At 38.3% G+C, this 57,671-nt stretch carries 47 protein-coding genes (1 of these 47 running past the window's edge); 13 read left to right on the forward strand and 34 right to left on the reverse strand.

All coding sequences use genetic code 11. The features are described from left to right. Positions 1-16 carry the 5' portion of a hypothetical protein gene (locus AC1MCB_RS14240; RefSeq protein WP_479965373.1) on the reverse strand. The gene continues 182 nt to the left of window position 1, outside the view, so the window shows 16 of its 198 coding nt (coding positions 1-16); its start codon is at positions 14-16; the stop codon falls past the left edge of the window. 658 nt (positions 17-674) lie between these two features. Beyond that, positions 675-2,501 carry an AsmA family protein gene (locus AC1MCB_RS14245; RefSeq protein ID WP_479965374.1) on the reverse strand — a complete coding sequence of 609 codons (1,827 nt, stop codon included), beginning with the start codon at positions 2,499-2,501 and terminating at the stop codon, positions 675-677. Between the two features lie 118 nt (positions 2,502-2,619). Between AC1MCB_RS14245 and AC1MCB_RS14250 the strand changes: the two genes are divergently transcribed. From AC1MCB_RS14250 to groL, 7 genes are all read left to right on the forward strand, one after another. After that, complete coding sequence (locus tag AC1MCB_RS14250; protein WP_479965375.1) at positions 2,620-4,191, forward strand: MiaB/RimO family radical SAM methylthiotransferase; 1,572 nt, start codon at positions 2,620-2,622, stop codon at positions 4,189-4,191. A gap of 50 nt (positions 4,192-4,241) precedes the next feature. Beyond that, on the forward strand, positions 4,242-5,483 hold the full coding sequence (locus AC1MCB_RS14255) for a sigma 54-interacting transcriptional regulator (protein WP_479965376.1): 1,242 nt from the start codon (positions 4,242-4,244) through the stop codon (positions 5,481-5,483). Between the two features lie 116 nt (positions 5,484-5,599). After that, positions 5,600-6,010 carry an LptE family protein gene (locus AC1MCB_RS14260; RefSeq protein ID WP_479965377.1) on the forward strand — a complete coding sequence of 137 codons (411 nt, stop codon included), beginning with the start codon at positions 5,600-5,602 and terminating at the stop codon, positions 6,008-6,010. A gap of 18 nt (positions 6,011-6,028) precedes the next feature. Beyond that, the gene (locus AC1MCB_RS14265; RefSeq protein ID WP_479965378.1) at positions 6,029-7,258 is read left to right on the forward strand and encodes a hypothetical protein; all 1,230 of its coding nucleotides are present in this window, start codon (positions 6,029-6,031) and stop codon (positions 7,256-7,258) included. Positions 7,259-7,264: 6 nt separating this feature from the next. Then, positions 7,265-7,603, forward strand: coding sequence for a preprotein translocase subunit SecG (gene secG, locus AC1MCB_RS14270; protein ID WP_479965379.1), 339 nt, complete (start codon positions 7,265-7,267; stop codon positions 7,601-7,603). 218 nt (positions 7,604-7,821) lie between these two features. Continuing rightward, positions 7,822-8,115 (forward strand): co-chaperone GroES, encoded by a 294-nt coding sequence (gene groES, locus AC1MCB_RS14275; RefSeq protein WP_479965380.1) that lies wholly within the window; start codon positions 7,822-7,824, stop codon positions 8,113-8,115. Between the two features lie 161 nt (positions 8,116-8,276). Continuing rightward, complete coding sequence (groL, locus tag AC1MCB_RS14280) at positions 8,277-9,920, forward strand: chaperonin GroEL (protein WP_479965381.1); 1,644 nt, start codon at positions 8,277-8,279, stop codon at positions 9,918-9,920. A 187-nt stretch (positions 9,921-10,107) separates the two neighbouring features. Here groL and AC1MCB_RS14285 read toward each other — a convergent pair whose 3' ends face one another. The 3 genes from AC1MCB_RS14285 to AC1MCB_RS14295 are packed head-to-tail and all read right to left on the reverse strand — an operon-like array spanning position 10,108 to position 12,089. Continuing rightward, complete coding sequence (locus tag AC1MCB_RS14285) at positions 10,108-10,716, reverse strand: SGNH/GDSL hydrolase family protein (RefSeq protein WP_479965382.1); 609 nt, start codon at positions 10,714-10,716, stop codon at positions 10,108-10,110. A 31-nt stretch (positions 10,717-10,747) separates the two neighbouring features. Then, entirely contained in the window at positions 10,748-11,446 is a 699-nt protein-coding gene (gene lipB, locus AC1MCB_RS14290; protein ID WP_479965383.1) for a lipoyl(octanoyl) transferase LipB, read from the reverse strand. Further along, positions 11,436-12,089 carry a 4'-phosphopantetheinyl transferase family protein gene (locus tag AC1MCB_RS14295; RefSeq protein WP_479965384.1) on the reverse strand — a complete coding sequence of 218 codons (654 nt, stop codon included), beginning with the start codon at positions 12,087-12,089 and terminating at the stop codon, positions 11,436-11,438. The genes lipB and AC1MCB_RS14295 overlap by 11 nt, the downstream gene beginning before the upstream one ends. A gap of 112 nt (positions 12,090-12,201) precedes the next feature. Here AC1MCB_RS14295 and dcd point away from each other — a divergent pair, with 112 nt between their 5' ends. The 4 genes from dcd to AC1MCB_RS14315 all read left to right on the forward strand — a co-directional run bounded on the left by dcd (position 12,202) and on the right by AC1MCB_RS14315 (position 17,304). Beyond that, positions 12,202-12,738 (forward strand): dCTP deaminase, encoded by a 537-nt coding sequence (dcd, locus tag AC1MCB_RS14300; protein WP_479965385.1) that lies wholly within the window; start codon positions 12,202-12,204, stop codon positions 12,736-12,738. Positions 12,739-12,806: 68 nt separating this feature from the next. Continuing rightward, the gene (locus AC1MCB_RS14305; protein WP_479965386.1) at positions 12,807-15,515 is read left to right on the forward strand and encodes a TonB-dependent receptor; all 2,709 of its coding nucleotides are present in this window, start codon (positions 12,807-12,809) and stop codon (positions 15,513-15,515) included. Between the two features lie 151 nt (positions 15,516-15,666). Continuing rightward, the gene (locus tag AC1MCB_RS14310; protein WP_479965387.1) at positions 15,667-16,428 is read left to right on the forward strand and encodes an enoyl-CoA hydratase/isomerase family protein; all 762 of its coding nucleotides are present in this window, start codon (positions 15,667-15,669) and stop codon (positions 16,426-16,428) included. Between the two features lie 3 nt (positions 16,429-16,431). Further along, complete coding sequence (locus AC1MCB_RS14315; RefSeq protein WP_479965388.1) at positions 16,432-17,304, forward strand: SDR family oxidoreductase; 873 nt, start codon at positions 16,432-16,434, stop codon at positions 17,302-17,304. A 71-nt stretch (positions 17,305-17,375) separates the two neighbouring features. Here AC1MCB_RS14315 and AC1MCB_RS14320 read toward each other — a convergent pair whose 3' ends face one another. Together AC1MCB_RS14320 and AC1MCB_RS14325 are read right to left on the reverse strand one after the other, a co-directional pair. Further along, positions 17,376-18,416 carry a glycosyltransferase family 4 protein gene (locus AC1MCB_RS14320; protein WP_479965389.1) on the reverse strand — a complete coding sequence of 347 codons (1,041 nt, stop codon included), beginning with the start codon at positions 18,414-18,416 and terminating at the stop codon, positions 17,376-17,378. Positions 18,417-18,489: 73 nt separating this feature from the next. Continuing rightward, entirely contained in the window at positions 18,490-19,545 is a 1,056-nt protein-coding gene (locus AC1MCB_RS14325; RefSeq protein WP_479965390.1) for a glycosyltransferase, read from the reverse strand. 230 nt (positions 19,546-19,775) lie between these two features. Between AC1MCB_RS14325 and AC1MCB_RS14330 the strand changes: the two genes are divergently transcribed. Beyond that, on the forward strand, positions 19,776-20,057 hold the full coding sequence (locus AC1MCB_RS14330; protein ID WP_479965391.1) for an ATP-dependent Clp protease adaptor ClpS: 282 nt from the start codon (positions 19,776-19,778) through the stop codon (positions 20,055-20,057). A 103-nt stretch (positions 20,058-20,160) separates the two neighbouring features. Then, on the forward strand, positions 20,161-22,653 hold the full coding sequence (locus AC1MCB_RS14335) for a TonB-dependent receptor (RefSeq protein WP_479965392.1): 2,493 nt from the start codon (positions 20,161-20,163) through the stop codon (positions 22,651-22,653). Positions 22,654-22,709: 56 nt separating this feature from the next. Here AC1MCB_RS14335 and AC1MCB_RS14340 read toward each other — a convergent pair whose 3' ends face one another. The 27 genes from AC1MCB_RS14340 to AC1MCB_RS14470 form a co-directional block, all read right to left on the reverse strand. Further along, entirely contained in the window at positions 22,710-23,147 is a 438-nt protein-coding gene (locus tag AC1MCB_RS14340) for a helix-turn-helix domain-containing protein (protein WP_479965393.1), read from the reverse strand. Positions 23,148-23,534: 387 nt separating this feature from the next. Further along, positions 23,535-24,683 carry an aminotransferase class I/II-fold pyridoxal phosphate-dependent enzyme gene (locus AC1MCB_RS14345; protein WP_479965394.1) on the reverse strand — a complete coding sequence of 383 codons (1,149 nt, stop codon included), beginning with the start codon at positions 24,681-24,683 and terminating at the stop codon, positions 23,535-23,537. 93 nt (positions 24,684-24,776) lie between these two features. Beyond that, positions 24,777-25,901 carry a GNAT family N-acetyltransferase gene (locus AC1MCB_RS14350; protein ID WP_479965395.1) on the reverse strand — a complete coding sequence of 375 codons (1,125 nt, stop codon included), beginning with the start codon at positions 25,899-25,901 and terminating at the stop codon, positions 24,777-24,779. A gap of 62 nt (positions 25,902-25,963) precedes the next feature. Then, positions 25,964-26,599 (reverse strand): acetyltransferase, encoded by a 636-nt coding sequence (locus AC1MCB_RS14355; RefSeq protein ID WP_479965396.1) that lies wholly within the window; start codon positions 26,597-26,599, stop codon positions 25,964-25,966. A gap of 80 nt (positions 26,600-26,679) precedes the next feature. Beyond that, the gene (locus AC1MCB_RS14360; RefSeq protein ID WP_479965397.1) at positions 26,680-27,285 is read right to left on the reverse strand and encodes a sugar transferase; all 606 of its coding nucleotides are present in this window, start codon (positions 27,283-27,285) and stop codon (positions 26,680-26,682) included. A gap of 167 nt (positions 27,286-27,452) precedes the next feature. After that, the gene (locus tag AC1MCB_RS14365; RefSeq protein ID WP_479965398.1) at positions 27,453-28,562 is read right to left on the reverse strand and encodes a glycosyltransferase; all 1,110 of its coding nucleotides are present in this window, start codon (positions 28,560-28,562) and stop codon (positions 27,453-27,455) included. Positions 28,563-28,573: 11 nt separating this feature from the next. Further along, positions 28,574-29,659: a glycosyltransferase family 1 protein gene (locus AC1MCB_RS14370; RefSeq protein WP_479965399.1), complete on the reverse strand. Its 1,086-nt coding sequence runs from the start codon at positions 29,657-29,659 to the stop codon at positions 28,574-28,576. 16 nt (positions 29,660-29,675) lie between these two features. Beyond that, positions 29,676-30,758 carry a glycosyltransferase family 1 protein gene (locus AC1MCB_RS14375; protein ID WP_479965400.1) on the reverse strand — a complete coding sequence of 361 codons (1,083 nt, stop codon included), beginning with the start codon at positions 30,756-30,758 and terminating at the stop codon, positions 29,676-29,678. A gap of 90 nt (positions 30,759-30,848) precedes the next feature. Continuing rightward, positions 30,849-32,006, reverse strand: coding sequence for a right-handed parallel beta-helix repeat-containing protein (locus AC1MCB_RS14380; protein ID WP_479965401.1), 1,158 nt, complete (start codon positions 32,004-32,006; stop codon positions 30,849-30,851). Between the two features lie 119 nt (positions 32,007-32,125). Then, positions 32,126-33,787, reverse strand: a complete 1,662-nt coding sequence (locus tag AC1MCB_RS14385) for a malectin (protein WP_479965402.1) — start codon at positions 33,785-33,787, stop codon at positions 32,126-32,128. Between the two features lie 1,244 nt (positions 33,788-35,031). Next, positions 35,032-36,723 (reverse strand): malectin, encoded by a 1,692-nt coding sequence (locus tag AC1MCB_RS14390; RefSeq protein ID WP_479965403.1) that lies wholly within the window; start codon positions 36,721-36,723, stop codon positions 35,032-35,034. 1,056 nt (positions 36,724-37,779) lie between these two features. Then, positions 37,780-39,606, reverse strand: coding sequence for an asparagine synthase (glutamine-hydrolyzing) (gene asnB / locus AC1MCB_RS14395; protein ID WP_479965404.1), 1,827 nt, complete (start codon positions 39,604-39,606; stop codon positions 37,780-37,782). A gap of 72 nt (positions 39,607-39,678) precedes the next feature. Next, a complete protein-coding gene (locus AC1MCB_RS14400) occupies positions 39,679-40,653 on the reverse strand; it encodes a glycosyltransferase (protein WP_479965405.1) in 975 nt (324 codons plus the stop codon). Between the two features lie 51 nt (positions 40,654-40,704). Then, complete coding sequence (locus AC1MCB_RS14405) at positions 40,705-41,763, reverse strand: NAD-dependent epimerase (RefSeq protein WP_479965406.1); 1,059 nt, start codon at positions 41,761-41,763, stop codon at positions 40,705-40,707. A 58-nt stretch (positions 41,764-41,821) separates the two neighbouring features. Then, entirely contained in the window at positions 41,822-43,033 is a 1,212-nt protein-coding gene (locus AC1MCB_RS14410; protein WP_479965407.1) for a hypothetical protein, read from the reverse strand. Between the two features lie 104 nt (positions 43,034-43,137). Beyond that, on the reverse strand, positions 43,138-44,118 hold the full coding sequence (locus AC1MCB_RS14415; RefSeq protein WP_479965408.1) for a hypothetical protein: 981 nt from the start codon (positions 44,116-44,118) through the stop codon (positions 43,138-43,140). Positions 44,119-44,142: 24 nt separating this feature from the next. After that, positions 44,143-45,585 carry a lipopolysaccharide biosynthesis protein gene (locus tag AC1MCB_RS14420; RefSeq protein ID WP_479965409.1) on the reverse strand — a complete coding sequence of 481 codons (1,443 nt, stop codon included), beginning with the start codon at positions 45,583-45,585 and terminating at the stop codon, positions 44,143-44,145. Positions 45,586-45,709: 124 nt separating this feature from the next. Further along, positions 45,710-46,729, reverse strand: coding sequence for an SDR family oxidoreductase (locus tag AC1MCB_RS14425; RefSeq protein ID WP_479965410.1), 1,020 nt, complete (start codon positions 46,727-46,729; stop codon positions 45,710-45,712). Between the two features lie 41 nt (positions 46,730-46,770). Then, the gene (locus tag AC1MCB_RS14430; protein ID WP_479965411.1) at positions 46,771-47,844 is read right to left on the reverse strand and encodes a glycosyltransferase; all 1,074 of its coding nucleotides are present in this window, start codon (positions 47,842-47,844) and stop codon (positions 46,771-46,773) included. 18 nt (positions 47,845-47,862) lie between these two features. Then, positions 47,863-49,164, reverse strand: coding sequence for a nucleotide sugar dehydrogenase (locus AC1MCB_RS14435; RefSeq protein WP_479965412.1), 1,302 nt, complete (start codon positions 49,162-49,164; stop codon positions 47,863-47,865). A 75-nt stretch (positions 49,165-49,239) separates the two neighbouring features. Continuing rightward, on the reverse strand, positions 49,240-51,561 hold the full coding sequence (locus AC1MCB_RS14440; protein WP_479965413.1) for a GumC family protein: 2,322 nt from the start codon (positions 51,559-51,561) through the stop codon (positions 49,240-49,242). A 36-nt stretch (positions 51,562-51,597) separates the two neighbouring features. Next, positions 51,598-52,335: a polysaccharide biosynthesis/export family protein gene (locus AC1MCB_RS14445; RefSeq protein WP_479965414.1), complete on the reverse strand. Its 738-nt coding sequence runs from the start codon at positions 52,333-52,335 to the stop codon at positions 51,598-51,600. A 222-nt stretch (positions 52,336-52,557) separates the two neighbouring features. Next, the gene (locus AC1MCB_RS14450; RefSeq protein ID WP_479965415.1) at positions 52,558-53,145 is read right to left on the reverse strand and encodes a YdcF family protein; all 588 of its coding nucleotides are present in this window, start codon (positions 53,143-53,145) and stop codon (positions 52,558-52,560) included. A gap of 195 nt (positions 53,146-53,340) precedes the next feature. Further along, positions 53,341-54,774 carry a YitT family protein gene (locus tag AC1MCB_RS14455; RefSeq protein WP_479965416.1) on the reverse strand — a complete coding sequence of 478 codons (1,434 nt, stop codon included), beginning with the start codon at positions 54,772-54,774 and terminating at the stop codon, positions 53,341-53,343. Between the two features lie 99 nt (positions 54,775-54,873). Continuing rightward, entirely contained in the window at positions 54,874-55,245 is a 372-nt protein-coding gene (locus tag AC1MCB_RS14460) for a response regulator (RefSeq protein ID WP_479965417.1), read from the reverse strand. A gap of 14 nt (positions 55,246-55,259) precedes the next feature. Continuing rightward, complete coding sequence (locus AC1MCB_RS14465) at positions 55,260-56,618, reverse strand: sensor histidine kinase (RefSeq protein ID WP_479965418.1); 1,359 nt, start codon at positions 56,616-56,618, stop codon at positions 55,260-55,262. A 207-nt stretch (positions 56,619-56,825) separates the two neighbouring features. Then, on the reverse strand, positions 56,826-57,572 hold the full coding sequence (locus tag AC1MCB_RS14470) for a DUF4114 domain-containing protein (RefSeq protein WP_479965419.1): 747 nt from the start codon (positions 57,570-57,572) through the stop codon (positions 56,826-56,828). Positions 57,573-57,671: the final 99 nt, after the last annotated feature.

Consider the following 57,671-nt stretch of genomic DNA (forward strand, 5'->3'; position numbering starts at 1 on the left):
AGAATATTTTGCCCATATAGTTCCCCATGTGTTTCAATGTTGCTTTATCCTCCTCACCCTTTACAATTATGTCTTTTAACCATTAAAGTTGCTCAGGGTTCACCGATCCGCATGCAGTACTTGCCTTTGCTAAAGCGTCTTTCATTGAAGTATCAATTTTCTCAACTGGCAAATCAGCAGTATTCTTACTGCACGCAAGTCCGCTAAAAATCATCACTGAAAGCAATAGAATCCGATATCAAATTCTTCATAGTATTTCAGATTATCAACATTTAAAGATTAGTACAATGTAGTTAACATTCTACCTTCTTCGTTAAAAATATTTCGGGCTATTATCCTATTCACTGAATCGGCATTTATTAAGCTACTCGAAACGGGTTTTCACAGATATATCTCTAAACCAAATTCCTCCGAATAACATACGTCGTTTGTTTAAATTTCCAGGCAACCCATCAAATAAAGAGGATAGCAACAAAATCCCGGTTGATGTTAGCTAACCTGCTTGCACAAGGAGTTACATCAGTTGGAAGTAGATATACCGGCTAAACGGGGGTTTGTTTAGGTCTTGCTTTACTCATGTTCGTGTCTTGCCGCTAATTTAGCGGCAAGACACGAACATGATACGAACCAATCCCAACTAATGTCCTTAGAAATCAAAGAAGGGGGGTTAACCGTTATCTTTTGTTTTTTTGCTTGCGTTCTTCTTTCCGTTTTAATCTTTCCTCGCGTCTTTCTTCCCGCGCTACCTTTACAGTTTTTAGTTCCTGGAGTTTCACAGCAATCTTGCGTTGGGTTATCGGGTCAAGGCCGATAGTCTCCTTTATACCACCCAGCATGCCTTTCCACACCATGCTGATAAATGAAACGCTATCTGGCCGGTTATAGTTAACGTTCACCTGCCGGAGTCTGGCGTTGGGGGCCGGATTTTCACTTTTAAGAATCAGAATATTAGCCGCCATCGAGGCTAAGTTCATTTTTCTTAACCTGGAATTATCTTCCTTCTTAGCCAGCAGTGAAATCTTCAGATCGTTATAATTTACCGTCAGTTTCCCTCGCACACTGCGGATATCACCCTTTAAAGAGAAGTCCATCTTTTCAATGAATCCAGAACGGATCTCAACGAGGGTTAGAGGACGGAGCATCTTGTTAAATTTCTCTGCATCGAGGTTACCAACATTACCGCTCAAAGTAAAGGGCGCTGCTTTTTGCGTTAGATTTAAGTCGAGGATTGCGTTAAAACGGCCGCGCCCCATAATTAAGCCGGTCATAGTAATTTTGCTGATATTGTTTTTAGCCAACACGGCCGAATCATTTGTCACATTCAGAATTGTTCCATCTATCTGATCAAAAAACAGCATTCCCTTCATCTGTGTGCGCGGCATATACTCCGAATACGAGACTCGTGCATTGTAAATGAGTACAGAATCAATTTGTGTTTTCAGCTTTAGTGCCCGTAAAGCAATCTGGGGGAAACTTCGCAGATGATCGCCAGGCCGCTTAGGTAAAGCCTTATTTAGAAAAATGTTGGCGTTGCTATTCCTAATTGTTAGTTTGGATGCTAACAGCCGGCGTTCAGTGTTGAAGGCTTTATAATCTATTTTCTCCAGAAGTATTTCATCAAAACGTAAAGCATAACGGCCTGTGCGGGTTTTTAATCGGCCTGTAAACTGCATTTCATTGTAACGTGGAATTAGTTGCAAACCCTCGAATTTTGCATTGCCATTTCTGGAAGAAGTACTGAAATTCTTAATTTTCACATCATAAAGACCGTTCGGCGACCGCCATTCATAGCTATCAAGATTGATAGCAATATCTTCCGTGTGATACAACTTTGACCGGTCAAACTGCGAGGCCGAATCGATGAGCAGGCCGGTAATCTCTATATCCAAGTTTTTCAGACTTGTTACCTGGTTTCGTACAACACTTTTATCAATATATTGAAAATCAGCATCACCAAAGACGATCTTATCTATTTTTATTGATTTGAGGTATCTGGATAAGCGCTGATAGGCGTTTCGGTTATCAGTGACGGTATCCTGAGGCTGCCATACCTCCTGATAAATCATTCTTACTATAGGTCTGTCAATCTTTAATAACGCCATTTCAAGCTTACGCTGATAGTACACTTTGAAAGGATGTACGCTTTTTAAGTTCAATGTGGCCACCTCGACGCTGAACAAATGCTTTGGCGCTTTACCCTTCCGAATCAGCTGGCGATAAATTAAAGTATCCGGTTTAAAAACAATTTTTTCAAAGGTGGCATTACCCGTCAGAATATTCAGGCTTACGTTCGCGAAAGAGATAGAATATAAACTGTCAGTTGATGTGAGAATGGCCTCCTGAACCTCTCGGGTGAGAACGGGCTTCCAGCGCTGATTAATAAAAACTGCCAACCCGCTTAACAAAAGAAGAAGCATTGCTGAAGGCAATAACAGCCATTTCCAAAAAGCTCGCATTTGAGATGATTTATTGCTTACAACTTCGTTTTGATGATTTTGCAAAGTGCCGATTAAGATTTAAACATACTAATTTAAAGTATTTCTGTTTTCAAAAAAGTCTGCCAAACTGTCATTGTAATGATTTTTATCGTACTTTTGTATCCCAAATATTGAGACAATAATGAGTGAGCAAGCTACTTTAAAATATCCGGCAAATACAAACACTGACCTGTTGCAAACTGCAAGTCAGCATGATGAAGATCGTCAGGGAGAAGCGCTTGTAATGGGGGTTCCTCAATCTGCGAATGGTCGTAAACTATTTATTGAGAGCTATGGCTGTGCGATGAATTTCTCAGATAGTGAGATTGTTGCTTCGATTATGGGTGATATGGGATTCTCTACAACTTCTGATTATAAAGAGGCGGATGTAATCTTCATCAATACCTGCTCTATTCGCGAAAACGCTGAGCAGCGTGTTCGTAACCGGCTTAGAGAATTTAGTGCCGCTAAAACCCGGAATCCAGGACTAACAATTGGCGTATTGGGTTGCATGGCCGAGCGGTTAAAATCGAAGTTTTTGGAAGAAGAAAAATTGGTCGACCTGGTTATTGGTCCGGATGCATATCGCGATCTGCCAAACCTGATCGGTCAGGTGGATGAAGGCAACCGGGCGGTCAATGTGCTTTTGTCCCGTGAGGAGACCTACGCAGATATTAGTCCGGTAAGACTGAATACTAACGGTATTTCCGCCTTTATCTCTATCATGCGGGGTTGCGATAATATGTGTTCGTTTTGTGTGGTTCCCTTTACCCGCGGAAGGGAGCGCAGCCGGGATCCGAAATCAATTATTAAAGAAGCAGAAGAATTATTTAGCAAAGGTTATAAAGAAGTGACGTTGCTGGGTCAGAATGTTGATTCGTATAAGTGGGGAGCCTCATCAGCTTCACCCCCAGCCCCTCTGCAGAGGAGAGGGGAGCAAGACGCGACAGATCTGAACAATGAGATGCAGACTTTGCCTCAAGTAGAATCCAACTCCCTCTCCTCCGGAGAGGGTCGGGGTGAGGCTGTAAACTTTGCCAAACTCCTTGAACTCGTGGCTAACATCAGCCCTGAGTTACGGGTTCGTTTTTCTACATCCCATCCAAAAGATATTACGGATGAGGTGCTGTATACAATGGCCAGGTATGAGAATATCTGTAAGCATATCCACTTACCGGTTCAGTCTGGCAATAGCCGCATTTTAGAAATGATGAACAGGACGTATACCCGCGAATGGTATCTGGATCGCGTGAATGCCATCAGACGAATTATGCCTGAATGCGGAATATCTACTGATATTATCATCGGTTTCTGTAGTGAGACCGAAGAGGAGCATCAGGATACGTTAAGCATGATGGATTATGTAAAGTATGATTTTGCGTACATGTTTACATACTCGGAGCGTCCGGGGACTTTGGCTGCAAAACGGTATGCCGACGATGTGCCTGAAGAAATTAAGAAACGCCGGTTTAACGAAGTACTTGCCAAACAACAGGAATGTTCGGCATTTAAGCTGGAGCAGCGGGTAGGTAAAACATTTAAGGTTTTGATTGAGCGTCATTCGAAAAAATCTGATCAGGATTTTTCAGGAAAAAGTGACCAGAACACAACTGTAGTCTTTAATGCCGACAGCCGTTTCAAGGCGGGCGATTATGTGAATGTGCTGATTGAAAGATGCACACCGGCGACGTTAATAGGTAAGATAGTAGATTGACCATTAGCACATCCGCAGATTACCAAATTAGCAGATCATCAAATTACAACATGGACGTTCAGGAAATAAAGAATCGTTTCGGAATAATTGGAAACTCACCGCTGTTAAACCGGGCAATTGATATTGCCCGACAGGTTGCCCCTACGGATATCTCTGTGTTGATTACAGGGGAGAGTGGCAGTGGTAAAGAAGTTTTTTCACACATAATTCATTCATTAAGTGCACGCAAGCACGGACCCTTTATCGCGGTAAACTGCGGTGCAATACCTGAGGGGACCATTGACTCTGAACTCTTCGGTCATGAAAAGGGGTCATTTACGGGCGCACATGAAGCCCGTAAGGGTTATTTTGAAGTAGTAGACGGAGGTACTATTTTCTTAGACGAAGTGGCTGAACTACCCATCGGCACTCAGGCTCGTTTATTAAGGGTTTTAGAAACCGGCGAATATATCCGTGTCGGCTCATCAAAAGTTCAGAAAACGAACGTGCGGGTTATTGCAGCTACTAATAAAGATGTATTTGATGCAGTCCGCGACGGCAAGTTCCGAGAAGATCTATATTACCGATTGAATACGGTGCCTTTGAAAATTCCGCCTTTAAGGGAGCGAAAAGAGGATATTTATTTGATTTTTCGGAAATTCATTGCTGATTTCACAGATAAATACAGGAGTCCGTCGGTAAACCTCGATAATGATGCCCAGCAGATGCTGATCAATTATAGCTGGCCGGGAAACGTGAGACAATTAAAGAATATCGCCGAGCAAATTGCCGTTCTTGAGAAGGATCGAAACCTGACTCCTCAGAACTTATTAGCTTACATTCCGGACGAATCCAGCCATAACCTGCCCATGCGAATTGATAAAGGCCATAAAGATGATTTCTCTGAGAGAGACATTTTGTATAAAGTGCTTTTTGACATGAAAAAAGATATGGTAGAGTTAAAAAAACTCGTTGTTGATATAATTCAGACCGGAGGAGAACATGCAGATTATTCTTCACATCAACAAACAATTAGTCAGCTTTACAGAGATATTGATATACCGAAGAACCAGGGTAACGGTGGAGTAGACCAGCATCAGTTAACTATCCATCAGCCTCAGAAAGATAACAATTACCGGATGATGGATGAGGCGGAAGAAGTTGAAGAATCGTTGTCGTTACTTGATAAAGAATCAGATCTGATCAAAAAAGCGTTGAAAAAACACAAAGGAAAGCGTAAACTGGCGGCTCAGGAGCTGGGGATTTCGGAACGAACCCTTTATCGTAAAATAAAAGAACTAGATTTGAATTAAGGGTAAATATGATGTACAGACCGATTAAAACAACTCTTCTTTTTCTTATTCTCCCTTTTCTACTGCTTCAACAATCATGTGGATATAAATTGTCGGGCGCATCAATACCGCCCGAAATGAAGACTATTTCGGTTCAGTTTTTTGAAAACAATGCAACATTGGTTGTTCCTTACTTAAGTCAGGACTTTACTGAAGAATTAAAAAATAGAATTCGAAATCAAACGCGTTTAAGTATGGTCAGGGCAGACGGCGACGCTAATTTAGAGGGCCGGATTACCGACTATAGTATCCGACCGGTGGCAATTCAGGGTAACGAACGGGCTGGCTTAAGTCGTCTGACAATCACGGTAAATGTTAAGTATACTAATGTATTAAAGCCTGAGCAAAGCTTTGAACAGTCATTTACGCGTTTTCAAGATCTTGACCTACGAACCAAGTCCTTACAGGTGCAGGAGCGTGAGCTGATACCTGCTATCAACAAACAATTGACCGAAGACATCTTCAACAGAGCTTTTGCTAACTGGTAAACATCTAACGAAACAACATTGGAGCATCAAAAAACAGAAATTAATAAAACCTTATTTTCCCAATGGGTTGCTAATCCTTCAGCAATAGGCGTCGGGGATTTGAGTGAGATTGAATCAATGGTCAGGGAATTTCCCTACTGCCAGATGTTGCATTCATTTGATGCAAAAGCCTTGAGTAAGCGAAATGACGCTTCTTCTAATTCTGTACTGGGAACGGCTGCCCTGTACGCTCCCAACCGCCGCGTGTTATACAATCTGATACATCATCCGGAAGTTTTACAACCTGTAAATGCCGCTATTCCTGCTGAAGCAGATCCTTATTACGAAGTTATTGAGGAAGATGATTACACAGCTGAGATTGAGACAGATGACGAAATAGTGCCGGAAGCAGAGACGCCAGCGGCCATAGCTGAGGTTGAGAAGGAACAAGCACCATCTAAAATATTTGATCTGACTGTCGAAACTGTTGATTTCCAGGAAGAGCCCCCAGCCGAAGTTGATGAAGCCCAGGAGAACCAGGACGCTGAGAAAGAAATCGCTGCCAAGAGTATACGGAACGAAGAGGATAAGATGATTCTTGAAAGCATCGCCGGCGCAGACTTTTTTGCCTTTGATGAAAAAGTAAATGTGCAAACCGATGCCGAAAAGGAAAGTTTCGTTATCGAGGAAAAAGCGTCACAGAATGTGAAAGCAGATTCATTAACCGATAAAGACCCTGCAGACAATCACGAGATGGCGCGGTATGATGATGACAGCATGCCATATAGCTTTTTATGGTGGTTGCATAAAACCCGGAAAGATCATGCTGACACTTATCAGCCGTATGTAGATTTCAAGCTGGATACCAGCAGACAAATTAGAAGGCGATCAGAAAAAGAGCTTGATCATCAGATCATAGAAAATATCTTTCATCTGCAATCGCCACTAGATGACATTGAACATAGTTCCACTCCTCAAACCGTACCATTCGAGCTAAAGCGGAAAGAGGAAGAAATTATAGAAAAGTTTATCAGGGAAGAGCCGCAAATACATCCGCCTTCTCCTGACAAGCTGGATATGGAAAATAAAGCCAGAAAAAGTGCGGAGGATCCAAATGATTTGGTTTCAGAAACACTCGCGACTATTTATACAGAGCAGATGTTATTTCACAAAGCCATTGATACTTACCAAAAATTAAGTTTGAAATTTCCGGAAAAAAGAGCTTACTTTGCCGACCAAATTTCTGAGTTACAAAAGAAAATAAATTAAAAATATATGTATTTCGTTTTAGTTATTCTGGCCATAGTGGTGTGTGTGTTACTAACATTGATCATCCTGATTCAAAATCCTAAAGGAGGCGGCCTTTCATCTGGCTTTTCAGGTTCAAACAACATAATGGGCGTGCAACGTACCGGTGATTTTCTGGAAAAAGGAACCTGGGCATTAGCCGTTAGTCTGATGGTGATTGCTTTGCTGATCAATGTTGTTATCCCGAGCGGTTCTGATGCTAAGCAGAACAATGATATTCAAAATCAGATAAATCAGCCTGCTCCTATTTCAGCTCCGGCACCGGCAACCTTACCTGGGATTCAAAACGACAGCACTAAGAAATAAATCAATCATTCACATTAATTAAAAGGTTTCTTTGATCAGGAAACCTTTTTTGTTTTACTGACAATTTACTGCCATGATGACACCGCTTGTAGGCAATTAAAACGGGTTGTCATTGTATCGGTGTAATTATGACAAGATATTTCTGATAAAAGTGATTGGCATAGTTACTGACAATTAAAAGCGGATAAAAATTATATAATTTAAAAACCAAATATACTATGGCATTAAGTATTAAACCCATTGGAGACCGAGTAGTAATTGAGGCTGCTCAGGCTGAAGAAAAAACAGCGTCAGGACTTTACATTCCAGATACTGCCAAAGAAAAACCACAAAGAGGAACTGTAGTTGCAGTTGGAGCTGGAAAGTATGCAGATACTACCGGAACCTTAATTCCGATGAGCTTCAAAGTAGGTGATGAAGTTTTATATGGCAAATACGCCGGAACTGAAATTACTCACGAAGGCAAAGAATATTTGATCATGCGTGAATCAGATATTTTTGCGATATTATAGATTTGAGACGTTAGATATTAGATGTTAGAACAGACGCCGGATATCAGAAGTTTCGATCAAATAACACCAGGTAAAAAACCCAAATCTTATTATTAATGAGCTAACGGATGGAGGCATAAGTGTCTCACATTTCAAATCTCACATTTCAAAACTCAATAAAAATGTCAAAACAAGTTAAATACAATGTTGAAGCACGCGACGCCCTGAAAAGAGGTGTTGATATCCTTGCCAACGCGGTGAAGGTAACGTTAGGACCAAAAGGCCGTAACGTAATTATCGATAAGAAATTCGGTTCACCGATCATTACTAAAGATGGTGTTACTGTAGCCAAAGAAATTGAGCTTAAAGATCCATTGGAAAACATGGGTGCGCAAATGGTGAAAGAAGTGGCTTCTAAAACTGCGGATATTGCAGGTGACGGAACAACTACAGCTACCGTTTTAGCTCAGGCTATTGTTACTGCAGGTATAAAAAACGTAGCTGCCGGTGCAAATCCAATGGATTTGAAACGTGGTATTGATAAGGCGGTGTCAGCAATTGTATTAAATCTTAAATCTCAGTCGCAGTCTGTGGGTGACGATAACAACAAGATTAAACAAGTAGCTGCAATTTCGGCTAACAACGATGAAGTGATCGGTACGCTGATCGCTGATGCGATGGCCAAAGTTGGTAAAGATGGTGTCATCACTGTTGAAGAAGCAAAAGGGACTGAAACAGAAATGAAAACTGTTGAAGGAATGCAATTTGACCGTGGTTATTTATCTCCATATTTTGTAACCAATGCTGACAAAATGGAAGCGGAATTAGAGAATCCTTACATTTTGATCTACGATAAGAAGATCTCTTCAATGAAAGAGTTACTTCCTGTGTTAGAAAAACAAGTTCAAACCGGCAAACCGCTATTGATCATTGCTGAAGATCTTGATGGTGAAGCATTGGCAACATTAGTTGTTAATAAGATCCGTGGTTCTTTGAAAGTGGTTGCGGTTAAAGCTCCAGGTTTCGGTGATCGTCGTAAGGCTATGCTTGAAGATATCGCGATCTTAACTGGCGGTACTGTTATCTCTGAAGAGAGAGGATACAAGTTAGAGAATGCAGATCTTACCTACTTAGGTCAGGCAGAAAAGGTTGTTGTTGATAAAGACAATACTATCGTCATCAATGGCGCTGGTAAATCTGAAGACATCAAGGCTCGTGTTAGCCAGATCAAGGCTCAGGTAGAAACTACTACTTCTGATTATGATAAAGAAAAATTGCAAGAGCGTTTAGCGAAGTTAGCTGGCGGTGTTGCGGTATTATATGTTGGTGCGGCCACTGAAGTGGAGATGAAAGAGAAGAAAGACCGTGTTGATGATGCTTTACATGCAACTCGTGCTGCGGTTGAAGAAGGTATCGTTGCAGGTGGTGGTGTAGCATTTATTCGTGCTATTGAAGCTCTTGAGAACTTAAAAGGTGCTAACGAAGACGAAACTACTGGTATCGCGATCGTGAAGCGTGCTATCGAAGAGCCATTACGTCAGATCTGTGAAAACGCAGGTATTGAAGGTTCTATCGTTGTTCAGAAAGTAAAAGAAGGTTCAGCCGATTTCGGTTACAATGCACGTACCGATGTTTATGAAAACCTGATCGGTGCTGGTGTTATTGATCCTACTAAAGTTGGTCGTGTAGCATTAGAAAACGCTGCCTCTATTGCAGCCATGTTGTTAACTACAGAGTGTGTGTTAGCCGACGATCCTGAAGATGCTCCTGCCGGTGGCGGTATGCCTATGGGCGGCGGTGGCGGCGGCATGGGCGGCATGATGTAAGCCTCACCCCGGCCCTCTCCAAAGGAGAGGGTGCTGGATACTATAAATAATAAAAGCCCTTCCTGGATTTCCGGGAAGGGCTTTTTGCTGAGAACAGCCTCGCCCCCAGCCCTCGGACGGAGAGGAAGCTGGATCCTCTAGAATTAATTTATCTTAGTTAAGCTCACAGCCTCTTTTTAGACTGATGTTACTGACTGGCCCTAATGCTCGTAGCGAGCTTTTCTACCCACCCGGCATACATTCTTCCGGACGGATGCAGGCCATCAACAGCAAGCATAGAATGGTCGCTGGCTGCTATTTTAGATTCTGTTGTAATATCTATGTAAGCAATTCCTGCTTGAAGGGCTTCATCCTTATTTACAGAATTAAAGTCATCAATCTCTTTGGATATTTTCGTTACGTCGTGGTTTGAATTTTGAGCGAAGGGCGTGATGCCCCAATCGGGAATTGAAATTACAAAGACGTTATTTTTATTGAAGTCTGAATAACTTAAGGCAGTTTGAAGCAAGTCCAGAAACTCGACCCGATAATTCTCCGTTGAATAACCACGGTACTGATTATTAACACCGATCAACAATGTAACCAGATCAAACTTCTGCCTGATACTCTTATCTTTGATACCCTTGAGCAGTTCATCGGTTGTCCAGCCGGTCTTAGCGATAATCCGGGGATCATTTATCTCCAGTCCATCTTCACGAAGTTTTTGAACGAGTAGAAACGGGAAGGAGTGTTCCGGGGGAACTCCCTCTCCTATGGTGTAAGAATCGCCGAGGGCTAGATAATTTAAAGGCATCATTTAATTAATTGACAGACCGCACTTCGTAAATCTAAACAATGTGCATTCCAAATAGAGAAGAAATATTCTCTTTTAAAACCTTTTTAACTCCTTCTATGTCAACCTTCTTACCAAGTTCAAGACTCAGAGAAGTCACATCCTTATCGTCTATACCGCAGGGAACAATGTTCTTAAAGTAGTCCAAATCAGTGTTTACATTAAACGCAAACCCATGCATAGTTACCCAGCGGCTACATCTTACCCCCATGGCGCAAATCTTTCGTGCACGTTCATTATCTCCATCTAACCAGACACCTGTAAATCCGGGATATCGTCCGGCCGTTATACCGTAATGAGCAAGGGTTAGAATAACTGCTTCTTCGAGCGTTCGCAGGTACAGATGAATATCTGTAAAGAAGTTATCGAGATCTAGAATAGGGTAGCCCACAATCTGTCCGGGCCCATGATAAGTTATATCCCCGCCCCTGTTTATTTTGTAGTAGCTGGCATTTTTATCTTTTAACCCTCTCTCATCCAGCAGAAGGTTTTCTGCTTTGCCACTTTTGCCCAGGGTGTAAACGTGAGGGTGCTCTACAAAGATCAGGTGATTATTGGTCGGTAACTGATCTTCAGAATCCCGGTTTAAAATCTTCTGTTTGACAATGGATGAAAATATATCCTCCTGTTTATCCCACGCACTCTGATAGTCAACTAAACCCCAGTCTTGAAATAGTACTTCTTTATTTTGCATAATTATCATCGGCAACATATCCGATCATGTATCCTTCCATCTTCTCAAAGTGCACCTCAAAGTCCTTGCGGCTGTTCTCCAGTTCCAGGCTCGCTTTGAAGCTCCCCTCAGGTTTGTAATCGAACGCATTTAACCGGATATTGTCCAAAAATGAAACATTCTTTTTACCCTGCAGCTTATAAATTGCTTCTTTAGCACACCAGCTAATATACAAGTGTTCTGTCCGGTGTTCGGAGTTCATAAATGAAAGTTCATCTTCATTCATAAATTTGTGAGCAATGCGTTCTATTTTATTTTTAATCAGTTCTATATCAATACCCACCGGCCTCGTCTTGCTGATCATTACAGCCGCGTAATCGAAAGAATGACTAAGTGAGATGAAATGCGGGAAGTTGACCAGGTAGGGCTTGCCATGTTCGTCTATCTGGCAATCGATATAGCTACTAGTATTGAGCATAGAACGTAATAGGGCCCGAGTACTAAGCCAGTGCAGGTTACGCTTGCCATTGATCAGTGTGCCGAGGTATCCCCTTTCATGCTCTCTGAGCTGAAGTTGAGCGACCAACTCTTCTGCCGGCTCCTCTATTTTCCATAGGGCGAACGACGTATCTACGTCAATATTTTTTTGATAAGCAAGAGCCATCCTGTTTATAAATACCTTTAAATTTATCTCAAATATCTTATTATTTTAGGGCAATTGCAGGTTATAAAAATTTTACAAAAAAACCGGCAATGAAACTACACTTATATATACTATGATTCTTTCTGATAAGCTGATTTTAAATGAAATTGAACAGGGTTCTATCGTTATTGAGCCGTTTAAACGGGATTGTTTAGGCACTAATTCTTACGACGTACATCTTGGCAAATACCTGGCAACATATAAAAACCGGGCTCTTGATGCCCGCAAGCATAATGAAATTGACCACTTCGAAATTCCAAAGGACGGGTTTGTATTGCAACCCAATACATTATACCTTGGGGTAACTCTTGAGTATACAGAAACACATAAACATGTGCCTTTTTTGGAGGGGAAATCCTCAACAGGCAGATTAGGAATAGATATTCACGCTACGGCAGGAAAAGGAGATGTAGGGTTTTGTAATACGTGGACTCTCGAAATATCTGTTACTCAGCCAGTAAAAATTTATGCTGGTATGCCGATTGGACAATTAATCTATTTTGTTGTAGAAGGTGACATTGAGACCATGTACAACACAAAAAATAACGCAAAATATAATAATAAGACGACCAGACCTGTAGAAAGCATGATGTGGAAAAATACCTTTTAAACAGATTTGTTGCAGAGTAAGTATACGTAAACGGTTATATTTTAGTAAATTAAAATAATATTTCCGTTATGAAAAAGCTTGCTATTACAGGTATTGTAATTCTTTCCGCAGCAATTGCTTTTAGTTTTATTAAGCAGGAAGAACCGCTTAAAAATATTCTTACCCAATTAGAGAAATACAGGACAGACTATGTGCAGGAAAAAGTGCATCTGCATTTAGATAAGCCATACTATGCCATAGGTGACGATATTTGGTTTAAAGCCTACGTTGTTACCGCGGAAAGCCACCGTTTATCAAACGTAAGCCGAATACTGTATGTTGACCTGATCAATGATAAAGATTCCATCAAGCAATCCCTTAGGCTACCTGTGGACGCAGGTTTGGCCTGGGGAGACTTCAAGCTTGCCGACACTCTTCGGGAGGGCAACTACCGCATCAGAGCATACACTACCTGGATGCGAAACTTTGGGGAAGAGTATTTCTTTGATAAGACAATTAGTATTGGAAACTCTATCTCCAACACTATTCTAACAAATGCTGAGTATACTTTTTCGAAAATTGGGAACAACCATCAGATTGGAGCAGACATCAAGTTCAGCAACTTAAAAGGTGAACCGCTGGCCAACAAAGAAGTTAATTATGACATACAGCTTAACTTTCGAAATATTACAAAGGGTAAGGCCATTACAGATGCTGACGGCCATATAAAAATTGCATTTGTCAATAACCAACCGTTCATTCTCAAATCAGGCAGGATCTTTACGACAATTAAAGTTGACAACAATAAGATCATATCTAAAACCATCCCTGTTAAAGCAACGTCCGCAGATGTCGGCGTGCAGTTTTTCCCAGAAAGCGGCAATCTTATAAATGGGATCCGTTCCAAAGTAGCCTTTAAAGCGGTAGGCGCGGATGGCCTTGGCGTGGAAGTTTCCGGTCAGATATTGGATCAAAACAAAAATGCGCTTGCGGAACTAAAGTCAGAACATGCGGGCATGGGATATTTTGGTTTACTGCCTAAAGACGGAGAAGCCTATAGTGCCCTTATTAAATTTGCTGATGGCTCTGAAAAATCGTACCCTCTGCCTAAAGCATTGCCGGTGGGTTATGTGTTGTCTGTGAATAATCTTGACAGCAGCAATTTGGCGATTAAAGTTACCGTAAGCCCTACTCTCCAATCAAGTGGCGAATTGAAGCTTGTGGCTCAGTCAAATGGAGTTGTTCACTATGCTTCTAAAGCTGCGCTTGATAAATCGGTTTTCAGCGCTAAAATTGAAAAGGCGAGATTTCCAAGTGGCGTATTACAGCTTACTCTTTTTTCGCCTCAGGACGAACCGGTTGCCGAGCGACTGGTGTTCATCAATCATGCTAAACCATTGTCGATACAAGTTAGTTCAGATAAGCCGGAAAATAAAAAGAGACAAAAAACAAAGCTGATAATTCAAGCCAATGGGGCTGATGGGAAGGCAACCCAGGGCAGTTTCTCTTTATCGGTAGTTGATGAATCTAAAGTCGCTCTCAATGAAACAAATGAGACTACAATTCACTCAAATTTACTGTTTACCTCTGAGCTTAAGGGCTATATTGAACAGCCAAACTATTATTTTGATAATCAGGATGAGATTAAGGCCCGTCAACTGGATATTTTAATGCTTACTCAAGGTTGGCGTCGCTTTGTTTGGAAGAACATATTATCAAATGTATTCCCGTCAATCATCTATCAACCTGAAAAAACCATAAAAGTAAGTGGTATTGTAACAGCGAATAACGGCAAACTTGTAGTAGGTGGCAAGGTGACTTTGTTTTCCGCTATAGGGGATGTCTTTCTGATGGACACTGTGACAAATTCAGAAGGTCGATTTAGTTTTACCGATTTATTCTATGACGACAGCACCAAGTTTGTTGTGCAGGCCCGAAACCTTAATGGACGTAAGAACGTGCAGATAGAGTTAGATGGGTTCCCGCCTCAGTTGGTCACTAAAAATAAAAATGTTGCAGATCTTGTGACGAATGTTAATGGTTCATTAATCACTTATCTGATCAACAGTCGTAATCAGTACGAAGAATTTAAACGATACGGACTAAATAATCCCAGCATTTTACTCTCTGAAGTCAAGATAGTGCAGACAAAACCCCTCGTTAAGAACTCCTCAAACTTAAATGGGCCTGGCCATGCAGACAATATTATTTCTGAAAAAGATTTGGAACATGCTATTGATCTTCCTACCTATTTGCAGGGCCGGGTAGCAGGCATCATCATCAGAAATGGCATCGCTTATTCATCCCGCTCTATGAATTCATTCACTGGCCCTGTGCCAATGCAACTGGTTATCGACGGTATGTTTGTAGACCCTTATCTACTGGGCGCTATCAATCCGCGTGATGTTGAATCAATTGAAATATTAAAAAGTGCTTCCAATACAGCAATATATGGCCTAAGGGGCGGCACCGGGGTTTTAGTTATTAACACTAAACGAGGTGAAAGAAAGACAGGTTACGGCAGTTACGCCGCGGGTATCATCAGCTTTAAACCAAAAGGCCTATACAGAAGTCGCGAGTTTTATTCACCAAACTATGACGATCCTAAATTAAATTTGAAAATGGCTGATTTGAGAAGTACGATCTTTTGGCGTCCTAACATAGTTACCGATTCGACCGGCAGGGCCACGGTTGAGTATTTTAATGCAGATGGGACTGGCAGTTATGCCGTGATTATCGAAGGTATCAATATTGAAGGTGATTTAGGGCGGACTGTTTATCGTTATAATGTAAACTGATCTTCATTCTCACTAACTAATGTCTATCTAATCCTAAGGAATCACATCAGTTCCAACAATCTATTATTAGATGTTTCAATAGCTTTTAAAATCTTTAAATCCCTATATTAGGCTAAATACAATAGCTGCAAAGGCCTGATAATTGGATAATATGAACACCATTAAAGTTACTATAAAAGACAAAACAGCTATTGTTGGTCTTGATCGCGGACGCTCCAACGCCATAAATGCTGAGATGGTTCAGGAGCTATCTGCACTAATCAGAGATATTGAAAAAGATGATAATATCGGTGGATTAATATTGACAGGCAAAGAAGGCTTCTTCTCGGCCGGCCTTGACCTAATTGAACTATACGATTACGACGAGATCAACATTCGTAAATTCTGGGAAGATTTTCTTGAACTGGTGAGTTTACTTGCTAGATTCAAAAAGCCTTTTTTAACCGCAATCAGCGGCCACAGTCCTGCAGGCGGCTGCGTATTCGCAATCTGCAGCGACTATCGGATCATGGTTTCCGGTAAGTATATTATTGGATTAAATGAAATTCCGGTTGGGATTATTGTTCCCGAAAGCATCTTTCACTTGTATTCATTCTGGCTCGGAGAAGCGAAAGCATACCGTTATATGCTTGAAGGGAAATTACTATCCGTTCAGGAAGCTCTTGAGAATGGCTTAATTGACCAGATTGTAGAAGAAGGCGGATTAGTGGCTGCGGCGGAGCGGCAAATGCAAAAATATCTGCAATTAGATCGAATTACCTGGCAACAAAGCAAACTGAACCTGAGAAGGGAATTGCTTTCAAAGGTAAGCATAGACCATACCGACTCCCTGGACCTGATGCTTAAACAATGGTGGTCGCCCACTACCCGCTCTATCTTACATACGATCATCCAAAACCTTCAAAAAAAATAAGCCATGTATAACGAACCTATGCTTAAAGATAATGCTCTGAAAGGCAAAACTATAGTTGTCACCGGTGGCGGTACTGGTCTGGGAAAAGCGATGAGTACTTATTTTTTAAAACTAGGTGCAAACGTTGTTATAACCAGTAGAAAATTTGATGTCTTACAGAAGACAGCTGAAGAAATGGAACAGGAAACTGGCGGAAAGGTACTGGCAGTACAATGTGATGTAAGAAATTACGATGAAGTCACGAATTTACTTGAACAGTCCCTTAACACATTTGGCAATGTAAACGGCCTTTTAAATAATGCGGCCGGAAATTTCATCTCCCCAACTGAACGTCTGTCGGCGAATGCGTTTTCAACGATTATTGATATAGTTTTAAAAGGTACTGCAAATTGTACGCTGGCTTTTGGGAAACATTGGATTGAAAAAAAGCAACAGGCTACAATACTTAATATCGTCACTACATATGCTTTCACTGGATCTGCCTTTGTGGTTCCCTCCGCGTGTGCCAAAGGAGGCGTACTGGCCCTTACCCGCTCTCTAGCTGCCGAATGGGGGAAGTATGGGATAAGAAACAATGCAATTGCACCGGGGCCCTTTCCGACGAAAGGTGCCTGGGACCGTTTGCTGCCTGGAGAGATGGCAGAAAAATTCGACTTTAAGAACCGTGTACCCTTAAAGCGTGTTGGTGAACACCAGGAGCTAGCTAACCTTGCGGCGTTTTTAATGTCTGATTTCTCGGGTTATATCAATGGGGAGGTTATCACGATTGATGGCGGAGAGTGGTTACAAGGCGCGGGTCAGTTCAATGGTCTTGAAGCAGTTACGCCAGAAATGTGGGATATGCTTGAAAAAATGATAAGATCTACTTCTAAATAGACTTAAATGACTTCAGACTGTTAAAGCATTGTGAAACTAGAACAAATAAAGCGCGTTTATATTCATCCCTATTAGGCTATTAAAATGCTTGCATATAGCTGATGATGTTTTTCTGCAACATTCTTTATGTCGTAATCATTTAAAACCAGCGTTTTTAGCTTTTGAGCTTTGCTTTGAGCTAATGGGTAGTCTTCAATTACTTTAGCTAAGGACGAATGAAAGGAGCCCAACTCACTTAAATAGGCGTTATCATCATTCAAGATACTTGGAATACTTCCTACAGGGGTCGACACAATAGGCACGGCTGCAGCACCTGCTTCTAGTATTGAGATAGGCATGCCTTCCCATAAGGACGGCATAATCATACAATGGGATTTAGCAAGTAAATTCGGAATATCTCTACAAAACCCTAAAAACACAAACCAATCTTCCAAATTATTTGCGGTTATTAATTTCTTAAGGTCCTCGGTAAGGTGGCCATTACCAGCTATATTGATGATAAACTTATGCTTGTCTTTGAGTTTCAATACCAGCTCAACCAAATATAATGGATTTTTTGGCTCTTGAAGACGACCAAGAAATAAGCAATTAAATATTTTGGGAAGATTCTCCGGTACCTGATACTTTGAGGTATCTATTCCGTTCGGAATCACTACATACCGATCTTTGTGATAGGTCCTTTTGGATTCTTTTGAAAAGATTATATCAACATCCCTAATAGATTTTGTTCCGTATAGTAAGAAGCGGCGGTAAAACGCTCCCACATAATTAGTGTGTAGGGTGAAAGCAATCCGGCAAGAAGGCTCAACGAGCCTCGCAACACAAGCTAACATGCCAGCATGAAACATATGTGCATGGATAACGGAATGAGGATACATCTTTATAATTTTCAAAAATTTCCTAAGACCCGCTACCGCTGTAAATATGTTGTCAATCCTCAGGCTTATATATTCAATGTCATAAGCTTTAAATTTATCTTCAATAAGGTTGATAGACGTAATCCCGATCACTATGACGCGATTACCAGCTATCTTATTTTGTTTAGCTAATTCCAGTACCAAGTGTTCCGCTCCACCACCGCCCAGACCTATTAATAAATGTATTATAATCATATAATCGCGAGTATTCGTTAATACTAAGTTTTCGGGATGTTAATCGTTTGGACAGCCTGAAACTTAAACAGCTTTAATTTTCTATTAAGTTCTGATACAGGCCTACAACTTTTTCCAGGGAAAAACGTGTCTGAATGTCCTTTTTAATCTTATTATAATTCCATTCCTTTAAACACGCCTTTTCAATTGCGGTCTTAAATCCAATCAAATCATTTTGTTCGACTATATAACCGTTAAAGTCGTCTACTACAAAATTTGAAACCCCTCCTACTCTGAAAGTAACGACTGGTACTCCAACAGATAACGATTCTAGTACTACATTGGGAAATCCTTCGGTGTATGACGTGAGTACGAGGACATCATGACTGGCAATTATATCGATAACATTCGAAACTTGTCCAAGCATTTGAACGCGAGATGTTATATTTAAATTCGCAGCTTTTTCTTTTAGATATTCTTTCAACTCCCCGTCACCAGCCATAGATAAAGAGTAAAAGTTTGGAAGCATACTAAAAATTTCCAGCAATCTTCCGTGCCCTTTTACTTCGGTTAAACGGCCGACAGTTATCAGTCGATTGATAGGCTTACTGTTTTTGACAAGTGGAGACACTACGACAGGATTAGGAATAACCACCATCTTAGATGAATTAATATTGTAAACTTTCGACAAAGAGTTACGGATTTCATCAGACTGGCAAATTATTTTATCAAATTTTCTAAAAAACAATTTAGTGAACTTGTCAAATATCTTACCTTTTACATTGCTGAATTGATGAATCTCCGTAGAAATACTTGAAGGACGGGCAATAATATAAGGAATATCGACAAAATAGGAAACAAAAGATATGAGAAAATTAATGTGATTCCCAGTTCCAAATACGGCGTGAGGTCTTTCTTCTCTGACGAGTTTGTACAACTTTGGAAAAGACAAGGAAGCTTTGATTGTTTTAAGATCAATAACACGCACTCCTTCCAAATCCATGGAAAAAAAAGCATTCTTTGAGTTAAAAACAATTATTGATACTTCGTACTTACTTTTATCAAAGCCTTGCGATAGCAACCAAAACACCCGTTCAGCGCCTCCTGCAGACAATGAACTAACTATAAAAAAAACTTTTTTTTTTGTCATTATTGTGGATATCGCCATTGATAGCTATAAATGTACCGAAGTTCCGAAGCCGGAGCGTATAAAACTTGTTTGACAAAATAAAAATGATCCATCGAGACCGAAAATATTTATAGTATTTCAATGACAAATCTAAGAACATACAATTAATGTCATTCCAAAGTGAGCCAGGCAAAACATCTTTTTATAAAATCATGCTACACTTGACCTGCCGAATTTAGTATTTTTGTGCAATGGGAACTCAGATACAGGAAGAAACCTTTACTCTTGACGAGATTTTGGCAGGATTGAAAGAAACTCACCGCCTGATCTTGTGGAATGACAATTCGAACACTTTTGATCATGTCATCAACTGTTTGATGAAATATCTCGATTATAGCGAACCTCAATCAGAAGCTATTGCATGGACTGTTCATAATGAAGGTAAATGTACTATTCTCGAAGGCTCATTCACTCAAATTGAAGTCTATCGAAAGATTTTTAAAAAGGAAGGATTAACAGTAAGTATTGATTAGTCCACCCTTTTTATTGCTGTAATAAAATAGTTACCATCAGTTTATTAAACTCCTTCCGCTTTACTTTGTCTTTATCAGATACACTATAACTGAACAAAGTATAATGAGGTTTTTATTACGTTCCAATATCCTTCTTTTATTTCTGCTATGCACCGCTGTTTTCTCCTCAGCTCAAAATACAAGTCCTTTGTCAAAGGTGACTTCTTCAGAAGTCAACGGAAAAATCATTGACTCAAAAACTAGTCAACCAGTGGATTTTGCTACAGTCTCCTTATTTTCCGGGTTAGAGTCCCAGCCTGTGAAAGTCGTGCAATCCGGTTTGGATGGCACCTTCAAACTAACTGGAATAAGTGAAGGTTTATTTTTATTAAAAATTACCTTTCTGGGATATGAACCATATGTAAGTGATAGCTTAAGTTTAACGGCCGAAAATAGGACGAAAAACCTGGGCACAATTAAAATGATTCCTGCGAAATCCACTGTTTTGAATGAGGTTGTGGTTGAAGCTGAGCGCAGCAGTATCCAATTAGGAATTGACCGAAAGGTATTTAGCGTAAATCAAAGCTTGGTCAGTGAAGGAGGTTCTGCTACGGATCTCTTAGCTAACGTGCCATCAGTCTCCGTTGATATAGATGGGAACGTAAATCTTCGTGGAACCAGTAATGTACGAGTTTTGATAGATGGGAAACCATCTTCACTGGGTGGAAATATAGCTCAAGTTTTACAGTCTCTACCTGCGAGTGCTATAGAAAGTATTGAGCTTGTGACTAATCCTTCGTCTAAGTATGATCCTGAAGGTCAGTCAGGCATAATTAATATTGTCTTAAAAAAAAATAAGAAGGTTGGACTTAACGGCTCGGTTTCAGCGTCTGCCGGATCAAACGACAACTACAATGCAAGCACTAATCTGAGCTACAGAGATGGCAATGTCAACTTATATGGTAATTACAGTTTTAGAAATGGGAATCGCCTGGGAGGCGGATTTAACAACACGCAATTCCTGTCAACTAACGGTCTGGTAAATAATATAACAGAAAGTAATCGTAGTGATCTAAGTAACACCTTAAAGCTTGGGGCTGACTACTACATTAATCCGAAAACCACAATAGGTGTTTCCGGCAATCTAAACTTTAGAGACAATAGTAGTTTTGAGAATTTGAACTATCTGTATTTTAACTTACCAGATCAGAATGGGTCTAGCTTCAGGACATCAGATCGTGACGGCAATAGTTCCGGGTACAATATGAGCATGGATTTTAGCCGACAATTTAATAAGAAAGGCCACAACTTAACTGCAAACTTATCCTACGGTGAAAGCAGCGACGATGATATTCAGAATTTCAATCAGGAATATTTTGCTTTAACGGGCGTGCAAAAAGATTCAGTCGATAAACGTAGCAACGAAAACTCAGAATTTGACTCCAACTACAATATTCAGTTAGACTATTCTCTCCCTATAACCGAAAGGCAGAAATTTGAAGCTGGCTTTCGTACTACACTTCGTAATAATAATGAAACTCAGTATTCAGAGGTGTTTGAAGCATTAACTGGGCGCTATCAGGTAGATGACAAACAGAGTAACGACTTTGGTCTGGATGACCAAGTTTATGCAATCTACACCACCTATCAGAACCAACTTACAGATAACTTTGGCTTTCAGTTTGGTGTGCGAGGAGAACAAGCATATCTGAACACTCAATATAAAGCATTTGGTGCGCCAAGCAGTGATATTGTCGAGGGTAGACTTGACTACTTGAGGTTATACCCTAGCGTCTTCTTAACCCAGAAGCTTACTAATGATCAGCAAGTTCAATTGAGTTATACTCGCCGGGTCAATCGACCCCGTGGATGGCAAATAAATCCCTTTGCTGATGTTTCAGATCCTAATAATATCCGTATCGGTAATCCCAGTTTAAGACCTGAGGACATCAATTCATTTGAATTGAGTTACATCAAGTACTGGGATTTTTTAACATTTACATCATCTGCCTATTTCCGGCAAGTTAACGATGTAGTACAAGCAATAAGGTTACCATTACCTGATAACAATGCAGCAACTATCACCCAGTTTATTAACCTCACGCAGAACCGCTCCAGTGGATTAGAATTTATTTCAAAAGCTGATTTTACCAAGGCATTTGGTATCACTTCCAATATCAATTTATACTATAGCCAGTTCAAGGGGAGTGACCAATACAATATAAAAAGCAGTGACGGATTTAACTGGAATGCAAACTTAACCGGCAACGTCAATTTCGCTAAAAATATAACAGGACAATTCAACGCTAATTATACCGCACCTCGGGTGGGTGCCCAGGGAAGGAGCAGAGAAATGTATAGTATGGATGCAGCTTTAAGGCTTGACATGTTAAAAAATAAAGCCGGCAGCCTCTCCTTTAATGTGCGTGATATTTTTAATAGTAGAAGGTGGGGACAAACAACTGAAACAGAGTTTATTTTCCAGGAGTCGGAAAGACGGATGCAAGGAAGAATGGCAACTCTTACATTTAGCTACCGGTTTGGGAAACAAGATATAGGGGAAAGAAAACGTAAAGAAAAGGAGCAGCAAGAATCCAGATCGGAAGAGGAAATGTAAAATGACTTCATATGGCAGATCCTGTTATCTGCCTTTCTCAACTTACCTAGCTAAATTTATAAGGTAATGCTGTCAGATTCGTAAACGTTCTGAGAAAAGGATTTAGTTTGCAATTTCTTAACTTCTCCGTTTGTAGTATCCTTCTGACCGGCTTCGTGAGAAAGCAAAGCATTATATTTCTCTAGTAAAGAAATGTATTTCACCATCCAATAATGAACGGAGTTTGGGTGTTTATGCTCATTCTCGTCCACTCCGTCAACAAACTTCTCCATTATGGAGAAACCTCGATCACCAAAGGCTTCAGGAAAGTCTATTGAAAAGTCATGATTTAAAACGTGGCCAATCTTGCAAATAATATCAATTTTCAAAGCTTTTTGATCAAACCAATTATAAACAGAGCGTCTGTTTACCTGCATACGGCGGGCAAGCTCACTAATGCTCACTTTATTTCTTCGAACTACACGTTCTACGATTTGCCCTGCATTCAACTCCATAACTTTCAATTGAAATTGTTAGTCAAGTTAGTGTGATACTATATAGTAGGGTCTAACATTGCTAGATGATTAACTACTAAGTTAAATATAGTTACAATACTTAAAACATAAAAATTTTTTTAGAAATAGGAAAATTAAATTAACAAGCTAAATTTAGGCCGAAACCACTAAGGTTGTCCTTAACAAACTTACCTTGAAGATATTCCCAAGCACGGGTATTTTATAATAGACTTGGCATTGGGCTCCAAAAAGAGCTGATGATTTTGATTTAGTTAGCACACGTTCCAAAAAAACTGCCCACACCCAAAAAATCGAGGTTAGGTCAACGAAATAAATCAATTTAGTTGGCAGTACCGATTTAAACCGGATATGCGGTCCCTTTACCGACTAGAGTACCGAAGATGTTTCAAAACAATTTTTGATCTTGGTAATGACCATACGGATTTCATACTCTGTTAAATTAGAGCCTGATGGCAGACATAAACCAATCCTAAAAAGGTTCTCCGAAGTTCCGTCGCCATAAAATGGAAACTCAGCAAAAACAGGTTGTAAGTGCATCGGTTTCCAAACAGGTCTTGCTTCGATGTTGTCTTCTGCCAAAATTAAGCGTAAAGAATCATTTGTCATGCGGCCACTTGAATCATCCAAAGTAATGGTGCTTAACCAATGATTGGAGAAATAGGTGTCATCCGGTTCACTTTGAAAAGAAATATTATTGAGATGACCTAAAAGCCTTTTGTAGTGCGAAAAATTCTTGCGTCTTTGATAGATTCTTAATGGTAAGACTTCCATCTGGCCACGACCTATGCTGGCACAAATATTACTCATCCGATAGTTATAACCAACTTGTGAATGTTGATAATGTGGTGCTACATCGCGAGCCTGGGTTGCCAGAAATCTAGCCTTTATAACCCAATCTTCATTTCGTGATATGAGCGCCCCTCCGCCAGATGTAGTAATAATTTTATTTCCGTTAAAGGATAGAATAGCTAAATCTCCGAAAGTTCCAAGTTTCTGCCCTTTATAAGTCGAGCCTAAGGCTTCTGCAGCGTCTTCGATAACAGGTATCCGGTATTTTCTTGAAATATCCATAATACGATCCATCGAAGCTGGCATACCATAAAGATGAACGACAATTATGGCTTTTGGCTTTTTCCCTTTAGAAATTCTATCCTTGATCGCAATCTCTAAAAATTCTGGGGACATATTCCACGAACTCTCCTCACTATCTATGAAAATAGGCGTCGCACCCTGATACATTATAGGATTAGCTGAGGCAGAAAATGTAAGAGACTGACAAATCACTTCATCACCAGATTTAACACCTAATATAATCAAGGCCAGGTGTAAGGAGGCGGTTCCCGAACTTAACGCAGCAACATGGACATCGTTACCCAAATAAGTGGCTATATCATTCTCAAAGCCATCTACATGAGGACCTAAAGGCGCAATCCAATTACTATCGAAAGCATTCTTGAGAAACAAGAATTCACTCCCTCCCATATGAGGAGATGATAAACTAATTTTTTTATTCATCGTCAAAGTTTTAGATGTTATAAAAATCCAGCACCTACCCAAATAGGTCGAAGATTAATTAGAAATCCTAACAAAAAATTAAACTATTATAATTTACAAATTATTTGATTCCCGGTAAAGAGGAAAAAAATCCGATTTTACAACTTGATTTCCCCATCGCTCCCGGACTAACTTATCGTAAGCTTCAGGATCAGATACAAATCTCCATGTCTTAAAACTTAAAATCATATCCGAAAACCCAGCTTTAAATTCAAAAAGCGAATCCTCACTACCACCTACTCCGCCACCTAAGTGCAAATAGGACATATTATTTTCTCGCCCTACCAGCGATGCCTCGTCAATCAGAAGCTTCATTGGACCTTCTTGCAAATACTTGTTATTAGTAGCCGCTAAATGAAATTGCATTATATTATTCGAAAATGTGACAAATGCACCAGATGTAATTTCGTCGTCTAAATACAAAAGCAATACCGAACTTTCAAAATCAGCAGAATTTAACATATTAAAGAAGTAACTTTCATCAAAGAAGTAATACGATTCTGCTTGTACGCGAGCCATATTTTCATTGTATATTTTGACAAATGCTCGTACTTCCTCCTTAGACGTCGCTTTCCTTAAATAATATTTTTTTTCTCGAAGTTGTCTGATTTTCGAACGGAACTGCCTTCTGTATTTTGAACGCTGTTCTTCAAGTGTTGTTGTTAAGTCGATCGCAATTGTCTTGCCATTATCCACAAGGCTGCCAAACTTTTCTACTAATATATCATGATTAATAATCGGGTGAAGCCTACAGAAAACTGAAACATTTTTATCAACCTTCAGAAATTTTAGAAAGGTTTGGATAAAAGCTTCCATTGTATTGTGGTCCATACTCTCAAAATCGACGTTTGAAATAGGACCTGCGTAACCATACACCGATGTAAAATCGTTGAGGTCCGAACCCGGAATGGCTCGCTTGAGAAAAGGGAATATGATAAAACAATCTTCTTGTTCATAGACAAACAAAACCGGTTCACCACTTTTTTCTAAAGAGTGATAATACCATGTATGGTAGAAATCATACATGTTACATGCATGTACATACTGGTTCCAAAGTTCTCTTTCCCGAACAGTAATTAGACGGTAGGACATAGTTTCAAGTTGAGGGGCTTTAAAAACTGGCTGAATACTTTGATTAGAAACATTTATATAAGTGTACTTCTCTTTAGAAACATTCATTATAGACCCCGTACTAGATTAATTAAGAATTTGCCGTTATAAAGTTTAAAACAATGACCAATTTAGACGTCGGAGAACTTAATGATTTTTGCTGGGACACCGGCAACCACGGCATTGTCCGGAACATCCTTAATAACAACAGCTCCGGCTCCAATGATTGCATTCTTACCTATGGACGATACTCCCGTCATAACAGTGCATCCTATTCCTAAAAAAGCGTTCTCATTTATATGAATCGATGCTCCAACATTAGCGCCGGTAGAAATAAAAACACCATCTTCTAGCACGGTATGGTGAGCGATTTTCACTCCCATACTTATCATACAGAAATTTTTAACTGTGACATATGGCATAATTATCGAACCCGGTAGTACATAAACTCCTTTACCCATTGCACAATTACTAGGAACGATGCTACTGGAATGAAGAAAATTGGGAACCGCAAGACCTATACTAAGCGCTTTTTTCAGTAATTCTACCCTCAATTTATTATCGCCAAGTGGACAGTATACATTACTCACATTGAGTGAACTGAGTTTATCTAGCTCCCTCATTTTCGCAATAATTGGCACCTCAAGATTTACCGATTTAGATTCATCATCGTCCAAAAATCCAACGATATCAATATTTCCGTCATATTTTAAATAATGAAAATATACTTCCCCATAGGTTCCAGCACCTATCAATACACTTTTCATAAAAACTGTTAATTAAAAATTAATATCAGCTATCGATTGATTTGAACGCCTTTATCAAGAAATAAGGGCTAAAATTAGAATCATTTATTTCCGGTGAACTTCTCCATAGTAATCACATCTGATGAATTTACATTTTTAATGCCAATAACTTTAATGATAGTTAAAAATAAAATTTTTAAATCAACTAGAAAGCTAATATGGTCTACATACCAAATATCGAAGTCAAACTTTTCTTGCCAGGAGATGCTATTGCGCCCATTAACCTGTGCCCAACCCGTCACTCCTGGTCGTACCTCATGCCTCCTCATTTGTTGTGGATTATATAATTTTAGATACTCCACTAATAGTGGGCGGGGGCCAATCAAACTCATGTCTCCTTTCAATACATTCAGTAGTTGGGGCAACTCATCGATAGATGTCTTTCGAAGCCATCTCCCTACCCCTGTTATTCTTTCATTACCGTTTAGTAAATTTCCTTGATCGTCGCACTTTTGGTTCATCGTTTTGAACTTTATTATTTTAAATAGCACACCACCTTTTCCGGGTCTTGCTTGAAAAAAAAAGGGGTTCTCAAAATAAGTACAACCGATTAAAAAAATTACCGCAAGGAAAAGGGGCGATAATATAGTTAACACTATAAGTGAAAGAGCTACGTCAAAGAATCGTTTAACAAAGGTTTGGTACATCAGATAAATTGGTTGCTTATCAAAACAACTGTTGATAGCGCGTTGAAAATTTTATAGTTTCGGAAATCCACGGATTTTTTCACCAGATCTAGCTATTTACTGTGACTGATATTTTAGGGTACTCAACCTTAACGTTCCGGTCAATCTAAAGCCTCTATGGATCACTACTATCTCATCCATGGATCTGAGATGCTTGAATAAAAACACAATTCTTTATCGATATTTCTGGAATATTCACAATTTTCTGCCGTCCAGTCAACTGCGTTTTGACAAATCTCTGTCATCTTACCTTGATCTGAAAATAAGTTATTAATACTGAGCACAATTTTGTCAATATCATTTTTAACTATAACTCCGTTCACATTGTGATTTATACACTCACGTATCCCAGGTGCATCATTGCCTATACACAGTATACCACATGCCATTGCCTCGAGTAAGACCTTGGGATTACCTTCATACTTAGATAGTAGTAAAAAACACTTAGACTTGCTATAATATGTGGGAAGATCAACATTATCGACACGGTTTAGCCAAGTAATACGTTGATTCTGCTGAATTGCGCTCTTAACTAAATAATCAAGTGATCCCTCACCAATTATCAGAGATCTACCTCCCACTTGGTTCATAACTTCTAGAACAAGGTCGATATTTTTCTGCTTCTCCAGTCTCCCTACAAAAATCAGGTCCCACTCCTTATCTAGATTTAAGGGCTTAAATCTTTGGACATTCACACTATTGAAAATTGTCTTTACCTTCCCCGAAGGTATATTATAGTTACTTATTATGAAGGACATCGCTTCAGGTGAAGTTGTAAGAATCAGGTTAGCAGTTCTAAAAGCTAGTCGTTCTTCGAATTTCCGTCTATAAGAAATTGGCCGAAAGTGGGAATAATAATATCCCATTCGGACGACTAACGGAGTTCCAAAAATCAATTTTAATAAAACACCAAAACCCGCTGCTGAAAACTGATTAGTTTTACATATTAGTGTGCTTCTGAAAAATTTCCTATAAGTAAATAATGAAGAGATATCGTGTATGAAATTCTGAACCCTATAAGGAATTCGTTTAGGAATCCAGTGGGGCATAGTAAGTACTACTGTTCCGGGCAAGTTATATTTTGAATCATGCCGTCCATAGCTAAATATTACTAGTTTTAAACCCGACTTCTTACTTAATTCTTCATAATAATTAATCTCTCTTGACAATTGCCCAACCGAATCCCATTTCTCTAAGCTCATTCCAGGGGTCATCAGTAACAATAGCGAGTCTCTCATAATAGCTTAAATTACCTTAATATTACTTCCAGATTTTCAATAAAGACATTCGGATCATTAAGTACATTTTTGTACAATTCCTGTCCATTTTTGGCAATATGTTTATAGCTCGCGTAGTTTGTAATGACGTCCTCCAGCTTTTCTTCCAAATCAGATAAATCCCATGCTAATGGTATATAGGTTTCGTTCGGAATAAATAGGTTAGGATAAGTTACTAAATGATCCATGGAAGGCTTTAGTAGTATTGCACCTGAAATAAAAGACTCAAAATCTCTATAACAAACTTCACCAAATCCGAATGGGCTTAAACAAACCTTAGAATTTCTTAATTCATTCCAATACTGCTTTTTCCCTACAACGGGTCCATAGGCACTTTTCAGTGGCAATTTAGCCATTAGGTTAATGACAAAGTTTCGCTGGAAAGAGATGGCATTGTGTTGTGGATATTGATTATCATAATCTACCTTACCCCTAAATGTTAAATCAATATTTCTGATGGAGTCAACATCAGTAAAATTGACTTCATAGAGATTATAGGGAGTGTAATTACTTAAATAATAGTGTAATTTAAAGGGGAAGTACCTATAATCGTTAAAACCTAGATTCCATCCCACCTTAATCTTATGCTTTTGTTCTGGGGGACAGGGTACAAATTTCTTCTGTTCGATGTTTGGATCAAGCCATATTCTCAAATTCTTTTCTTCATCTGCATTACCGGTATAATATTCTGAGTCCTTTAATATTTGATTTTTTAAAAATATATCCACGTAGGGAATAACACCAAAACCGGTGCTACATGAAGTGTCCTGTGCATCCCACCAAATTAACCGCCCTACACTTTGTTTAATCTGCTGTAAATAAGCTATCCACTCTTCTTCATTTTCTTTCGCACTCAACAATTTGTTATTCCACATAGCATGGAAATACATATGGTTGACTATTAGGCAGTCGGTTTTATCGAAATTGACCTGTTTATGATCATATAACACCTCCACATTAATTCCCGACTCCAACAACTGCTTTTTCCATTTGAAAAAAGGGTGCAAATCAGAGTAGAATCGTTTATAGGGCGGAGCTAGTATTTTTAAAAACAGCATATAAAATTCTTATTGTTCAAGTTATTATTCTCTGAATAGCATTAATGAAAACATCCGGATTATCGATTGCCCGTCTATAAGATTCTTGTCCGTTAATAGCAATCTGTTGGTAGGAAGAATAATTGTCAATTATTTTCCCTAGAGTCTCCGATAGATCGCTCATGTCCCATGACACTGGAACATAGGTTTCATTCGGGATAAACAAATCCGGGAACGTGACCAGATGATCCATTGATGGCTTAACCAACAATGATCCGGAGATAAAGGTTTCAAAATCTCTATAACAAACTTCGCCAAATCCGAATGGACTGATGCTAACCTTTGAGTTGCTTAACTCAGCTAAATATTTATTCCTGGAAAGACCACCACCGGAAGCTATCTTGAAAGGCATTGAGCCGAACATTTCAAGCACTTTATTTCTTTGAAAAGCTACAACCTTATGAGTAGTGTTATAATTAATCTTACCTCTGAAAGTTGCATCCAGTTGTCTAACGCTTGACGCTGAAGTAAATTTTAACGGGAAGATTTTATAGTTGATATAATGACTAAGATACTTCCTGATCTTGTAATGAATCAAAAAATCTCGATAATCGTCAAAAGCTAAATTCCAGCCTACTTTAATTTTGTGGATTTCACCGGCAGGACAAGGTATAAACTGCTTCTGTTCAGCCTGTTGATCAGACCATACCATTAAATTTTTTGTAACAGCTGGATCGCCTGTATAATAGCTTTTATTTTTTAGTACTTGCTTTTTAACAAAAACATCGACAAACGAAATAACGGGAAACTGAGTTGTACCTGACGAATCATCGGCGTCGAACCAAATTACTTTCCCAACATTATTCTTTAGGGATTTAAGATAACTCACAAATTTGCCATTTTGATCATAAGCGGTTTTCAAAGCATTAACCCATCCAGTATCGAAATAACGGTGATGCAGTATTAATCTATCTGCGGTAAGTAACCTTTGACTGTTATGGTCATACAAAATTTCTACATCTATTCCTGCTTCCCTTATCTGCTTATCCCACTTCCTAAATGCATGAAAGTCACCAAAGTATTTCATACTAGGTGGAGAAAGAATTTTTAATTTAATCATAGTTGAAGTTTATATCTCTTTCTAAAGATATGAGGGGACTGACTCAAATTCCAAGCATCTAGATATTTTTCTGTTAGGCCTGAAAAAGTTTCATAAGACTATCGTTGTATGATCTCGAGCCTTAGGATTTAGTAAGGTTTTCAAATGTTTGAGGGTTTCCGCTTTAGACAATTTCTTGCTACTGTTATTCTTTTGAATAACCGGATTTTCAATGGCTAACCTGACATCATTTGCTCCATATAAGATGGTAAATAGAGCTCTATCGCCATTTTGACTCCAATTAGGATTTATTAGCTTTATATTGCCCCTAAGCGTAGAGCGTCCATCCGAAACTCTGCTCATCACTATCATACCCACTTTTGATTTAATATCGGAATGGTTTATAACCGTTATTTCAGATCTTTTTTGGCCGCCTCCCATTAAATTACCCAAATCAATTTGAACTCCAGAACCAGGATTTTGTTCGGTTCTCAAATTTTTGATGATAACATCTTTAATCTCATTGTGTGATGAATTGGGTTCTATGTCAATTCCTGACATCGGAGGTACACCATTATTAAAAGCTGAATAGCTATCCTCCAGTCTAAACTTCTCAACTCCAATAACCGAAATTCCATTGCGTCGGTTGAACTTTATCACTGCATGTTTAATAGAAATGTTTTTACAGTTTTCTCCGTTTTCAATGCCTACATATATTCCATCACCCCAGCAATTACTTATTTTAGGAGCAATGATAGAGACATTATTAGAACCGTAAATTCCGATCCCCATACCCCACTCTCCACCTGTTGGCTTCAAATGCGTGTATCTGTCCCCTGTTATTACAGGATTATAAAGCGTTACATTCGATACACCACGAATATGTAATATATTATATCCAGGCTTTGAGGATGGCTTTAGTCTAAGTTCGGAACCCGGTAAAAAGGTTATAGTTGTGTTGGACGGTATAGATATGCCTTTATCATTAATTAATAACGGAATATTAGGAAATATGATATTCCTGTTCTTAGTTACCACATTTTGAATAATTGAGCTGTAATCTTCGGAGGCGTCCTTTACAAAATTTAACGGTAGAAAATCTTTAAGGTAAACGCTTCTGTAATTAATTCCTACTTCACTTGCACTATTAACCCCCGGAGAATCTATGACAATTTTACTGTTAAGAGTATCCTCTTTAGTATCTATAATATTGTCAAAGTGAGTAATAGATATAAAATGACTGATAAAGATGATATAAAACAATTTCATTCGATAAGAACGTCTTAAATGACTCTAACCACAATTAAAAATCATGCCATTGAGATATTAGGTTAAAACAAGGAAAGCCGGAACGAATGTCCGGCTTTCCAATCTATCAATAAAATTTTCTATTGCTTGGCGATCACATGGAAAGCAGAAAGCTTAGGGTTATCGATATCACGTCTAAAGTTGATGTTCAGAACTCCGTCTGTTACCGAAACTGTCTTTACAACATCCATCGGAACATTTTTGCCGACACTTTTATATATATCTAGATTGCTGATAACTTCACTTCCTTCGATTAATGTGTCAAACTGTCTTTTTCCTGCTGAGGATTGGTAAATTTCTGCAAATCTTAAAGTTACCTCGTAAGTTCCGTTAGTTACGGGCACAGAGTAACCGAAGGTACCGTAACGTTCGCTTTGAAATAGTATGTCATCTGAGGTATTTGAAATTGCATTTGAGTTCTTATAAATATAACCGCCTGAAAAACCTTTGTCCGCTTGATATTGGATCCCGTTGGAGGCCGTGAAGGATGATCCACCTACATTTACAGCAAATGCTACGTTGTTTGACACAGTGGCTATAGGTGTTATAACATTGGTTACGGTCAAATTTGGCCAAATTGAAGTAAAGAAGATAGTAGTATAGTCTCTAGCCTTTGGGTTGACAAGGCTCGTCAAAAGGGTATAGGTGGCATCTTTTGATAACATGGTGTTGTTAAGATTCTTGACAATCGGATTTTCCATAGTCAATCGAACATCGTTAGAACCATATAAAATCGTGAACAGCGCTCTATCAGAATTTTGACCCCAAACTGGATTAACAAATTTTAGATCGCCTTTAATAGTTGAGGTGCCATCAGAAACTCTGCTCATGGTGGTCACACCTATTTTTGACTTCACATCCGTATGATTAAGCACTGTAACATCCACGGTCTTTTGACCACCGCCCATTAGATTTCCAAAATCTACGAACATTCCATGCCCGGCATTTCCTTCCGTCCGAGGATTAGTGATAACTACATTCTTAATTTCCGCTTTGCTGTTGTTTGGTTCAAAAGCAATACCTGCCATCGGTTTAGTACCGTTTGAAAAAGCTGCATAGGGCGATTCCAATTTTAATCCGTCGATAGCCACAATAGTAATACCATCTCTCCTGTTATATTCCAAAACCGCATTTTTGATCGAGATATTTTTCGGGATTATACCGTTTTCCACGCCTACATAAATACCATCACCCCACATTTCACGAGCTTCCGGATCTAATACCGTAATATTACTACCGCCATAAATGGAAATCCCCATTCCCCACTCTCCTGTGGTCCCAGTATGCTTGTACCTATCACCTTTTAACACTGGATTTGTCAAAGTCACATTGGTTGCATTTCGCATGGTTAGCATTCCATAACCCGCTTGTGAAGTAGGTTTCAATCGCAGTTCAGAACCTTCTAAAAATATGATGTTCCTGTTTGACGGAATATTTAGACCTTTGTCGTTGATCATGATCGGAAACGCAGGAAAAACAATATTGGAATACTTTAGAATAGCTGATTGAAGTACGGTTGTATAATCTATGGAGCCATCCTTTACGTAACCTGAAGGCAAGGATTTTTCTATGTAGTAGGCATCGGCAGGGATAGTGGTTGACATCACCGCCGTCTCTGGAAGTAGGTGATTCTCGGAAGTCATTATTGCCTGGTTATCCTTTTTGCACTGACTAAAAAAGAAAGTTATAGTTATTAAACCTGAGAACGTTAATAGCTTTTTAAACAAATCTTTTCTTTTCATAATTTAAATTTTGGTCGTGTACGCAAGCTTTTACTGAATGTTACATTCCGAATTGAAATCATGATATTGAATTTGTTCGCCATAAAAATATTATTAATTAAAATTTATTGCCGGTTAAAAGGGTACCCCTTTATTAATTTAAAATTAATAAAGGGGTTATTTGAAGCAAGCGATCGAGTGTTGGTAAGCTCTAAAACTTTCTTATCTTTTAGCACACAGGCCCGCATCTTCCAAGTAAAAAATAACACTTTGCAGAAAAACAATAAAGGTTTTCTTATGGTATGCTTGTAGTTTGTTAGTAAAATCTTACTAGCAAACTACTAGGAAACCTTTACAAAACTTTGAAGAAAACCAATTCAGCTGGGGTCAGTAATTGACTGGGTCAAAAAGAAAACATTCGTTACCGCCAGTCTAATACAAATGAAAAAGGTAGTGGGTTACGAGTTAAATAAACAGCACGCTCTTGAGCAAATACTTTCATGATCATGTATAGAAAAGATGCCGCCTTAGCAACCCTATTAAAGAGTCTATTGGAAAACTACTTTGGAGCATAGAAACAGATTTTATGAATGAAGCGGAGTGGCACTCTGTAATCCACCGGAATGGCAAAGCCATTAAGCAATTCCCTAGATCTTGCCCAGCCCGGCCGGATGATCTGGAGACGAAATAAGACAAAGTGACGACAGGTGATCCACTTATTGCTTTGAGACTTGCCTAATTGTTTATCTATTGCTTTGTCGTAAATACTCTACACCACCAACTACTATTGAAGGACGTGCCCGTTAAATCAGTGAAATTAACCAAGCCCGGGGGTGCATTCACCTCTGGTATGACTTATTGAAGCTGACCTATCTGGTTTAAACAATATTAGTAATGGGGAACAGTGCTCTCTAAATTGTGGCCTCAGCCGCTTAGAAGTTAGGCCATTGGTTTCCTGGATAAATGGAATTTAATATTGAATTGATCATGCCCGTCGTGCAGCTTGTAGACCAATCAAGCTTTGACAAAGTTTGTTGTTTACAGCCACGACCTGGTAGCTTATTCATATACCTGCAGCCGAGTAATGCATCAAGCAGGCAACAGTCATCTAATTCTGGCCACAGCACGATGTTAACTTGTATGATAAAAGGTAGACGGCCAATAAATTATGTATCTAAACCTGTATAAAACAAAAATTTCAACAGCTGGCAAGATAAATATCTCTCCGACTGTTGAAATTTTAACTGCCCTCTGAGGGAAGACTTCTATTTTTTCACAACATGGAATGCAGCAACTTTTGCATAATCCACATCACTATCAAATCTTATATTTAATGTACCATCAGTTACCTGCACTTGTTTTACAACCTCGTATTTACTTAAGGCTCCTACTTTTGCGTAGATATCTAAATCTGTTATCGACTGAACACCCTCCATAAAAATGTCGAATCGTCTCTTTCCTGAAGAGGAGTGAAATATCTCGGCAAAAAGAAATGTTACCTCATAGGTTCCATCACTAACAGGTATGTTATAGCTAAAATTGCCATATCTTTCACTTTGATAAAGAGCATCGCTAGAAGTATTTCCTATTGTCTCTGACGTCTGAAATGTATCACCTCCCGAAAAGTTTTTATCAGCCTGGTATGTTATACCATTAGATGCTGTAAAAGTGGATCCGCCGGCATTGACAGCGAATATTGCGGCCGTACTCGGCGAGGTAGAAACTATTGGAGAAGTGAGACTAGTAACCATATTGGGCCAGATTGAAGTAAAATTAATCGTTGTATAATCCCTGGCTTTCGGATTCAATAAATCCCTCAATTCGCTAAGAGTTTCATCTTTTGTAAGTTGTCTATTGCTAAGGTCTTTAACTATAGGATTTTCGATTGTTAAATGCACGTCGTTGGAACCATATAAAATGGTATATATTGCGCTATAATTCTGGCCCCAAACGGGATTGACAAACTTTAAATCACCCTTTATAGTGGAGCTTCCGTCAGAAGCCCGGCTCATGGTTGTCATGCCCACCTTCGATTTTACATCGGTATGATTATGTACCGTCACACCTACTGTCTTCTGCCCGCCGCCCATCAGATTTCCAAAATCTACGAACATCCCATGTCCGGCATTTCCCTCTGTCCGTGGGTTAGTGATCAACACATTCTTAATCTCCGCTTTGCTGTTATTGGGCTCAAAAGCAATACCAGCCATCGGTTTTGTGCCATTTGAAAAGGCCGCATAGGGCGATTCTAAATTTAATCCATCGACAGCTACGATAGTAATACCGTCTCTCCTGTTATATTCCAAAACCGCATTTTTGATCGTAATGTTTTTTGGAATTACTCCGTTTTCAATGCCTATGTACATACCATCGCCCCACATTTCCCGAGCTTCGGGGCTTAATACGGTAATATTGCTACCTCCATAAATGGAAATACCCATTCCCCACTCGCCCGTGGTTCCTGTATGCTTGTATCTGTCACCTTTTACAACAGGATTTACCAGCGTTACATTGGTTGCATTTCGCATCTCCAGCATTCCATACCCGGGTTGTGAGTTAGGCTTCATTCGCAATTCCGAACCATCTAAAAATGTAAGAACGCGATTAGAGGGAATATCCAATCCACCCTCGTTAATTAAGATAGGAAAGGCTGGAAAGACAATATTAGGATACTTAAGAATTGCGGCTTGAATTACTGAGGTGTAGTCCCTTGAACCGTCTTTAACATACCCCGAAGGAAGTGATTTTTCAAGGTAATAACTTGAAGAGGTAACCATACTTAAATTGGACGAAGCTAGCAATTGTGATTTAAGAGCTGTCGACGATGGTAAATTGGCTGAATTCGCCATTAGATCTGTGTCCAGATTTTCCTTTTTACAATTGCTTAAAATGAAAGCAGTCGTGCAAAAAAGAAAGATTCTAATCAATTTCGCAGGGTAATTTTTTCTTATACTCATAGTTTATGCTTTACTGGACACTATCACCACGATGTGTCGTAATTTCAGGACATAAACGAGATTATTACCCCTTTGTTATAAATGACATTGTTAATTTTTTAAAATCCCAAAAAGAACTATTAAACAACTTTCTACAAACAAGAAATTTTTACAATAGACTTAAAAAGAGCCTAACAAAATAACAGTAGTTACATTTAATTGTAACAAGATTAATATATTTGACCGATTCGACAACAAATTAAGTTTATTTTTTTTCAGATTGTTGTTACCTAATTATCTTTAATCTTATTCAGTAAACAGGTAAAGTATTTATTCCCTAATGGGAAGTCTACGAGGTCAAACACACCCATTAGCGAATCACCAAAACCTACATTGTGTCAATTATCCTTGTTTCCATTTCAGCGATTCAAGCCATATATCACCTATAATTCTCTTTACTCACTAACTTGTTGACCGATTGGTGTAACCTTTTTTCAGAGCTGTCCAGGATTTCATGAGAACTTTAATTTTACTCTATGCAAATCAGCGTTAGGTGATTATCTATTTACTCACTCGGCTGATGCCATTAATAATCCAAACCATAAGTTTTCCTGATAGGCCCCTTTTGGAAGCCTAAGGGTTGTATTGGAAGGTGCTGACTTGTTTGGGCAAACAATTTATCTAATTAGGTCTGAGGTAGGCTGCCACTTCTAAGAAAATTTTATACCCAACCTGGTCACCCACGGATACGAACAATTAAAATTTAATATTCCCGAATCGACACTCAGCCAAAAAGTTTGCAGTGAAGACTAAGTTGTCAGTAGTTGTGTTGTTCATACAGGCATTTCACGGCTTAGCTATGGGTCAGAACACCTACACACCCTTGTCAAATCGATTACCGAAGTCGATACATTTAATTTTAACTAAGGATGAATACAGGGAGTCTCTCGAGAAGGGAGCGAATAAATTATTTGCACCATTCCAACCCAAAGTCCGTTATCAAGAACATGTTGGATTATGGGAAAGTAATTTAGCAACCGCCATAAAATAATGAAACTACTTAAATAAAAGCTTGAATCAATCCAAGTGATTTTGATTTTTTTTCATCCACTGTTGCAATATTAAAAGTTTAAATATTTGGGGATGCCTGTTCCACTTTCCGGACATATGTTCTTGTATAATTTCTGTCACCCTTTTAACATTTATACCAGGGAGATTCTGTAGCTCTTTCTCCGATAAAGTATCCAATACATACTCTTTCAGATCTGTTCTGAACCAGTGCTGGAGTGGCAGTGCAAAGCCCGCTTTCGGCCTGTCGAATAAATGCTCAGGAACGAAATCGTATAATAAGTCTTTTAAAATCCTTTTCTGCACTCCATTTGAAGAAAATTTATAGGCTGTTGGCAGACTTCGTGAAAACTCAATAATTCGATAATCCATAAGCGGCGCACGAGTTTCAAGTGAAAACGCCATAGAAGCCCTATCTACTTTCGTATTTATATCCCCATTTAAATATGTTTTTATATCAAAGTCGGAAACTCTTTCTACCAATGGTTTGTCAGAGTTTAACAGATTATTCATGTAAGGATTCATAAGCCCTTCATTTGGCTTTTTAACCCAGGAATTCTCCATTCCGCCAAAAAACTTTACGTATAATGATTCGACATTCTTAAAGGAGCCACCCATTCCCATTAATTTGTGTTTGTACACAGGGGACATTTTTAGAACAGATCCTGCTATCCCACGTACGAATTCAGGAACTTTAAAAATACTTTGCAATTTGTTAATTGAACTATATCTGGGATACCCGATAAAAGCTTCATCGCCGCCATCACCACTTAATGCTACGGTCACATGTTGTTTAGTATATTTAGCCAATAGCATGGACGGAATCGCACTTGAATCAGCAAAAGGTTCGTCGTAATATGTTGAAAAATCTCTAATTAGATCTATTCCCTCATTAAAATTGCATTCTATAGTATGGTGATTTGTTTTTAAATATTGAGCTACCTGGCTGGCATAGGTACTTTCATCGAAACCTTCCTCATTAAATTTAACGGAAAATGTGCTGAGATTACTTACAAGTCCGGATGCAATGGAAGCAATTATAGAGGAATCAATACCACCGGAAAGAAACACTCCTAAGGGGACATCAGCAATCATCCGTAGCTTTACGGAGTCCGTAAGAATACGTTTTAGCTCAATTTTGGCATCGTCATAAGTCCCGGTAAATTTATCCTGCCAATTGTAATCCAAATCCCAATAACTTTCAGTTTTGAAATCGCCGTTTACTACGTTAAACGTAAACCAATGTGCGGCAGGCAATTTCTTTACCTCAGACCAAATCGACTTTGGTTCAGGAATATACCCCCAAATAAGATATTCGCTGATGGCAGCCTCATCAATACTAAAATTGTTAAATAAACTAATCTGCGAGGGCTGGCTAGCAAATTCAAAATTTTTATTATCCTGGTAATAATAAAAAGGCTTTTTACCTAAGCGATCCCTTGCACCAAATAACACGTTAGTACGGGAATCATAAATTGTAAAGGCAAACATTCCATTAAATCGCTTGACACAATCCTTCCCGAATGCAAGATAAGATGCACAAATAACTTCAGTATCCGACGATGTAGCAAATTCAAAGCCCTTGGTGATAAGTTCTTCCTTTAATTCTAAATAATTATATACTTCACCATTATAAACAATATGCAAATGCATATAAGTAAATGGCTGGTTAGATCGAGGATCTAAATCAATGATAGATAATCTATTATGCCCCAAAACCACATCGCCGACAAGCTGAAAATCCGAGAAATCAGGTCCCCTAAAGCTAATACGTTTCAATTTATCTTGAATGTTTGAGTTACTGTATTTTATTGTTGAACCGTATATACCACACATAAGATTGATTAACTTAATTAACGCTTAGAATCGAAGTCTATCGAGCCTAACACAAATAACCTAAACCATTGTCTAGGCTCTCAGCAGTTTTATAACAGAACCCATTATCGATCTGGGAAAAATATACATAACTGCCAAAGCGAAAAATTTCATATAGTTTGAAATGGAATTCTTTTCATAAATCGCCTTTAATAGATAGAAGTATGATTTTAACTTTTTATTACTGTTCAGAAAGGACGCGTTTGCCAAGCCTTTCCAATAGTTAGATAGATAAAAAGGATTCAATTCTGGTGATTCCTTTTCGACATACTTATAAATCTCCTCCAATTTTAAATCCACTATTTTCGAGTCCTCATAGTTAACATAAAGCATTTGAAGAACTTCGTTGAACTTTGCTTTTGCATGTCGCTTCTGTGGATTACGTATTGGAGTAAACCTGTAATAATAAAGAGTTTCCTCTAATACATAAATCTTAGCGTTATAACTCAACAAACGAAGCCAAAGTTCTCCATCCTGAACATAATAGAAACGTTCGTCATATAAACCACATTCAATCAATCTTTCCCGTTTTACAAATGCAGACCCATGGGCGAAAATAGCATTTCGGTTAAGCAAATTTTTGTGGAAATCCTGGTCGGAGGACGATGATTTCTCTTCATAGACCACGTCACCATTAATATCTATGACGAAGCAATTTGACCCTATCACATCGATTTCCGTATGAGCATTAGCGAAATCCAGCTGTAATCTCAGTCTCTCCAAAACTGAAATATCATCTGCATCTTGACGGGCAATGAACCTACCAGTCGCGCGTTTAATTCCCTTGTTTAGAGATGATGCTAAACCAATATTAAACTCATTTTCTATTAAAATTATCCGCGGATCTTTAGAAGCATATTGCTTGATAATTTCAACTGAGTCATCCGTTGAACCGTCGTCGATTATTATAAATTCAAATTCTTTGAATGTCTGGTTTAATATTGACTCGACTGCCTCAATTAAGTAATCGCGAGAATTATATACCGACATGACAACGCTTATCTCCATCCTAGGATTTTATATTTATACTTTGTTATCTTGGAAAGCTTTGCTGACTTATTATTGTGATATGCTATAAAACGTTTTATACCAATCCACAAAATTTTTCACCCCTTCAGCTACGCTGAATATTGGTTTAAATTGAAACTTATTTTCTAAGTCCTCTATGTCTGCCCAGGTTTCCGCTACGTCTCCCGCTTGTAGAGGAAGATATTGCCTATTGGCTTTAATTCCAATATTTGCTTCTATTTGATCAATAAACTCCAAAAGGCTTACAGGGTTTCCCTTACCGATATTAAAAATTTGATATGGAGCGGTAGAAGACGATGGGTCATGAAGATCGCCATTCCAATCTCGATTTCCGACTGCCGGGTTATCGATAACGCTTATAACTCCCGCAACAATATCGTCTATATATGTAAAATCACGACTCATATCGCCTTTATTAAAGATTTGAATGGGATCACCATCAATAATGGCCTTAGTAAATAAAAATAATGCCATATCGGGTCTACCCCATGGTCCGTAAACTGTAAAAAAGCGAAGTCCTGTAGTAGGAATGGCAAACAAGTGGCTATATGAATGAGCCATTAACTCATTACTTTTCTTCGAAGCAGCGTAAAGAGAAATAGGATGGTCGGCGTTATGATGAACTGAAAACGGCATTTGCTGATTTAAACCGTAGACACTGGATGAACTGGCATAAACCAAATGTTTAATGGTAAATGTCCTACAGCATTCGAGAATATTTAAAAAGCCTTGAATATTTGAATCTATATATGCCTGAGGATTAATAAGACTATACCGAACTCCAGCCTGGGCGGCAAGATTACATACAGCATCAAATGACTCGTCTTTAAAGATTTTGACTAACTCCTCTTTATCCTGCAAATCGACCTTATAAAAACTATAATTTGCGTATTTGAGACTATTTACCTTGACATTATCTCTAATTTGCTTGATGTCAATTCCTGTGTCAGTTAATCTTCCATACTTCAAATTAATATCATAATATTCGTTGATATTATCAATGCCAATAACCTCGTCACCTCGTTTCAATAAAGATTTTACTAAATGGAATCCAATAAATCCAGCACTGCCGGTAACCAAAACTTTCATAATTCGAAAAAAAAACGTGTACCAGTTACCACTTAGTAACCTAAGATAATTGTTAAGATCAAATCATTATACTATTCTTCAAATTTGAAGAATAAATATTTTGACTTACTCTGATAATTGCAAAATATAAGAAAACCGTTGGGCCATCACCGGTTCCCAGCCAACCATTATGGAATAGCGAATTCATTGATACCCCTAAAAATGCAAAACACAGACATACAAGAAGCGTATATCGACTATCTTTAATATGCCGCAGTGAATCAATGAAAATTTTAAAATGTCGTCCGTAAAGACCGATAAAAATGAAAATTCCAATAAATGGGCCGACGAAAGTAATGAACATCAAATACGCGTTGTGAGAGGTGATCCCATTGCCGAAAACGGGATTATCTCTAACTACCTCACTCCATTCCTTGCCGTGAAAAATCAATCCATAAGGGTAGTCCGAAATTATCTTGAGATTTTCAAAAACAAGATCCTGGCGATTTTCACCCGAGTTCCGTTCATTTTTTGAAAAGACATTATCATAATCCGTTAGCTGCTGTTTGATCACAAAGGTGTATATCAGAAAACTCGAAAAGAAGACCAACCCTAACAAAATTGACGCCTTTAATTTAAAACGGGCAATAGAAAAAAGAAACACTGTTACAACAAATACAAAAACTACAGACCTTTGCATCCCAAAATAAACGGCCAACAGACAAAACAGAAGGGCTACCACTCTGATCAAAATGCTCCTTTTCGTGGCTAACGTGTAGATAAAAAGGAAAGAAGCAAGGGCTGCCATTTGATACCCAAAACCGAAAATAAATGCGGCAATTCCAGAAGGGCTTTGAAATATCTGCCCGCCCATTAACAACTGAGATCGTAGTCTTATAATTTGTGCCGGAAAGGCATGGTTTAATAGCATGATAACTGCTGATAAACTGAGCACACTGAAAAAAACTATAATAGAAAAATTAACCCGTTTAGTATCAGTGCCTACAAAGTAGTTAAAAAAAAGCGCACATGTGATGATGCTTATAGCGTTAGCTGTAATCGCTACATAATCAGAGTTGCCAATAACATAGACAAACAAATTTGCCAAAAAGATAAAAAAAATCTCTCGGAAATATAAAAACTTACCGCCAAACGTGCCAAAGAATATAGTCAACGGTATCCCAAAAAGCAATGGGGCAGGGAATCGAATAATAGGATTTAAAAAAATGTTTAAAGCCAGTACATAAATGTACAACACCACCAACACACCTATAATAACCTTCTTAGTCATTTGTTACACGGAGAAATTTTGGGAGAAATTCATTATAATTGGAATATTCAACGGTAACAATAGGTAAATGGGAATATTTTGCTTATTCTTTCCATTATCAGGTACTAACGAACTATTAGACTCTTAGACTTATCAATGAAAAGCTTTGAAATCGCCTTAATGTAATTGTTACAGTAGCTTGTAAATTGCTTTTTAACATACAGCATTTTTACTACTTTGTTCCTCTTGGTATTAAACCAGGAGGGTAATCTAATCCCTAAAGAATGTCTTTTCAACTCGGGGTAGAATTTAATAAACATATCCCTGGTTTCCATATAGTTTTTTGCAAAAAGATTATATTGTGGAAGAGAATCCGCAAGAGACCGATATTTAAAGGTGTCACCTTCCAATAACACACTCTGCCACCCACCCTTATAGTGAATTATATGATTGCATTCTTGCAAATCCTCAGACTCCGTTTGATTAATTACTTTTGAATCAAATGCTTTGGAAGTAAGACTATCATTATGGAATGTCACCTGTCCATCTTTATAGTCTATCAATTTATAAAATGACATTTGATCTGCACCTCCATAGGGGAAATCTTTCACATTTGCCTGCTGAGATGAAATCGGATCATTTAGGATATCCAAAGTAAGTCGTTGCCATTTTAAAAAGAAATTAGTCGTTTTTTCACTTAGCTTAACAAGCAGGACTCCTGTATTTAAAGGCCACACATCCTGTTTGACAGAGAATCCAATATCAAACTCCTCGGAAAATAAATGTTTAACGTCTTTGATGAGCAAAGTATCACAGTCCAGAAAACATGCATCAGTATAACCCCGATCGCATAAAAATTGCGCCGCATAATGCCATAAAAATGTTTTGCTAGAAGTTCTAACAATCTGATTTCCTTGAATATCAAAATTAGTCTTTACAAAGTTGACTTCAGAATAAACCTGCTGCGAATAGGTAAATATTTGGGATTCTATGTCTTGCCAGAAGACGAAAATTTCAGCCTCAGGCGCATTCTTTCTTATAGAATACAGACTTGTTAATAAAAAACCGAGATGCTTTTCTCCATAATTAGCCAATATATATATCATAGTTGCAATAATCCTTACAAATCCTTACTTATTCATTACCAAAATTTTGAAATCAGTTATTGCGGCTACCTTCATCAAACTTGAAATTCCAAGATAAATACCAAAATATAAAACTCCATTGATTACAATTCTGAAAAAGTCATTCAAATAGTATCCTTTAAATATGAAACTGTCCAAAAGCCAAATTAAAAACCCAATCAACATTGCGAGCAACACCGATGGGAGGATGTCAATTATCTGCTCAGACATTGGATATGCAATCATTCTTCCTCCATAATAGGCTACCATGTAATAAGACAGCAGCGCGGAAAAAACTTGCGAATACAATAAAGCATAAATTCCAAACGGAATTGCAATGACTATACCAATCAGTGCAAATATCTTTTCTATTATTTGAATTTTTAAAATAATGCCAGTGTGGCCTTTAATTTTGATAATATTTCCATTATAGCTTTGCAACGGTAATAGCATTCCACTTATGCAAAGAATTTGAAAGTATGGAACAGCAGGCAACCACTTTTCTGTTAAAAGAAATCTAAATAAGGGTTCTGCTACCACTATCAACAAAGTTAATAGAGGAACAATCCAAAATACAACCTGCTGAATTAGCCTTCGGTAAACTTGCTTTAACTTAACATTATCATCGTTTATCGAGGAAAACAAAGGATAGGTAACCTTTTCAAGGGCTGCAGACAAGTTAGAAATAGGAAATTGCCGCATTGATAGTGCCCGACTATAAAAACCTAATAAATCAGCAGAATAATACTTACCAATTATCACTGTGAAAATATTCTGATAAATTGTACCGATCAAACCATGCAAAGTAATTTTATATCCGAACGAAAAATGATATCTAAAATTTTTACTATAAAAACGCAAACTTGGCCGCCAATCAGAGTGAAACCAATACTGAGCTGACAACAGAAAGCTTTGAAATAAGCTCATATAAACTAGACTCCAAACACCGAATCCATAATAGGCCATAGAAACCCCCAAAATCCCACTGCCTATTACGGAGGGAATCTGAATAAGCATCTGCAGCTTAAAATTCATATCCTTGGTTAACTTAGCACTTTGGACGCCCATAAAAGCGGACAAGAAGAAAGAAATTGAGTAAACCCTAAGTATATTCGTTAATACGGAATGTCCATAGAACGCCGCTATATAGGGAGCGGCAATGTAAACTATGGCGTAAATAATTACGCTCGCAGCGATATTTAAAACAAATACAGTTGAATAGTCTCGCTGATTCGCATCTTTAGTTCTAATTAATGAGGAAGTCATTCCACTATCCATTAGCGATACTCCGACACCAATAAAGATTGAAAGCATTCCAATCAGTCCGAATTCAGCCGGAGATAACAGTCTGGCCAAAATAATTGAAACAACGAATGTGATTATTTTACTACTAAACTGTTGAATAAATGTCCAAAAAAGTCCTCCTACGGCTTTTTGCCTCAAACCCATGCCGCAATATCAGTAAATTGGTCTAGTGGTTGACCGTGATCAAAAGTTGAAATCATTATCTAAATTCACGTTAATCCTTTAACGATTAAAACCTTGTCAGGTATACACTACCAGGCATATTGTTTTAAAGTTTGGCTGTTGCAACATAATATTTCACTGCTTCTTTTAATCCCAACTCTAAGGAAAATCTAGGAGCATAATTCAGTAAACGCTGAGCCTTCTCAATAGATGCTAAGGAATGAGGTATATCACCAGCTCTCCCCGGGCCATAAACAACCTTAACACCTTGAACACCTGGATCCATTTCAGCTAAACTTTCCTTTAAGAGACTTAATAAATCATTTAAGCTCGTCTTTTTACCGTAGGCAACATTATAAACTTGATTTATAGAATCTCCATTTGTGGTGAGAGCTGATAGAATGTTCATCTGTACTACATTATCTATGTAAGTGAAATCCCTCGAAAACTCACCGTCTCCATTAATCACTGGGCTTTCAAAATCCAGAAGGTTAGAGACAAATTTTGGAATAACCGCAGCATAAGCACCATTTGGATCTTGCCTTTGTCCGAAAACATTAAAATACCTTAAGCCAATTAATTCCAACCCATACAAACTAGAAAACACATCAGCATATAACTCATTCACGTATTTAGTGACAGCATAAGGTGATAACGGCTTTCCAATTCTTTCTTCATGTTTGGGCAGCTCTTTACTATCACCATAGGTTGATGATGATGCTGCATACACAAACCGTTTGACACCTTCATCGCGGGCGGCAACAAGCATATTAAGAAACCCGCTCACATTCACTTCATTAGAAGTCACAGGGTCTTTAATAGATCGTGGAACAGAGCCTAAAGCAGCCTGATGTAAAACATAATCGATGCCATTTACCGCAGTCTTACAACTTGCGAGATCTCGAATATCACCTTCAATTAGTTCAAAATTCTCAAGGTCAAAAAAGGGGGCTAAATTTTCTTTAAAGCCCGTGCTAAAATTATCTAAGACTCTTACTTTCCCAACACCATATTTAATCAAATATTCAACCAAGTTAGAACCAATGAAACCGGCTCCACCTGTCACCAGAAAACTCAAATTTGATAGATCTTTTTCCCCGTGATAAGGAACGGTATATATACTCATAAAAAATAAAATTTATATAAAGAAAAAATTGAAGGACTAAATTAAAAAACAGTCAATTCTACATCCGAACGATCTTTGACTAGAGCCTCTGATGATTTAATTGCCTGGCCTAAATAATGTCCATTTTTAAGCTTTTTGCTGATATTTAGAGCATTTGCTCTCATTGCAGAATATTCTTCAGTTGATATATTTCCTAAAGCCTCTGGCAGTTCGTGCAGGCTGCCAACACATATGCCTACTCCGTTTGCTGAAATAAACTCCGAAATTGCGGATTGGTCCCATGTGATTATTGGCAGACCGGCAGTTAAATACAGTGAAGTTTTATGCGGATTATTCAATTTCAGATAACTACCATAGTTTCCAGAACATGTGGACAAGTCAGGACCATCCCATACCAAACCATAATCACCCTCCAGGCCACTGATATAATCTGGAGAGAATGAACCCTTATATATTACATTGGGAATAATATCATCAGTTGTGTAATTATCACCATACAGGTGAAACGAGATTTGTGCACCTGCGGTTTCCTTAAGGGAATATATAAATCCTGATTTATTCCTTTTTAGATTTCCCGCGAAAATCACAACAGATTTACCTGTTGCTGCTGGATCACCTGTGTTAGACAGATCCACATCCTCGACTTTATAATCATACATTCCTATATTAATAATGGGAACTGCAACCCCATTTTCTCGCAAGTATGAACTCATTTTATCATTTGGACTAAGGATATAATCGAGTTTCTTCAACAATAAAAATTCCCGGTTCATATGCTTTTTATGTCTAAGGCTATCCAAATCATTTATGAGTATTCCAAGCTCCAAAGATTTAAACTTTCTAATTTTAAAAAAAGCTTCTATGTATTTAAAATTTAAAGGATACTGAATAAGTACCCGACTCCCTTTCTTAAAAACAATTAAGTATTTCAGAAAAAGAAACACTGAAAGTAAATTTATCAGAAACAAATTAATAAAGACGTTTTTGTATCTCGGAATCCAAACTTTCAGTGGTAAATAATTATGGGCTGCTGAAAAGTAATTAAAATCGCTCCTAAGCTTAAAGCCTGCATTATTTACTCGAGGAACTTCAATATCAATTAAATATTTATCCATTTAGAAGGTATAGAAAACTTATAATCGTGCATCAATAATATCAAGGGGTAGCATAGATTTTAGGTCGTATATCACAGTCTGTTCGTTGCATAATTTCGAAACGTCAAGCCCTTTGAATTCATCGTGAGCAACGGCCAGCAGCACTGCGTCATATTTAAAATCTTTTGCCTCACCGTTCATACATACTACCCCATATTCGTGCTCTACTTGAACGGGATCAGCCCACGGATCGTGTATACTAACATCTATTTTATACGTTTCAAGCCGTCGAACAATATCTATAACCTTCGTATTGCGAACGTCAGGACAATTTTCTTTAAATGTAAATCCTAATATTAATACTTTGCTCCCCGCCACGGGTATGGCTTTCCATAACATTTGCTTGACCAATTCGTCAGCTACATAATTCCCCATTCCATCGTTCACACGGCGACCGGCAAGAATAATCTCGGGATGATAACCCGCTTCCTGCGCTTTTTGAGCAAGATAATAAGGATCCACTCCGATACAATGCCCACCAACCAGACCAGGCTGAAATTTTAGAAAATTCCATTTTGTACCCGCCGCTTCCAGAACATCATGTGTATCAATGCCTAATAAATTAAAAATCTTCGCCAGCTCATTTACAAAAGCGATATTAATATCACGTTGTGCGTTTTCGATGACTTTTGCCGCTTCAGCAACTTTTATCGACGTTGCTTTATGTGTTCCAGCCGTTATTACCGAACTATACAAGATATCTACGCGTTCAGCCGTCTCAGGATTAGAGCCAGAAGTGATCTTCAAAATTTTTGAAACCGTATGTAATTTATCCCCTGGGTTAATACGCTCGGGAGAATAACCGGCAAAAAAATCGACATTAAATTTTAAACCTGAACGTTTTTCCAGAACGGGGACACATTCTTCTTCTGTAACACCGGGATAGACGGTGGACTCATAAATAACTGTATCACCTTTTTTTAAAACTTTTGCGACCGTTTCACTAGCCTTATATAATGGCGTCAGGTCTGGTCGGTTATTTTTATCAACAGGTGTTGGAACCGTTACTATGTAGTAATTACACGATTCTAGCAGTTCAATCTGATTGGTACAAATTAATCCGACGCCAGAACTATCTTTATCTGAAAGAACTGCCTGCAAAGATTCGGAATCTACTTCGAGCGTGCGATCGATGCCACTGTTCAATTCATCAATTCTCGTCATATGAATATCAAAACCGACAACTCTATATTTTTTAGCAAATTCAACTGCTAATGGCAATCCAACATATCCTAAGCCAATAATGGCAATTCGGGCATCGGGCAAAAAATTATTATTCATCAAAAAATTAGTTTATACGAAATTTTATGTATTTTAAGCATCACAGCGTTTTCCCTGCGGTTCAGCCCTACTTAATTAACTATATGCTTTCTGGTCGGCATAACCATAACCATATCCCCCATAACCATATCCTCGAAACCCGTCCGATTTAGCGTCATTTAAAACAATCATAGGATTATTCAACTTGTTGTTATCAAAAATATCCTTAAGGATGTTTAATTGAACCTTATCGGTATAATTGTATCTAACCAAATAAATACTAGCGTCAGCATACGGGGCCAAGCTAAATGCATCAGCAACCTGTCCTACCGGTGAGGTGTCAATAATTATGTAATCAAATCTCTCCTTCAATTCGTCAAATAACCCTGACATTCGTTGACTCATAAGTAACTCAGCTGGATTTTCAGGCATTGGACCACAGCCGATTACAAATAAATTAGGTTGAGTAGGAGATTGTAGAATAATTTCATCAATAGAATTTTCACCCTTCAAATAATTTGTGAGACCAACTTTGGAAGTTAAGTTAAGATTTCTCAATAAATCCGGCTTTCTCACATCAAATTCTAATAGAACTACCCTTTTGTCTACAAGAGCCAGGGTAGCGCCCAAATTAATACTAAAGAATGTTTTACCCTCCCCTTTCATACTCGAAGTAATCAGCATAACCTTATGACCACTGGCCTCTGTCATATAATTCAGGTTCGTCCGTATATATCTAAATAATTCAGATATAGTTGTCCTACTTGACTTATTAACTACTAAAGAATCCTTATTATCCTTATGACTAAGTTCACCCAAAATCATGGCACCGCTGATTTGTTCAATGTCACTAACGTGTTGGATTTTCGTATTAAGTAATTCTTTAACAAATATACCACCTGCTGGCAACGAAAGTCCAAGCAGCAATGCACACATATAGATAAATGAACTTTTTGGACTGATGGGGGAAGACTTGTAATTTGGAGCGTCAATTACTCGGGAAGTTGGAGCAGTAGCAGATAATGACAATGTCGTTTCTTCTCGTTTTTGAAGCAGGTATTGGTATAGACTTTCCTTAACGCCCTGCTCGCGGTTTCGCTCGGTCAGTCCTCTTTCTATTGATGGTGCAGATCGAATCTGTGACTCAAATTTTGAGGAATTGGCCTGCAACTTATTTCTTGTAATATTTAATCCTTTTTTTATGTTCCTTAAATTCTCGCTTATATTATTCCTTAAACCAGAAAGTTGTTCGTTTATATTGATAACGAGAGGGTTATTAGGTTCAGCCGTTCTCAAAAGCCTTTCACGTTCAATTTGGAGGTCATTATATTTACTAGTTAATCCGGATAAGGTTGGATCCTGTAAACCAAGAGTACTCGGAACCAGCTCAAATTGCCCACTAGGTTTGTTTATGTAGGACTCCATTGACTCTACCACATTACGTTGGATGTCAACTACACTCAATTCTCTATCATAATCCCCTGCATACTGTAGGCTTTGACTGGCATCAGAGGCTACATCCGTTACGCGATTAGCTTGTTTATAATCCTCAACTTCTATACCTGTACTTGTTAGATCTGCCCCCAGATACTTTAAACGATTGTCAATAAATTTGATAGTGTTTAATGCTAATCGATTTTTGTTATCAACATTCTCGCCATTATAAGTTTCTATCAGATGATTTAAGATATCGATGGATCGCTCAGGAATAGCATCGACAAGCGACAACACAATCGTATTAGATTCCTTTGAGATTGGGCTTACATCCAGTCCAGAGGAACTATAACTTTCAGCCATCGATTTTAAATTATTGAATTTAATCTTAATGGGGTCTTGCTCTGAAGAACTGAATGCAGGACCTTTTACAACCGTGATGATATAATCAGGGGTTCGGATCTTTTGGGAGAATTGATATGCCCTAAGCTGGTCCTCCGTTCCAATTTTAAAACTTTTATCGTCGACGATTTTAATAATGAGGCTTTGAGCATATGCTCCCTTATTCAACTTTTCAACATTAACAATCACTGGTAGAGTTGAACCATACAACTCATCAGTCTTAAATGGAGTTTCAACTTGGTAAACAACTTGCAGTGGAAGCCCGGTTAAAACTTTTTCCCATAAACTGCGTGAACGAAGTGCAGCAATCTCATTATCTACTGTTACTACTTGACGAAACATGTCCAGGTCGCTGAAGGCTGTAGCCTTCATTGAACTTTCCCCTTTGGTATCTTCTTGAATTACCAGAGTACTGGTAACCATATAAGCGGGCGTTTTAGTCTTTAAGTAGAGCCAGGCAAGTGCAAAACAAAGCACAACGCTGGCGATAAAAATATACCAGTACTTTAAATACTTGTAAACCATTTGCATTATATCTTCCTTAGTATTTTGACTTTGGAAAGAAGAATTATTATAAGCCATGTTGCTACTTGAGAGTGTTATTGTACATTATGAAATTTACCTATAGTAGTTGCTGATTATTATTCCTGCTAAGGTTATAGCAGCTGAAACAGCTATTGTAATATACCTGGTATTAGTGTTAAGTACAGTTGCCTTTGCCCGATCCGGTTCTACATAAACAATATCATTCTGTTTTAAATTGAAAAAAGGAGAATTGATAACGTCGCGACTATTCATATTTACACGAGCCATTGTTCGTTCATTCCCATTTTGCCTGATAATCAATACATTCTCACGCTTTCCGTAAACCGTCATATCTCCAGCCAATCCTAACGCCTCAAGAAGGTTCACTTTATCGTTGGTGATTGCAAAACTGTTAGGTCGTGCGACTTCTCCTATTACAGTAATTTTAAAGTTTAAAAATTGAACAATTACATTTGGATTCTTCGCATATTTTTCGACTTCCTTGCCTATCTTAGTTTGAGCTTGCTCAAGTGTTAGACCATCAACCTTAATTACACCGAGTACCGGAAAACTGATATTCCCTGATTTATCAACTTTATAACCTGTTTCATTAACTGTAGGATTAAATAAGGCGTTTGACTCTAAACTTAATGTATTGACTGACACTCGAAGAATATCATCAGGCTGAATCTTTACCTCCATTGAAGCTAAAGCGTTTGAAGCGCCCTTGGAATTTGGATTTCCTTCACTAAAATATACAAGATTTTTCCTAGGCTCGCAAGATCCAAATAAAAATAGGCAAGAAATTAGAACAATTAATTTTTGTTTCATCAGATTATCATTAAATTATGAAGATATTAAAACAACTCGACCCGCAATACTACAATCGAGGATTAAAAAATATCAGTTGGCGATAGTTAACCAATCTGAAAGTATAATAGCCCTACTTATAGTCTACCTATATTGATTCATTAAGATAAAAAGTCACCAAGCTGAGCTTCGCTATTTTAAGTTAAAACTTTAAACTCGACTTGTAACTTAAAAACATAGGCATCATCCTTTAACATAATATATGCCAAAACCAATCAGCTCTTTTAAATATACTCCCCACTTATTTATAACCTCGGCCTGAGGAACAAAATCATCAAAAGAGACCTCATGCCTCCCGGCAATAAAATTCGAGGAGTAAGGTATCACCTGTATACCGGCTCTATGAAATGTGTATAGAGATCTGCGCATATGAAACGCAGAAGTAATTAATAGGAAAGGCGGTTCTAAATTCCTGTTCTTTAAAGCAATTTTCGTATACGAAGCATTTTCAATGGTATTTCTAGCATTGGCTTCGATTAGGATAGTACTATCTGGTATATTCAGTTGCATTAATTGATCCCTCACCCATACACTCTCGCGAAACTTGCCAGGAATAATTTCGCTATTGCCACCGGTTATCAGGAGGTTTGATACGTTGCCTTTACTTTTCAGCTTCAAAGCTTGGATAAACCTGTCAGCAGATGCGTTAAAAAATCCTGAACCATTCTCTCCTTCCGAAGAAAATCCGCCTAATACAATGGCACAACTGTACACTTTATTTTTATCGAAATTCTCTGTATCTATATCCCATTGACGAGCGAATTGATTCAATAAAAAAGGATTGGATAATAGGATCAGTAGGATCAATGATGTGAATAATGCCCAGTATTTGATTTTCTTGTTCGAAGCAACCACCGCAAGAAGAAGGCTACTAAAAATCCAAATAAGCGGATTAAGCAAAAATATTAGAAGTTTTGAAAGGAGGAAAAACATTGAAATTATATACGTTAAATGGCAAATTCATAATTAATGAGTCGATCGTCTTCGTAAGATTCCGCCAGATGCTTCTTTGATAGTACTCGCAAAAACAAAGGCTTTAGGGTCAGTTTCTGCGACAAGATTTTTAAGTTTTCGCATTTCCAATCGGGTGACAACCGTGAATATGATGTCGCAATCACTGCTTTGGTGGAAATTTCCGGGCAGAAACCCTCTTTCACCTTTATAAACGGTGATACCTCTCCCTAATTGATTAACTAACCGTTCTTTCATGATATCGCTTTGACCTGAGATAATAGTTACTCCTGTGTAGGCCTCAATTCCTTCCACAACATAGTCAACCGTCTTGGACGCAGTAAAATAGGTTAGAATCGAATAAAGTGCGGTCTCCATACCGAACTTAATGGCAGCGATACTAAAGATCATCACATTAATTCCAAGTATTATTTCTGTGATCGTAAAGCTCGTTCGCTTTATCGTAAATAGCGCTAAAATTTCTACACCGTCCAGGGCGCAACCAGCCCGCATTGTCAAGCCAATTCCGATTCCAAGGAAAAACCCCCCGAAAATTGAAATAAGCAACTTGTCCGAGGTTATTATAGGGTATGGAAAGTATAGTAAGCAAATTCCCAGCAATAGTACACATATGAAAGTTTTAACTGCAAACTTGAAATTTATAGCATAGTAACTAGCGACGATGAGCGGAATATTCGCAAGGACGATTATATAGCCCAGGTTAAAACCATACTGTTCATGCAGCAAGAGTGAAATTCCAGTTATACCGCCATCAAAAAAATGATTTGGAACCAGAAAGCCCTGCAAGGCGAAACCAGCAATAATTACCCCGGCTACTATCAGAAGAAAATCCTGAACAACAAAAAATCCATTATTATCAGGGGTTAATAGAGAAGCGGAGAGCTTATTTGTCTTAATCAAATGTTGCAGGTTTTGCTCCTTTTTCTGATTAAAATGTTTTTTAGCGGAATCCGTAAAATATTGATGTGACCTCAATAGTTCGACTTGCTTTTCCGGCCAATTTTCGATCTTCGAAAGCCTATACAGCGCTTTCTGCTCCTTATATAATTTTGCTGAATGCGTTTGAAATGAATCTGTCCCCAGGTAGGAAAGGTCTGCATCACAGATAATAGCCTCTAACTTATCCCTGGCAATTTTTGGATCTTTGGTCGCCATAATCAACCGGCAAACTTCTTCGACTTGGTGAGAGGAATACTCATAAGAGGGCAAATGTTCCCTTGCCAGACTACAAGATCTCTCTTCGTGATTATCCACAGCCATGAGAAATCCAGCATCATGAAATAATCCCGCGGTGACAACAATTGTTTTGTCGTCTTCATCAAGGTTTTCTTCATCTGCTAGTTGCCCGGCTGTTTCCATTACTGCGGCTGTATGAGCTGCATTATGATAAGTAAACTTAGGAGAAAGTTCATTCTCCAGTTTAGACATGATAAGCCTGGATATCCTTGTTAACTGCATAATAAAGATCACCTAATATACATTTAGAAATTCAAACGCGTACCATGAGATAAAGCCAGCTTGCAACAACTAGTTTAATTTGAGTTTTTGCTTGAGTAAAGTAAAATCAATAGGCTTTGTTAAAAAGTCATCTGCCCCTAGTCTGATTGCATTATTATAGTTTTCGGCATCACCATAGGCAGTGACCATCATTACTACGGGCGGCGGTGAACAAAACCTTTTTTTGATGTGCTGAAGCAATTCGAGACCGCTCATGCCTGGCATATTTATATCAGACAAAATTAGCACAGCCTCGTGGTTATTAGCTTCAAGGTAGGTCAGCGCTTCTTCACCAGATGAAGCAAAGGCAAATTCAACAACACCTGTTTTAATCTCTTTTCGAAACCGCTGTTCAAATAGCGCTTTCATATCTTTCTCGTCATCTACAGCAAGAATTTTCATTGGCTTTACCATGTTCATAAGTTTACCGGAATTAATATACAAAATTCTGCATACTCACCTTCTTTAGTGTCAACCCTCATTTCTCCCTGATGGCTCTTGGTAATGATATCGTAACTTAATGACAGACCTAATCCGGTGCCCTCGCCAACTGGCTTGGTCGTAAAAAATGGTTGGTAAATTTTATCAATAATTTTAGAGGGAATTCCTAGGCCGTTATCCCGAATCTTAATCAATACCTTGTTTTTGATTCTTTTGGTTTCCACCCAGACCGTAGGCTCATAACCTTGTTTGTTTTGTCTTCGCTTTTCGTTTACTGAATAAAAAGCGTTTGTTAACAGATTTAGAATAACCCGGCCCAAGTCCTGAGGTAAAACATTTATTTCACCGATGGAATTATCAAAATTGGTATTCAACAACACATTAAAATTTTTGTCTTTTGCTCTTAATCCGTGATAACTTAATCTTAAATATTCGTCCGTTAAGGCATTTATATCAACCGGTTCAATCTTACCATCGCTGTTCCTTGAATGCTGAAGCATTCCTTTTACAATCGCGTCTGCTCTTTTACCGTGATGCTTTATTTTCGCTAAATTCTCCTTAAGGGTCTCCAAAATTTCGGCTTCAGTTCCAGAATCACGAAGTTGCTTTCCACGCTCTTCCTGAAGTTCATCAATAAGCTCGGAGCTTACTTCCGAAAAGTTATTTACAAAGTTCAACGGATTCTGTATTTCATGCGCAATTCCGGCAGTTAATTCACCTAGAGACACTAGCTTTTCTTGTTGAATCAATTTCGTCTGGGTGGCACTTAAATCTGCCAATGCTCTTAGTAGGTCCTCCTTTTGTGCTGTCAGCTCAGCTGTACGTTGGTTCACCATTATTTCTAACTCTTCCTTTCTAGCAGCAATAATTTTATTCCGTTCTTCTTCAAATTTTCTCATTAATCGCTCCTTCTCGAGAGCCTTCTGTTGTTTATTATTATTAATCCACATTGCACCAAACCAGATCCAGGAAAAAACGAGCGCTGTTCCAAGGTAGTTGTTCAAAACCGTGAAAAGATCGGCAGAAAGCAATTCGATAATATCACTAACCAGGGTTATTGCAATAAACGGTATAACTCCCAGCAGTATAGTTCGACTGTGCTTTAAATCATCAGTCTTGTACATGAAAATAGCGATCCCAATTACAATCAGATGCCAGATCCACTTGGTTACTTTTTCTGCATCGAATATTGTTTCAATAAATAACAGACTAATTCCTCCAATAAGGAATGCTCTTAGAACGTGCGACCATTTAAATGAGGCGAGAAGCGGAACCCAGGATTTCTGAAGATACCGTAAAAGGAAAAAGGAGACCAGAAACGGAGCTAACGACATATAAGCACAATTCAATTAGTAGAAGTGTTTAGTCTTGATAAACCAGCTGTCAATGAAGTTATAAAAATGTTTGCTCGTTTTAAAATTTGGACGTTATAATAATAAAACTCAATAAGTTAACGCATTTATACGGAATTAATTAAAAATTGAGGCAAAAAAAAACCATCTTAATTTAATTAAGATGGTAATAAGAGGTAAGTCTTAATTTTATTTGCTTGGCACTACCGTAGCGTTGACAACAACGTCATTAAAATCGTGATCACATTCAGGAGAGGTTCTATTAATGTCTTCAAATCCGATAACAACTTTATTTTCAGCTGGATATTCGAAAAGAACAGTGTGAGCTTTTAATTCTACCAGGTTTTCAGGATTTAGCTCCTTATTTGAACAAAAGTGGGGCATTTTATCATTCACTTTTTTTGTTGTAAAATCCCAGCCTTTTTGAATTAATACAAAGCCAATGGAAGTTCCAGCCTCAATGGTTCCAAGCTTTACTTTATCCCCGGCTCTTAGTGATCCCCCATCATTTGCTTGTGCCAAGGGAAACATATAGGTGATTTTCGCTATATCTCCAGGCGTCTTTGGTGCGGCGCCTGTCTTATATAAGTAATAACCAACTGAATTTGAGTACCCTGTTCCTTCACTGATGAATGTGATAAAAACGTCAGATTTTACAGTAATTGCAAGATCCGCATTTTTCAAATAATCGGGATTCGTTGTCCGGATATCACTTCTTTCAGGCAATTTGCTCGCTATAAATGATGAGAATCCCGGACTCACAACGTCACGCTCCATATTTTTCGGCTTACCGGTTTCATCATATTCGCCAAGGTAAGCGTATTCTGTATCGGGAAATTCTACCGGAGTTGTACCGCCATTAATCGGTGCCTTTTCCTTTTTACAAGCTGTAAATGATATTAACAAAACGAATAAAACAGGTAAGTAATTCTTCATGAGTGCAGATTTAGGTATGAATAATAATATTAAAAATAAAAAAGCATGAAAGCTATTTTATTAAGGTGTAAACAATTATCTAGCCAATTTTATTGAAGT

It is taken from the genome of Daejeonella sp. AP26 (assembly GCF_056680515.1).

Excerpts from the sequence above, each read along its gene's own strand:
- AC1MCB_RS14250 (WP_479965375.1), top strand. The coding sequence starts at position 2,620 with ATGAGTGAGCAAGCTACTTTAAAATATCCGGCAAATACAAACACTGAC.
- AC1MCB_RS14255 (WP_479965376.1), top strand. The coding sequence starts at position 4,242 with ATGGACGTTCAGGAAATAAAGAATCGTTTCGGAATAATTGGAAACTCA.
- AC1MCB_RS14260 (WP_479965377.1), top strand. The coding sequence starts at position 5,600 with ATGAAGACTATTTCGGTTCAGTTTTTTGAAAACAATGCAACATTGGTT.
- secG (WP_479965379.1), top strand. The coding sequence starts at position 7,265 with ATGTATTTCGTTTTAGTTATTCTGGCCATAGTGGTGTGTGTGTTACTA.
- groES (WP_479965380.1), top strand. The coding sequence starts at position 7,822 with ATGGCATTAAGTATTAAACCCATTGGAGACCGAGTAGTAATTGAGGCT.
- groL (WP_479965381.1), top strand. The coding sequence starts at position 8,277 with ATGTCAAAACAAGTTAAATACAATGTTGAAGCACGCGACGCCCTGAAA.
- AC1MCB_RS14285 (WP_479965382.1), bottom strand. The coding sequence starts at position 10,716 with ATGATGCCTTTAAATTATCTAGCCCTCGGCGATTCTTACACCATAGGA.
- lipB (WP_479965383.1), bottom strand. The coding sequence starts at position 11,446 with ATGCAAAATAAAGAAGTACTATTTCAAGACTGGGGTTTAGTTGACTAT.
- AC1MCB_RS14295 (WP_479965384.1), bottom strand. The coding sequence starts at position 12,089 with ATGGCTCTTGCTTATCAAAAAAATATTGACGTAGATACGTCGTTCGCC.
- dcd (WP_479965385.1), top strand. The coding sequence starts at position 12,202 with ATGATTCTTTCTGATAAGCTGATTTTAAATGAAATTGAACAGGGTTCT.
- AC1MCB_RS14305 (WP_479965386.1), top strand. The coding sequence starts at position 12,807 with ATGAAAAAGCTTGCTATTACAGGTATTGTAATTCTTTCCGCAGCAATT.
- AC1MCB_RS14310 (WP_479965387.1), top strand. The coding sequence starts at position 15,667 with ATGAACACCATTAAAGTTACTATAAAAGACAAAACAGCTATTGTTGGT.
- AC1MCB_RS14315 (WP_479965388.1), top strand. The coding sequence starts at position 16,432 with ATGTATAACGAACCTATGCTTAAAGATAATGCTCTGAAAGGCAAAACT.
- AC1MCB_RS14320 (WP_479965389.1), bottom strand. The coding sequence starts at position 18,416 with ATGATTATAATACATTTATTAATAGGTCTGGGCGGTGGTGGAGCGGAA.
- AC1MCB_RS14325 (WP_479965390.1), bottom strand. The coding sequence starts at position 19,545 with ATGACAAAAAAAAAAGTTTTTTTTATAGTTAGTTCATTGTCTGCAGGA.
- AC1MCB_RS14330 (WP_479965391.1), top strand. The coding sequence starts at position 19,776 with ATGGGAACTCAGATACAGGAAGAAACCTTTACTCTTGACGAGATTTTG.
- AC1MCB_RS14335 (WP_479965392.1), top strand. The coding sequence starts at position 20,161 with ATGAGGTTTTTATTACGTTCCAATATCCTTCTTTTATTTCTGCTATGC.
- AC1MCB_RS14340 (WP_479965393.1), bottom strand. The coding sequence starts at position 23,147 with ATGGAGTTGAATGCAGGGCAAATCGTAGAACGTGTAGTTCGAAGAAAT.
- AC1MCB_RS14345 (WP_479965394.1), bottom strand. The coding sequence starts at position 24,683 with ATGAATAAAAAAATTAGTTTATCATCTCCTCATATGGGAGGGAGTGAA.
- AC1MCB_RS14350 (WP_479965395.1), bottom strand. The coding sequence starts at position 25,901 with ATGAATGTTTCTAAAGAGAAGTACACTTATATAAATGTTTCTAATCAA.
- AC1MCB_RS14355 (WP_479965396.1), bottom strand. The coding sequence starts at position 26,599 with ATGAAAAGTGTATTGATAGGTGCTGGAACCTATGGGGAAGTATATTTT.
- AC1MCB_RS14360 (WP_479965397.1), bottom strand. The coding sequence starts at position 27,285 with ATGTACCAAACCTTTGTTAAACGATTCTTTGACGTAGCTCTTTCACTT.
- AC1MCB_RS14365 (WP_479965398.1), bottom strand. The coding sequence starts at position 28,562 with ATGAGAGACTCGCTATTGTTACTGATGACCCCTGGAATGAGCTTAGAG.
- AC1MCB_RS14370 (WP_479965399.1), bottom strand. The coding sequence starts at position 29,659 with ATGCTGTTTTTAAAAATACTAGCTCCGCCCTATAAACGATTCTACTCT.
- AC1MCB_RS14375 (WP_479965400.1), bottom strand. The coding sequence starts at position 30,758 with ATGATTAAATTAAAAATTCTTTCTCCACCTAGTATGAAATACTTTGGT.
- AC1MCB_RS14380 (WP_479965401.1), bottom strand. The coding sequence starts at position 32,006 with ATGAAATTGTTTTATATCATCTTTATCAGTCATTTTATATCTATTACT.
- AC1MCB_RS14385 (WP_479965402.1), bottom strand. The coding sequence starts at position 33,787 with ATGAAAAGAAAAGATTTGTTTAAAAAGCTATTAACGTTCTCAGGTTTA.
- AC1MCB_RS14390 (WP_479965403.1), bottom strand. The coding sequence starts at position 36,723 with ATGAGTATAAGAAAAAATTACCCTGCGAAATTGATTAGAATCTTTCTT.
- asnB (WP_479965404.1), bottom strand. The coding sequence starts at position 39,606 with ATGTGTGGTATATACGGTTCAACAATAAAATACAGTAACTCAAACATT.
- AC1MCB_RS14400 (WP_479965405.1), bottom strand. The coding sequence starts at position 40,653 with ATGGAGATAAGCGTTGTCATGTCGGTATATAATTCTCGCGATTACTTA.
- AC1MCB_RS14405 (WP_479965406.1), bottom strand. The coding sequence starts at position 41,763 with ATGAAAGTTTTGGTTACCGGCAGTGCTGGATTTATTGGATTCCATTTA.
- AC1MCB_RS14410 (WP_479965407.1), bottom strand. The coding sequence starts at position 43,033 with ATGACTAAGAAGGTTATTATAGGTGTGTTGGTGGTGTTGTACATTTAT.
- AC1MCB_RS14415 (WP_479965408.1), bottom strand. The coding sequence starts at position 44,118 with ATGATATATATATTGGCTAATTATGGAGAAAAGCATCTCGGTTTTTTA.
- AC1MCB_RS14420 (WP_479965409.1), bottom strand. The coding sequence starts at position 45,585 with ATGGGTTTGAGGCAAAAAGCCGTAGGAGGACTTTTTTGGACATTTATT.
- AC1MCB_RS14425 (WP_479965410.1), bottom strand. The coding sequence starts at position 46,729 with ATGAGTATATATACCGTTCCTTATCACGGGGAAAAAGATCTATCAAAT.
- AC1MCB_RS14430 (WP_479965411.1), bottom strand. The coding sequence starts at position 47,844 with ATGGATAAATATTTAATTGATATTGAAGTTCCTCGAGTAAATAATGCA.
- AC1MCB_RS14435 (WP_479965412.1), bottom strand. The coding sequence starts at position 49,164 with ATGAATAATAATTTTTTGCCCGATGCCCGAATTGCCATTATTGGCTTA.
- AC1MCB_RS14440 (WP_479965413.1), bottom strand. The coding sequence starts at position 51,561 with ATGGCTTATAATAATTCTTCTTTCCAAAGTCAAAATACTAAGGAAGAT.
- AC1MCB_RS14445 (WP_479965414.1), bottom strand. The coding sequence starts at position 52,335 with ATGAAACAAAAATTAATTGTTCTAATTTCTTGCCTATTTTTATTTGGA.
- AC1MCB_RS14455 (WP_479965416.1), bottom strand. The coding sequence starts at position 54,774 with ATGTCTAAACTGGAGAATGAACTTTCTCCTAAGTTTACTTATCATAAT.
- AC1MCB_RS14460 (WP_479965417.1), bottom strand. The coding sequence starts at position 55,245 with ATGAAAATTCTTGCTGTAGATGACGAGAAAGATATGAAAGCGCTATTT.
- AC1MCB_RS14465 (WP_479965418.1), bottom strand. The coding sequence starts at position 56,618 with ATGTCGTTAGCTCCGTTTCTGGTCTCCTTTTTCCTTTTACGGTATCTT.
- AC1MCB_RS14470 (WP_479965419.1), bottom strand. The coding sequence starts at position 57,572 with ATGAAGAATTACTTACCTGTTTTATTCGTTTTGTTAATATCATTTACA.